Here is a 57,671-nt window from a genome sequence, read left to right as displayed (position 1 = left end):
GTGCTTACTTTCAAAAATGCAAAGAAGCTGAAAGAAGTAGCTGCCATAGCGCCGCTGTCCCAGATCGTTCTGGAAACGGACTGCCCTTATATGGCACCGGAGCCCAATCGAGGCAGGAGAAATTCTTCCTTGAATCTGCCCTATGTTGCAGAAGCCCTGGCGCAGATTAAGGGAATTACTGCAGAAGAAGTAATTGCAGTGACGGAAGAGAATGCGAAGCGGTTATTATTCAGAGCGTAAATTTTGACGGACAAGGAGACAAGTAGTGCAAAGTCAGTTAGTATTTCAGGAAGAAAAAGAGAGGGAACGACTGAGAAGACAGAATTTGCTGTTGTCACAGGCAGAGAAACCTGCGTTAGAGCATTTTTTTAAGGGGAAGCCAGAACTTTCTGTTCTGGATATTGGTTGCAATGATGGAGCCCGAACCTTTCACCGCTTTTCAGATGACAGGATTTCCAGGGTGATTGGCCTGGAGTATAATCAGCAGCTTGTGGAAAGAGCCAACAGTCAGTACGGAAATACTAAATTTTCTTTTTATCAGATGGATGTGGATCGGGATTCGTTTTCCGCGGATTTTCAGAAGCTATGCACGGAACCGGAAGACAGAGAATTTGATCTGATCTGTCTTTCTTTTGTATTAATGCATTTGCATGATGGGGAAAAGCTGCTTCGCACATTGAAGAATTTTTTGAAAAAAGGCGGAGTGATTTTTATCACAGAAAGCAATGACCGCATATCCACTTTGGCTCCAGATGAAAAGAATCTTCTTGGACAGTTTCTGGATATCTTAAAAGAGGACAAATACGCAGGAAAAAGAGAAACCGGTCAGGCCGTTCCCGGCTGGCTGACCAACTGCGGATACGATCATATCCATGTCTGGTGCAAGGGGATTTCCGCTGCCAAAGGCGAACAGCAGCAAAAAGAAGATATTTTCCAGACCTTTTTTTCCTATTTGCCCGAGGATGTGGAAATCTTGCTGGCAGAAGAACCGGATAACAGAAAATATCAGGACTGGCAGAACTGGCTGAAGAAGAATTATGAAGAGCTTCAGCAGCTGATTCTGAGTGAGGAATCGGAGATTACAATGGGCATGCAGATTTTGTCCTGTGAGAAGGGAAGCTTATGACACAAAAGACAGGGAGGTTTGGGGCTTCTGGCAGAGAATTTTGTCTGTGTTCATTGGAAAAAGAGGATATTGAGGAAACACTGCAGCTTATGGACCGGTGCGTAGGCGAAAATCTGTATCAGAAAGAAGAGCTTGAGCAGGCCATTGGAAGCAGTGAACGGGCATTCCTTCTGCTGAGAACTGCAGAAGGAGAACTTGCAGGATATATTTATTACTATCTTACCAATGAGAAGAAGATTGCAGAGGATACCAGGCTTACGGAACAGAAAATCCAACGGGTATGCCAGCAGGATACTTTGGCACCTGTTGGCAAGATTCAGTCAGTAGGAATAAAAGAAGCATTTCGCAGACAGGGGCTGGCAGTTTGGCTTATGAAGTATGCGTTGAGGCAGTTTGCGGAGAAGGGCATAGGGGAAGTGTTTATCATCTGCTGGAATGCAGGCGGTAAAGTTCCTCTGGAAAGGGCACTTCAGGAATGCAGGTTTGTTCATCTTTTTTCTGCAAAGATGATCTGGTATAATAAAAAAGAACTTTATTGTCCATATTGCAAAGGACGCTGCAAGTGTGATGCAGAGGTCTATTTTAAGAAAGTTAAGGAAAGGAATTGCAAATGAAAATAAAACTTCTTCCTAAATTTATACTTTCACTTGGCGTGATCGGTGTAATCCTTACCATTGCCATTTCTCTTTTCAGCTATAGAAGCTCCAGATCCTATCTGGAAAATCTATATGCACAGAGGGTAATGACGAACAGCAATAGTATTGCAGATATGATGTCGGTTTCGGATGTGAAGAAAATCCTGGCAGAAGGTGGGGACAAGACAGAAGAATATTCGGAAATGGTTACGTTGTTTAACAAGCTGAAAAAGGACGGCGATGTTACATATCTGTCTCTGGTTGTTCCGGATGAAGACAGTGTTCATTTCTACATAGATGCCCTGGTTGAGGAATTGGGAGATGATCCTGCGAATCAGATTGCCTATGGAAGTGACATTTTGTACACTGACGCTGCAAATCCTGATGATCCTGCTGACATGGAGAAATATATTACCATATGGAACCAATATCAGCAGAATAAAGGTGTGGATCATCCGCTTGTGACGGACAACAGCTATGGCTATAATTACACGGGTATTTCGGTGATTCTGGACGAGAATGGAAAGGCTCTAGCAGAAATTCAGTATATTCTGGATATGAAAGAGGTCAGGAATTATCTGAATTCCTTTCTTATCAATATGTTTCTGATTTCTTTTTGCATTATCGCAGTGACGATGGCCGCGTATATTGTCTTTGTGCGAAAGACAATCACCAGACCGATCAGCAGGCTGGCTAATTTTACCCAGGAGATTACAGAGAGCGGAAAGTTTGAGAATCAGAGAATTACCATGAAAACTGGTGATGAGATCGAGGCACTAAGTGACTCTTTTAACTTTATGATGGAAGAGCTTGAAAATTACATTGCCAATCTGTCCAAAGTGACTGCCGAGAAGGAGCGAATCGGCACTGAGCTGGATATTGCCAGGAATATTCAGGCATCCATGCTGCCATGTATTTTCCCGGCCTTTCCGGATCGTAAGGAATTTGATATTTATGCAACTATGACACCTGCAAAAGAAGTTGGCGGTGATTTTTACGATTTCTTCATGGTAGATGAGACACATCTGGCAATTGTTATGGCCGATGTATCCGGAAAAGGTGTTCCGGCTGCGCTCTTTATGGTCATTGGAAAAACGCTTATCAAGGATCACACTACACCAGGAAGAGATTTGGGGGAGGTTTTCTCTACTGTAAATAATCTTCTTTGTGAGGCAAACAGTGAAGGCTTGTTTATCACTGCTTTTGAAGGTGTGCTGGATCTGGTGACAGGAGAGTTCTGTTTCGTAAATGCTGGACATGAAATGCCGTTTATCTGTAAAGCAGGCGCCAGTTTTGAGGCATATAAGATCCGTCCAGGCTTTGTCCTCGCCGGATTTGAAGATATGAACTATAAAGCCGGCAGTATGACGCTGGATGTGGGAGATTTGATCTTCCAGTATACAGACGGTGTGACTGAGGCTACAAATGTAGAAAATCAGCTTTATGGAATGGAGCGTCTGGAGCAGGTTCTGAATCGTGTAAAAGACAGAACACCATCAGAAATTCTGCCTGAAGTGAAAAAAGATATTGATGCTTTTGTGGGAGAGGCACCGCAGTTTGATGATATTACCATGCTTTGCGTAGAGTATAAGGCGAAGATGGAAAAAGCATGATCGGGCAAAAAAAGGCTGAATTCTGGAAATGAGATAATTTCCGGAATTCAGCCTTTTTCAAATATGCTCTGGTCAAAAATCTATTTAGTACCAAAAATTCTGTCGCCTGCATCGCCAAGTCCCGGGCAGATATAAGCGCGGTCGTTCAGTTCTCTGTCCAGATGTCCTACATAGATCTGCACATCCGGGTGCACCTCATGAAGTCGTTTCAGACCTTCCGGAGCAGCGATAACAAACATACATTTAATGCTCTTTCCACCATGTTGTTTGATGAAGTTAACAGCGGAGATAGCAGAGCCGCCAGTTGCAAGCATGGGGTCAACCATAACGATGAGACGCTGGTCGATAGGATCCGGAAGCTTACAATAGTACTCATGAGGCTCATGAGTAACCGGGTCACGGTAAAGACCAATATGACCGATCTTGGCAGATGGAACCAGAGTGGTGATACCATTTACCATACCCAGACCTGCACGAAGTACAGGAACAACAGCAAGCTTCTTACCAGAAATCATAGGAGTTCTGCAAGTCTCAATAGGAGTCTCAACTTCAACATCCTCAAGAGGAAGATCGCGAAGAGCTTCAAAACCCATAAGAACTGCAATCTCCTCAATAAGTTTGCGGAATTCATTTGTTCCGGTCTCCTTATTACGAAGAATGGAAATCTTATGCTGGATCAGCGGGTGATCCATAATAAAAACATTGTCCATATCTGAAAAATTTGACATGATAAAAACCTCCGTAGTGTGATAAAGTTGCCATTGCCCTATGCAATAACAATCGTTACTGTTCACTCCGTGATCAGTAACACGCTTCGCGATGCACAGAAATCATGCATTCGCATGATTTCGCGCCGCACTTCTCGGGTTTTCTGTGAACTTTGTTCGCAAAAAACACCTCGCGGAACGTTACCAGTGAACAGGAACTAACAATCCCTTCAGAACTTTTTTCAAATAGGCTCTATAGCGTATTGAAAATGCTTTATGGGAATACTGTAAAAATCATATCGCACTTTCTATAGAAAGTCAATAATTGTAAAAAATTGTCGCATACTTTATACTATAACAAGATTGCTGTTCACAGTATAGACCGTATAGGAAGAAATCATGCGAATGTATGATTTCTGTGCATTGTGAAGCGCGTTACCAGTCAGGTCGTGAACAGGCGCTAGAGCGTGTTTGAAAAATCATTCCCGCAATCTGCACGCCCCACTTTGCGGTATATTTTGCCCGAATTCAGTTGCCGTAGCCCGCTACGGCGCCTTCATCCGGACAAAATCTCCCACAAATTGTGACGCACATCTTGCAGAAAGCCTTTTTCAAACACGCTCTAAGGGAAAAGGAGGAACTATATTTATGAAATTCAGAGTTGAGGGCATTTATGATGCCAAAAAGCTTGGAATCCCACAGATGCTGATCCTGGGACTCCAGCATATGTTCGCCATGTTTGGCGCTACCATTCTGGTGCCGATCCTGGTAAACAACTATTTTCACGGCGAGGGCTTATCCATTCAGGTAACCCTGTTCTGTGCCGGATTTGGAACACTTCTGTTCCATGTACTGACTAAGCTGAAGGTACCTGCATTCCTGGGATCATCATTTGCATTTCTTGGCGGATTCGCCACAGTTGCAGAGCTTGACACCGGAATTTTTGCCAACATGTCTTATGGAGAGAAGCTTCCATATGCATGTGGCGGTGTGTTTGTAGCAGGACTTCTGTATCTGGTACTTGCAATGATCGTCAAGGTAATTGGCGTAAAGCGCGTCATGCGTTATCTGCCTCCGGTTGTAACTGGTCCGATTATTATCTGTATTGGTCTTAGCCTTGCACCGTCTGCAATCAGCAACGCATCCCAGAACTGGATCCTTGCTTTGATCGCACTTGGAACTGTTATTTTCTTCAACATCTGGGGCGTTGGAATGTTCCGTATTATTCCGATTCTGATGGGTATTGTTGTTTCTTATGTGGTTGCCCTGATCATGAATGCCTTGGGTATGACAAACGCAGATGGAAGTGCTATCCTCAGCTTTGCAGGAGTAGCAAGTGCGCCGATCGTAGGTGTTCCGAAATTCTTCCTCTGCAAATTTAACATTACTGCAATCCTTGCAATGGCACCGATCGCAATTGCTTCCATGATGGAGCACATTGGCGATATTTCTGCTATTTCCGCAACGGTTGACCGCAATTTCATCGAAGACCCGGGGCTTCACCGTACACTTCTGGGTGACGGACTTGCAACCTCTCTGTCAGCACTGATCGGTGGACCTGCAAATACAACTTACGGAGAGAACACCAGTGTTCTTGCTCTGAGCCGTGTTTACGACCCGAAGGTAATCCGTCTGGCTGCTATTTATGCAGTTATCCTCAGCTTTATCCCGAAGATGGCTGAGGTGATCAGTTCCCTTCCGTCTGCGATCATCGGTGGTATCAGTTTTATTCTTTATGGAATGATCTCTGCTGTTGGTGTCCGTAATGTAGCTGAGAACAAAGTAGACCTGACACGTTCTCGTAACCTGGTTATTACAGCGGTTATCCTGGTTTGTGGTCTTGGCATTTCCGATGGACTTACATTTACCATCGCAGGCGCACATATTACTCTTACAGGACTTGCACTTGCTGCAATTGTAGGAATCCTGCTGAACGCCGTTCTTCCGGGAAATGACTATGTGTTTGAGACTGCAAAGAAGAAAGAGGAGATGGAAGACGACTGATCCGGCTGGCTTTCCTATATGGTGATGCTGCCGGCAGGTGAAATGTCTGTTTAGCTGATATATAAAAAGAACTCGATTGAAAGTAAATAAATGCGGGAGTCTTTTTCAAAGAGGCTCTAAGTACATTTATTTGCCATGTATGAATCGAGTTCTTTTTTATGTTGTAATAGAAAATGCTGTTGGAATTTCCTATTACCGGGCAGAATCGCACTGCGGCGGATGGGGGAGGTGTCGTTCAAGGTGACCTGCCGCAGGCGGAGAATTCTGCAAGAAGGAATCTTTTTTAGAAGCTTCCGCCTGTACCTCCGTGATCGCTGTCTGAGCTGCCGGAGGAACTGTCACTATCCTTCGGTTTCGCTGTTTTGGTAACTGTGTGATACAGGAAAATATCGTTTGATCTTGTCAGTGCCATACTTCCCTGGCGCACATAATCCACTGCGCTGTCCTGTGTCCGTACGCTTTTCAGCTGGGCTCTCATGCCCATGGTGCACAGAAACGCAAGCACAAGACCGATTCCCAGGGAAATGAGAATCCATATGGGAGAAAAGGGCTCTGTATAAGGCTCCCCGTTAGCAGCCATTTCCAACAGATCCTGACACAGATCTGCGTAGGTATCGAAAGCGCCGTAGAAGTTTTCATCCTTTAACAGAGGCTCTACATTTTCCTTCAGATAAGCAAGTCCGTCATCGTTAAACGCAATCATACCATATCCGTGGGTGGTAATGTGCCATTCACGGTCGCCAATGCTGACCATGAACAGGATTCCGTCGTGGTTTTCGCCGGTTCCGTAACCATTCTCATCGAAGAAATGATCTGTAAAGTAGTTCATCTCATTGCCGTCTTTCGACTCTACTGTGGCAACTGCCACTTCCAGATTGTATTCCCCGGTGATGGCTTCCAGCTTATCCAGAAGCTGGGATTCTTCTTCATCTGTGAGAAGATCCGCCTCGTCCAGGACAAGGGAAAATTCGGAGGCTGCAAAGTCCTGATAAGAGTCATCTTCCTCACTGCCGGATCCGCCAAAGCTGTTGGAAGCTTCGGCCTGTACCGTAACAGCTCCCGTACCTGGCAAAGCAGTAGTAAAAAGCGCATCCGTGCCTGGAATAACTGCACTGAAAAGGCTTCCTGCTCCCAGCACTGCCGCCAGAATAATTCCAAATGATTGTTTTTTCATGGCATGTTCCTCCTTAACAAAATGTGTGAATCAGCCATGCAATGGCGTAAGCAGCAACGGAAAAACCTGCAGTAAGTCCAAGGAACCATTTAGTGAAAATACCTTTATCTACAGGCAGATTTCCTACAAATTTACCAGTCTGTCCGTTCATGCCGAACAGATAGTGGTTGCCCTTCCAGGTGGTGGAAAGAAGCCATACCGGGAAAAGGGCATAGTGGGTTTTACCGCCTTTTAACTGAATACGGGTATCTTCAGGGGTAACGCTGTCATAACCGATGACCGTATCGCGAAAAGCATCCTCAGCGGCTTTTCTTACACGCTGGTTGGCGCGCTCAGCAGATTCTTCTGCGGATACATCATATTTGTCCGCAACGTATCCTGCCAGGTAAGGAGTGGCAAAGTCCACAGCCTCGGAAATTACGTAAGGCTCCAGAGACTCTGTTAAATCATTGTCAATTTTGGAAGAACCGTCTACCGGAATCTGGTCGAACCCGATGTTTCCAGCACGGAAAACAGAGTAATGGCTGGTTTCCGTATAATCATAGTCGCTGTCACTCCAGAAACGGGTCTTGGTGGCATGATAGCGGATATCTGCAGAAGCGTCGGTGTCAAAAAGCCAGAAAGGCACATAAACACCTTTGATCTCGTCAATGTGATTTTCCTTTTTAAATACTTTGGGTAAAAGGATCTTGCCGTGAAGATGTTTGGTCAGACCTTCTTTGGCTGCCTTTTTGTCCAGCTTAAACGGAATGATAAAATCCGGACGCAGGGTACCGGAAAATTTGCCGGACATTACTACCGGATTGCCGCAGAATGGGCAGGAGGAAGCACCTGTGCTTTCATCGGCAACGATTTCTCCGCCGCAGGACTGGCATATGTAAACGGACATTCCGCTGGCTTCATCTTCCTTCCAGGAGTTGTCTGAAGCACTCTCCCAGTTCAATTCATCAGATTGCTGGTTAGCTGCTGCTTCGTTAAATTCTTTGACGGTTTCCATATCAAATTCAGTGTCGCAGTAAGGACATTTCATCTTCTGGAGCGTACTGTTGAATTCGATTGCTCCGCCGCAGCAGGGGCATTTATATTCAAGTAAATCGGACATAGTTCATCTCCTTTTATGCTGCTTTTTTACTGGGTATCGTTTTCATTAAATGGATCGCCACAGTTCGGACAGAATTTCGGCGGATTGGTTGGATCTTCCGGTTCCCAGCCGCACTTGTCACAGCGGTACCGAGGCTTCATAGCCGGTTTCGGGGAACCGCAGTTGGTGCAGAATTTGCCTGTATTTACAGCGCCGCAGGAACAGGTCCAGCTTGCATTTGCTGCAGGTGTCTGAGGCTTTTTCGCGCCGCATTCCGGGCAGAAATTACCGGAAACCAAAGCACCACAGGAGCATTTCCACTGGTCGGCTGCCGGAGCAGAACCGCCTGCCTGAGCCTGGGATACGGCCGGATTTGGCTGTGGTTGTGCCATCTGCTGTGCCTGAGCTGCCTGCTGCTGTCCCATAGCGTAAAGATTCTGTGCGTTAAAACCGCCAGTCATGCCTGCCATATTCATGCCCATGAAACCGGTCATGGCACCGCCAGCGTTGCCTGCTGCTGTCTTCATGGCGTCTGCCTGTGCTCCTGCAAGAGTAGCGGCTGCCATGGCAGGATTGCGGAGGATAGCCATACGCTGAGCTTCTTTGATCATCTGGGCATCTTCCTCAGGAAGAGTGATCGGATTCATGGCAACAGATACGATCACGAGACCACGAAGCTGACTCCATTTCTGGGTGAGAGCCTGGTTCATGGCATCACAGAGCTCCATTGCATGAGCCGGAAGTGCGCTTGGACGGATTCCCTGCTGGGAAATGCTGGCAAATGCCGGCTGAAGAGCTGAGATAAATTCTGTTTTCAGCTGTCCCTCGATCTGCTCTCTGTCGTACTGCTGTTCAAAGTTTCCGCAGACGTTGGAATAGAAGAGAAGCGGGTCTGCAATGCGGTAGGAATAAACACCGCTGCAGCGGACAGAAACATCAATGTCCAGACCGATGTTCTGGTCTACAACACGGAATGGAATCGGGTTCGGAGTTCCGAATTTATTGTCTACCAGTTCTTTGGTGTTGAAATAGTAAACGCGCTGGTCTTTGCCTGTGTCACCGCCGAATGTGAAACGCTTGCCAATGGTGTGGAAAGTGTTCATGATGGCGTCGCCCAGATTTCCGGAGAAAATACTTGGCTCGGTAGAAGCATCGTAGGTGTATTCGCCTGGTTCCGCGCAGATATCAACGATCTTGCCCTGCTCTACGATCATCATACATTGTCCGTCTGCGACTGCGATTCCGGATCCGGTGGTGATAATGTTGTCGCTTCCCTTGGTATTGGAGGAACGTTTGGATGTGCGCTTCTGCCCCTTTACTGCCAGAACGTCATTGTCGATGGCATCACAGTAGAAAAATTCTTTCCACTGATCTGCAAGTGTACCGCCTGCGGCGCCAAGTGCTGCTTTAATAAGTCCCATATTGTAACTCCTTTCTTTTTGACCGGTCAATGACTGGAAAAATTATGTAAACGAATGCCACCTGATGCCAATAGCAGGAGTGCATTGGCGCAGAAACCATGGATTTCATATCTGGTGGTGCCTGTGTGAGCAGACATAGTGGTTTCGTTAATTTGTACAGTCATTGTCCGAAAATGATTTTATTAATTATTCTACATAACGATTCAGCAGACATTATTCCGCGAGGTGTTTTTGTGAACGAAGTTCACAGAAAAAACGAGAAATGCGGCGCGAAATCGTATAAAACATGATTTCTGTGTATCCAGAAGGATATCACTGTGAATGTGCGGAATCGTTACTACTCTACTATAAATTTTATCTGATTTTGTCTGAAAAAACAACCTATATGTGATAAATGACTGGTTTTCGTGACAATAAGACATAGATACTATCTGATTTGCAGTAAATAGGAATTGTATACCAGCCATTTGATGACAAAAAAATGTTTGGAATGCCGGAATAACAAAAATCTGCAGCCTATATATTATAGTACTGCAGATTTTGTCATTAGTAATATTGAACCTGGTATGGGGCACATTTAACCTTCTGAATTGTCATCAGATGCGTCTGAGCTGTCTGATCCGGAATTGCCTGATCCAGAGCCGTCAGAACTGGAACTGCTTTGGGTGGCAAGTGTCTGATAGTACCAGGAGGAGGTGATGGAATCATTATCCTCCACGTAATTTCCGTTGGAATCCAGCATATTTCCGTCGGAATCAAATGTGACATCCAGAAGATCCGTCTTAGTAGATGGTGTGACGTTCATGGACATGATTTCATCATATTTTGTCTGAAGGTTTTCCAGGGAAAACTCATCTCCGATGGACTGGCGGACGCTGTGTGCAGATGCTAGAGCGTCTGTATAATCGTCCAGCTTATATGGTGCATATTCCAGGGTATCGTAGCTGTAATGCATAACCAGCGGTGTCAGTGTGGCATCTTGGATCTGGATGCTGGTCTGGTCGCCGTCTACAGTCTTCTGAATGGTAAAGGCTGCCATTCCGCCAAGAAGCTGCTTCAGTGTTTCCTGACCGGTAACAAAGTTGCCAAGGGAGTAGTAGATCAGCATGTTGTGACCAGAGTCATCTGTAAGGTAGCCATATGGCTGGAGCACATTCGGATTGGTTCCGATCACAACGTCAACACCCTGCTCCATAAGGAAGTTGGCCCATTCTTTTTCGTATTCGGTAGGCATTGGTTCTTCGGTCTTGCCCCAGTTTGCAGAGAAAATCACACAGTCTGCGGAAGCTTTGGCCTGTTTGATGGCGGCTGCAACATCGGCAGTATTGAATGTGTCAATCATGGAGCCTTTGCTGGAAGATGATGTAGCTGCGCTTCCGGAGCTGGCTGAACTTCCGGTGGTGTCTGCTGAATTATCGGAAGCAGAACTGTCAGTACCGTCTGTTGAGCCGTCGGTACCACCTGCTGAGTTATCAGAAGCAGAGCTGTCCGTGCTGTCTGTGGAGCTATCGGATCCTGTGGAGTCTCCGGAAGTGTCAGAACTATCGGAGATTCCGGACTGGCTTCCATACGCCGGGAAAGTATAGTCAAGGAATGCAATTTTGATTCCGTTTATCTCTACAATTTTCGCTGTATTTGTACTGGTCTGGCTCTTATGAATACCAACCAGAGTGACATCCGGATGGCTGGTTTCCCAGTAATTTAAAGTTTCGTTGATCATGGAAGAACCATTGTCATCGATCAGTGCTGTGGCAGATGTGACCACATTAAATCCGGCATTTACAAGTGCGTCGCCAACCTCTGTAGGAGTGGCGTAAGGCGCGGTACCGCTGACTGCACTGTGGTCTGTGGTGAAAGGTGTTTCCTGATTGACCATAGCAATGTCGGCAGCCTGTATATCGGATTTCAGATTGGCATAAACACTGTCATAATTCCAGGAGCCGGTTTCTGACTGGCCGGATGCAAGAAGACTTGGCTGAACCAGGTTATCCCCAACTGCAAGAACTGTGGCTGTAGTGACTTCCTGGGTGGTGGCAGCTGCCTCTTCTTCCTTCTGTTTTTGTAAGTCAGCTGCCTTTTTCGCCTGGGCGGCTGGCTGGCGGATCATGGTGTAGTCCATCTGGTTAAACACCAGGCAGAGAACCACCAGAACCGCGATGGATGCCAGAAAGCTGGTTCTGGAATTCAGGCGTTCTTTATAATTTAATGGGAGATTATCTCGTTTTTTCATGATTTTGCCCTTCTCTAATGTAGGAAAATATGACCAGCAGGATCAGAAAATCAGATGGATCCTGCATATTTTCAATGTGAGTTCATTATAGCAAATTATTGTGCTCAAAGAAAGAAGTTATTACATAAATATTTAAAAAAATGTTACAGCATTTCGGGAATTTTCGGGTAATATTGCGCGTGGACCTGACAGGCAGAAGCCGGGCGAAAATACTGCAGCTTCAGAGGCAATCACAATTTCTCGTTCATGTATTTTCGCAAAACCGGAAATTGCACAGGGCCGATTTCCAGTATCTTCTGATGAAAACTTTTCAGATCAAAGTTTTCGCCAAGGAGGGATTGCTGTTCTTCTTTCAGATCCAGAAAATTCAGATATCCCACATAGTATTTCAGATAATTAGCAGGTGTTTCGGTGATATATCGGTAAATCTCGGCCGTGACAGCAGCATCACGGATTCCGAAAAGTTTCAGGAAGCGGGCGGCTTGCGCAGGAGTCCAGCCGTGGTAATGGATTCCCACATCCAACAGGGAGTAAATGCACAGATTCACGCTGCGGTTCAGCCAGGAAAGTCGCGTGCAAGCAGAAACTTCCTGTGAGGATAAGGTGCCGGCAGACAGATAATCTGCTGCATAATCATACGCGTAACTTTCCACATAAGTGGCCCAGCCTTCCACGTATCCGCTGTAATCGATGAGATACCGGATATGGGATGGACTTTGTCGTCCGAAATAAACGGTCTGGTAAAGATGACCGGGGAAGCCTTCGTGCGCCAGCGTGGTAAAAAGCTCCAGATTGGAAATTTGCCGTCCATGATTGATGTAAATAACATTTGGCGCTCCTGTGTCCATTGGCGGTGTCAGGTAAAACGCCGGGCTGAGAAATTCTTCCATGGATTTATGTACAGACCGGATTTCGAAATCTACAGAAGCAGTGGAGGGGAAATCCTGCTGAATATTTTTTTCCAGAAGCTCCATGACCCGTGTGGGCTCCATATCTGGCAAATCCGTTTTCTCATTTAGCAATGTGAGAAGTTGTGGATGCTGTTTCAAAAGTTCTGAAATTTCCTGAGAATCGGTGGAAAGCTGCTGGGTGAGGCGCTTTTCCAGTTTTTCCACAGGTATGTAGATTCCCACCTGGCTTTTTAGAAGATATTGGTAATATTCCTTTCCACCGGAAAAATTGACCAGTCCTCCGGTATTTTTGCCTGTTCCCCGAAGCTGCTCCAGACCTTCTATCAGCGTTTGATATGCGGGGAGAACCTTTTCCTTCAGAATCTGTTTATGGGTCAGGTTCAGCTGTTCCTGGTCCTTTTCGGAAAGCTTTCCATAGGCTTTTAGTTTCTGAGAAAAAATTTCCAGCATATAATTGGAATCCGGGTTTTGAATAAAAGCACGGCACTGGTCCTGAATGCGTTCCAGGGTTTCGTTGCACATAAAAAATCCGGCATCAGATTTTGTCTGTTCAAAGGCGAGAATGCTCTGGAAATATTCTTTTGTGCTGCAGAGCAGATTCAGGTAGTCGGTGATGTCCTGATTGGTGTAGAAGGAGTATTCCGCCAGCAGTACAGGCAGCTGCGCCTGGATCCCGAGGCTTGGGCTAAGCGGCTCTTCCAAAAGATAATTGTCGCCCAGAGAGGCTTCGGTGTGGTAGTAAAGGAGGAGCAGATCAAGGGTCAGGCGATTGGAAGTACTGAGCTTTGACTGGGAAAATTTTTTCAGCTTTTTTACATATTCCTGGCACTGGGCTGAGGCTTTTTCATTGTTGGGATGTATTGTGCCAAGGGTAGCGCGGGGGCGTGAGATGCCCTGTTTTTCCGGATAAGCCAGGGAATAATGAAGATTCAGGGCGTTTCCGGAAACCTCTTTTTCAAATATGGACTCCGCGAAGTTTTCGAAGCGGGCATTTTCGGAGAAGACATGACTGAAAAGCCAGGAAAATGTGAAGCAGAGAATAAGAAAAAAAGCCAGAATAGCGGCGGTGAATTTTGGTCTGTTTGACATAGGATGCCCTCTGCTCTGGGGGATTTCTACTATATTATTGAGAATTTCAGTGTAGTATGCGAAATATTTGGTTCCATGGCTTTAAGGTTATGTGTATTTTGTGTACAAGACTGACGGGAATGACGAAATTAGTTGGGGATGTCATGGGGAAGTTGTTGGATTTCACGGAAAAGGCGATTTTTTTATTTGTGGGAGCAAAATTGACGGTAATAGATTGTTGTGATATTATGCGTAATTGTTACATATGCTTAATATAAATGTAACATTTTGAAGGGCGATTTTATATAAATTGAGAGGTGTATGAATGTTAAAAAATAAAATGAAAAAACTGATCTGCGGAATGACAATGTGTATAACGGTCTGTTCTCAGATGATTTTTCCACAGACCGCGTTTGCAGCGACTAAGGCTGCTGTGGAAAAGGCGGGTGAAGCATTTGTAGCTGGGATGACAGAGACTGCAGAGGCAGAGGAGGTACTTTCTGAGGAAGAGCTTCGTCAGCAAATCGTGGATTTTGCGCTGCAGTTTGAGGGAAATCCTTATGTTTACGGTGGGACAAGTCTGACAAACGGGGCGGACTGTTCTGGGTTTGTAATGTCTGTGTTTGCACAGTTTGGCTATTCACTGCCCAGAGTAGCAGCAGATCAGTATAATCAGTCAGTGAAAAAAAGCGTGGGAGACCTGGAGCCAGGAGATCTGGTTTTCTATGGAAGCGGAATCAGCCATGTGGCACTGTACATTGGAAATGGACAGATTATCCATGCAAGTACATCTGCGTCTGGAATCAAGATTTCCAACTATGATTATGAGGCGCCTGTGGGAGTAGGAACTTACATTGAAGCGGACGGCTTCTTTAGTGAATAAGAGTGAGGGAGCGGAGCATTTGATAAAACGGATATGAAATCCGGTTATCCTGTTCTGACATTTACAGCCGGGGAAGGTTTCCCCGGCCTTTTTGTACAGTGACGGGAGTCTGCCACGTTGTTATTCGCTGATAACATTCCGCGAGGTGCTTTTTTGAACAAGGTTCGCAGAAAACCCGAGAATTGCGGCGCGAAATTATGCAAAGCATGATTTTTGTGCATTGCGAAGCTTGTTACTGTGAAGGTTGCGAACGGTAACCATGCCACGATACAAAGGGGAATGGTGAGAGAATAAAATTGATTTGTGTGTATTTTGTAAGGTATTGTAAATACGATATTTTGCAAGGAAAAATGTCGAAAAGTGTTGAAATTAGCAGATTGCACAAAGACTTTAAAAAAATGTGGATAGGTGAATTAATAGATAGAAAGTTTTCCACTTTCAAAAATATGAAAAAATGTTGAAAAATCAAGTTATGCACAAAGTTATCCACATTATCCACATGGAAAAGCATGTGGATGAGTTGATTTACATAATGGGAATCGAAACAAATGTTTTGGTTATTGTTATGAAAATGTAAAATTCGACAGAAATCGGCAAAAAGGTATTGACTTTTACAAAATCAAAATATTATAGAATATTCGCGGAAAATATTACAATTAGAGATAAAAAACATAAAATGTCTGACAAAATAAATTGTTCATTACAGGGCATATTTTGTCTGAAGCTCCGAAAAACTATAGAGAAGTTACAATGAGATTCTGGTAAAATATGGAATTATATTAAGAAGCCCTTTGCGGAGAAAATTTCCTCTACAAAGGGCTTTCTTTATAATGTTTTTGATATTATTTTGGCGTTACTGAAAGATATGATTTTTCTTTGCCTGTTTTAAGGTTTTTTTATACCAGTAGTAATCGCCCTGACCTTTACTGTAGTTCTGGATTTCTACGTCTACATCGTAGTAATATTTTTTACCATCTACGATGGCATAGTTCCAACTGTGGCCGGCTCTGGTGCCATCCAGATTCTTATAGTAGCCGTTGCAGACACCGGCATCTACGCCTACGTGGTTGCAGAGGATGACAAAGATTGCGGCCTGGTCGCTGCAGACTCCGCCGCGTTTCTGCATATAAGGAGCCATAAAGGATGACCAGGAGGAGCCACCGAAAATAAGTTTGCCGTTTTGGTAGTTCTGGAGAGTCTTTTTCTTGTAGTTTTTAATCCGCTTCTGGGCTTTGGTGCTGGTGAGATCGTAGTAATTTTTGGCTTTTACAAATTCATCGGCGTGTTTATGCTTGAAGTTTACAGTCATCCAGTGGTAGATACGTCGAACTTTTTCATCCTGGCTCATAGTGAGCTTTATTTTGGCTGACTGGATCATTTTTTCTGCCATGTAGTCTACAGTATCGACTCCGGTGTATTCTGGAATTGTGGTGGAAGCTGCGAGGCCTTTGCTTCCGGATGGGGCTTTGGAAGATACTTTAAAACTTTTGGTTTTGGTGACAGATTTTATGCAGATCTGGTCTTTTTCTACATAATAGAAAAGCTCAACTTTGTAAGTACCATTTGATGCGTAGGCTGTGGGCTTTTTCCCAGCTTCATTTCCTTTTGAGGGTTTTCCGTTCCAGTCAAGGCGAATGGTTTTATGGTCAAAAGAAGTGACCGGATCGCCCCAGAAATTTGTTCCGCCAATGTTTTTGTATGTTTTTTCATAAACATATTTACCAGATTTGTTTAGAATCCTAAGACGTACATTGATGGCTGTGCCCTCAAGGTCCTGTTCGGTGTTAAATGATACTCCGGCACGAATGGAAAGATAGTTTCCTTTGCTTGGATGAAATCCTTTGGAGCTGATGCCTGTGAGCAGGCTGTCTACTGACATCTGGATTTCATCTGGATTGATCGTATCCGTTTCTTCCTCTGCTTTTACATTCTGTACACTGAACAGGAATATTATTGACAGCAACAGGAACGTGCTTAAGCAGATGTTTAAAAATTTTTTCCCTTTTTCAAGCATTTCTTTTCCTCCTATGTTTTCTGATCTTCTTTAATTTTGGGTATAACCTGAAGTTTGTTCATTTTTGCAAAAGCAGCTTCGACCTCTTGGACGATACAGAAAAATTCTAATATGAGTATATTGGTTTTATTTAAGAGATTCAAGCTTAAAGTAATATTTTTCAAACACGCTCTAGGTTTCTGAAAAATTGGGATAGAAAAATAAAATGTATTCATGCAAAATAGGGCATAAGGAGGAAGGGATTTTTTACTTTACAAAAGATAAATATCGGAGTTTTCCGAGTTAAAGAAATTGATGAAGACGATAGCATATTTCAGCAATTGATGGAGGAATATAGACTTATCGGGGAAAGACTGGAGAAAGAACTTCTGGATGTGGGAAAAGAGAAACACTATCGAGATCTGATTGAATTGATTGACAGAATTGCAGATTATATTTTCAAGGAATCCCCCGGGTGAAGAAAGGAATTGGTGAGATTATGGGTGGACAGGTATTGGAACTGGAGTCGGAACGATTGGAGAGATTGATTAGAGAAGGATGTGAAGCGGCAAGAGTTGATTTTACTGGCTTTAAGGGCACAAAAAAACACCGTCCCCGCGGCAATCGCTTTGTCCGCAAAAACAGTGCTTTCAGTGCGCCTTCAGGGGTTCGAACCCTGGACACCCTGATTAAGAGTCAGGTGCTCTACCAACTGAGCTAAAGGCGCATTTCCTATTTCGTTGATTTGTTATTTCCTCAACGCAAGATGTATTATATATCAAGTGTAGGACAAAAGTCAATAGGAATTTTATAATTTTTTTAAATTTTTTCGAAAACTTTTACGATTGCTATTTAGTGTGTTGGTCATTATTCCGGACGCGATTTCACAATGTATATTCACCGCCGCGCGTCGCAACGTTCCGGCAAGCTAATGACTAACTGCGACTAAGACGCTCAGGAGAGCCTTCGCGCCTAAGTCTCCGTAAGTCATGGATCTCGCCTCCACTAAAACCGCTCCTGAAATGCGCGGCTTGCGAATATACATTGCAAAATCGCTGGTTATTGGAAAGAGAAGAAAGAAACAATAACGACAACAATGGGGGTGGGGTGAAGTAGTTGGTATCCCGCAACTTTATTGTTTTTTGCCAATCTATCGTTGTCAAGAAAGTGTAGGGAAACCAATCACTCACCCACCCCTCTTCATTAAAAGTTCTTATCAACCAGCAAGTCCCAGCCAGTACACATTGTCCAAATGCGTCCGCATTGAAGAACTTTTAATCAACTAAATAGCAATAGTACCTTATTTCCTACAACAATTCCAGAATATCCTCCCTGCTCATACCACTCAGCTGTCCCATATCACCGCTGATGATCTGCTCTGCCAGATCCTGCTTTGCTTCCTGGAGCTTCTGGATCTTTTCTTCGATGGTATTGCGGGCGATGAGCTTGTACACGGTAACTTGCTTTGTCTGTCCGATACGGTGGGCACGGTCAGTGGCCTGATTCTGGACAGCCTGATTCCACCAGGGGTCATAGTGGATAACCACATCTGCACCTGTCAGATTCAGTCCAACGCCGCCTGCTTTTAGGGAAATGAGAAATACAGGAGTGGTATCAGAATTGAACTGTTTCACAAGCTCCTGTCGTTTCTGCTTGGAGGTTTCCCCAGTGATGATGTAATAAGGAATCCCCTCTTTTTCCAGTGCTGCCTGAAGAAGAGCCAGCATGGAAGTAAACTGGGAAAATAAAAGCATACGGTGCCCACCATCAATAGCACTCTGGATCAGCTGCATACAGCTCTCAGCCTTGGCAGATTCACCGCGGTAATTTTCAAAGCAAAGAGAAGGAGAGCAGCAGATCTGTCGCAGCTTCGTCAATTCAGCCAGAATCCACAATTTGCTCTTATTAAATTCGCCCTCGTCCTGCTGGGCAATTTTTTCCTTCATATGTACAACCTGGGCATCATACAGCTTCTGCTGTGCATCCTCAAATTTCACGTAACGGACTTCTTCCAGTTTTTCAGGAAGATCCTTCAACACATCCTCTTTCAGACGGCGAAGGATAAATGGAGACACCATTTTCTGCAGACGGGTCATGGCAGACTCATCGTCGTTCTTTACGATCGGAGTTTCAAATTCCTTTTTAAAGGAATCATAACCGTAGAGAAATCCCGGCATTAAATAATCGAAAATGCTCCAAAGCTCACTGAGGCGGTTCTCAATTGGTGTTCCAGTAAGTGCGTAGCGGGTCTGGCTGTGGATCACCTTTACAGATTTGGCTGCTGCTGTTGTGTGATTCTTGATATACTGTGCCTCATCAATGATCTGGTATAAAAATTCTTTTTCCTCATATTGGTCAATATCTCTTTTTAAAAGATCGTAAGAGGTGACCAGAACATCGAAATCTGAGTACGTCTGAAGCTTCGCCTGACGTTCGGACTGACTTCCTGCGATCAGTGATACCTTCAGCTGTGGGGCAAATCGGGCAAGCTCTTCACCCCAGTTGAAAACAAGGGCAGCAGGAGCTACTACCAGGGATGTGCCGGTTTTTCCTTCAAGCTTCGCTGCAAGAAGAACTGCGATTACCTGTAAGGTTTTTCCAAGGCCCATATCATCGGCGAGAATTCCGCCAAATTTCCATGCTTCAAGGGTACGCAGCCATTTGTAACCGTTCTTCTGGTATTTTCGCATGATCCTGGAAAGACTTTCCGGTTCTTCAAAATCGGCATCGTTAATGGTTTTGAAGCCTTTTACGATTTCACGGAAATGACGGTCACGGTTGGCATATATGTTTTCGTTGCTCTCCAGCATCTGATCCAGATATAAGGTGCGGTATGCCGGAATGTGCATTTTTCCTTTGACAAATTCCTTTGGGGTGAGATGAAGGGTTTTCATCAGTTCTGCCAGCATTTCCAGGTTCTGCTCCTGAAGATTGACAAATTCGCCGCTTTTCAGCTTGTAATATTTTTTCTTCAGCTGATAGCTTTTCAGGATATCCAGAAGCTCCTGGCTGGAAATATCATCCGTGGAAATATTCAGATCCAGGAGTCCGCCGGATACGGACACACCAACGGAAACCTTTACAGTCTTTAAGGTGTGTCTGCTGCGGAAACGGTTGGTGCAGCGTACTTCGCCAAGCTCCATGAGGGCGGCAGTTCCAGACTCCATGATCTGATAGCTAAGTTCTTCGTCATGGTTGCAGTGAAGTACGTCAAAGTCGGGATCATAGTAAGGCAGCCATTCCATGGTCTGATCCAGCACACTGTTTTCCAGAGGAAAGTCACGGAACTGCTGGTCCGGGGAGATATCCTCATGAAGTAAAAGCTTTCCTACAGAGAATTCTCTTTTTCCATAAAAGGCGCTTACCTTGCAGATAACGTTATCGTTTTCCATGTCCAGATAAAATACGAAGTGTGCTTCAGGCGTGAGGTACTGTCTGAATTTCTCCGGATTTTCCTCCGTAATATCCGCCACTTCCTGAAGCTGGGGCAGCACATTGTGATAAAAATTGGACAGTGTATTACGCCCCATCTGGAAGTGGAATTCTCCATTTCTGGAAAGCGCTGTCAATGGACGGACCTTCTCCATAAAGGCCGGTTCGGTTTTACAGAAGCTGTCATCCTGGATAAAGTATGAAGAGTCCATACCCTGAAAAAGCTCTGGGATGTATCCCTTTACTGTGACACCGTCAAATTGCTTTTTGTCCTTAGAGGCATCCAGAATCCGTATGGAAATCCGTGGATTCCCTGTTTTGCAGTGAAGCTGGGCTTTTTTACGGGCAGCATCCGGAGTTTTATCTTCAAAATCTATTTTATCATTGCAAATATTGTCATAAAAACTGTCCAGACGCCAGCCAAAAAGATCCAGAGAATTGCCAACATTAAATTTTTTTGGCAAATAGATGCCGGAATTCTGGATTTTGTCTACAAACTGCTCTTCCTCGCGGACGATCCGGTCAATATAGCGGATCCATTTGCGGCTCTCCTCTGTGAAATCCTGCGTTTTGTGGCTGATCTGGGTGCTGGTTCCATACTGAACGGTCTCACCGTTGCGAACCTGACGGCAGAAGTCATCCAGTTTTTTTACCACGAACATTTTGGAAGTTCCTACCTTAAAAGAAACGGAAAGCTTATTGTCATTCTGTGTCAGTCTTGGAACCAGGGAAACACTTGCGGAAACATGGGCTGGTGTTTCTTTCTGGTCATTTTTGAGCTGTCCTCTGCGATAGGAGTTTAGCAGATAGTCTCCGTTCATGTCGGTGGCATCCGAAAAATTGCTGTGGTTTACATAATCACGAATATAGAAGGCAAGTGCAGCTGTATACTGGCACCTGGAATTATCAGAATACCAGCCCCAGTATTTTCTGTGGCATTCCGGGCATCCGCATCTTGCATAAGTAACTTCCTCGTGAGAGAAAAGAAGGGTGACGCCGAAGATATCTCTGCCAGTCTGGAAGGTTGCTTCAATCTGGCCAAGGCGCTGACCGTTCATCCTGTCGTAGCCGCAGGAAATATCTGTGACATTCATTTTCTGCTGGCGATAGATGGATTCCCCGTTTTTTCGGTCTTTGGGGGCAAGCTTTAGGGATTCAAGAATTTTGTCGCCGTCAAAGTAGCTGTAATTTTCCAGCTGCTGGATATTTCCTTCTAATGAGGAATCGTCGTCTGCGTCACTGTCATTCTGGGAACCGCCAAGGAGCTGGTACGTTTCGTTACGCTTTTGTTTTTCCAGCTCTTCCTGACGTTTGCGCTCTTCCGTTTCTTTCTTTTTCACTTCTGTCGGAGAATTTTTCATTTGTTTGGCTTCCTTTTTATGATTTTTCTTTGTTGTTTTTATCCTTGGGAAACATGCTGTCCAGCAGTTTGGACAGTTCGTTGGCATGCTTCTTTATGCCGGAGAAGGGATTGCTTCTGTTTTTATGTTCATAGCCAAATTGAGCAGCAAATTTTTGCAAAGATCTGGTTCGCTTCATATAAAAAACTCCTGCCAGATATTTCTTCCTTATAATATGAAAAGAAATACAGCAAGGTGAAATATTTAACGACGAATGATCATCTTACAGATCGGATTTCCCATAGAGGAAAATTTTTCCTCATATTCGGTCATTACATTTCCAATCATCATTTCTTCGTTATGGTGGAGGTCAAAGGTGTGAGCTTCCAGTTTCCATCCTGCTTCCGGGACTTCTTCCAGGGAAAAGTCGAACAGACCGCGGTTGTCAGTTTTGAACTCGATGGTTCCGTCTTCTTTCAGAATCTTGTCGTAGCGGGAAAGAAACTCCCGGGAGGTAAGGCGGCGGGAAGCGTGGCGAGCCTTAGGCCAGGGATCAGAGAAATTCAGATAGATTCTGGAAACTTCGCCTTTTTCAAAAACTTCGGGAAGAAGTCTTGCATCCATGCGCATGAATTTTAAATTAGAAAGCTCCTGTCCTTCTTCTGCAAGGGCTTCTTTCTTCTGAATGGCACGAAGGAGTACGCTGTCATACATTTCGATTCCGATATAGTTGATCTCCGGATGGAGCTTCGCCATATCCATAAGAAAGCGGCCTTTTCCCATGCCAACCTCCAGATGGACAGGCTGATGCTGTGGGAAAACCTTGTCCCAGTTTCCCTTATTCTCCTGGGGATTCTGGATCACGTAGATACTTTCTGCAATTGCGTCTTTGGCGCCTGGTATATTTCTAAGTCGCATAGGTTCCTCCTGTAATTATATTTATAGCTGTATGAAACTGATTCCGGCTCTTTGCAAAAGTTTACCGGGTGGTAAAAAATGCTTGTCAGAATCAGCTGAAATTGTATTCATTCTTAACAAAACTACTATACATGATTTCCTGCTTTTCCGCAATAATATTGATATCGTGATTTTTCAAACACATTCTATGTCAGGGGGAAAACGCAAAGTTCTTTTAATTGAAAAAACTGACTAATTTTGACTGAATATGAAATGCGTCAATAAGAAAAGTAAACGGAAAAATGTGGGAGAACTCTGTATAAATATGCATTTTCTTCCTATTTATAATTAATACGTGTACCTAGTATAAAATTTCGATATGACAGGAATTGATAAGATCGTTAATTTTTAGTCAAAACATCTGGAATTGTATTGAATTTTTGTGAAAATTTTAGGCAAAGTTTGACTGGTATTTTCATCAAAATGGGTGTAAGATACTTAAAACTTGAAAAAGGAGGGGAAAAATGGAACAGATAATCGGTAAGTTATCCGAGATAGAGACAACTGCAGAGACCATTATGAAGGATGCACTGCAGAAGAAGAAAGCTCTTTCAGCTGAGATGGAAAGGCAGTCCAAGGAATTCGACACCCAGCTGGAGAAACAGACAGAAGAGCAGATTAAGGAAATTCGCCGGAATCTTGAGGGTGAGAAGGATAAGCGCCTGTCATCCCTGCGGGAAGACACTCAGGCTGCCTTAAGTCAGCTGGACGCTTACTATGCGAAGAATCACGAACGCCTTTCCAGAGAAATTTTTGAAAAGATCATTCAGGAGGAAGTGATGTAATGGGAAGCGTTCTTTCCTACAGCGGAATTTCCACGAAAATACGCGCTATGAGCAGTCATCTGGTGACAGATGAACAGCTTCAGGAAATCGTCCGCTTTTCGGACGTTCCACAGGTAGCCGCTTATTTGAAGAAAACGCCGGAATATGCGAAAGCATGGTCAGACCTTGATGAGAATAATCTTCACCGAGGTGAGATCGAGAAGCTTCTGAAGAAATCCATTTTCGGAAATTTCTCCCGCATTTACAATTTTGCAAACAAGGAGCAGCGCAAGTTCCTGGCACTTTATTCCAAGCGCTACGAAATCCGTGTTCTGAAAGAGATCATGACAAATCTCTTTGATCACAGAAGCACCGATCCTGTGGATATGAGTCCTTACCGCGACTTTTTCCTGCACCATTCCAAGCTGGACATTGACAGAGTGGCAGGTGCCGGAAATATGGATGAGTTCATGACAGCCCTGAAGGGCAATGAATTCTATGCTCCGCTTCAGAGCGTATATGAGAACGGCAATGGACTTTTATTTGACTACGGAATGGCTCTTGATCTTTATTATTTTAATCAGATCTGGAGTGTCCGCAAAAAGTTATTCAAGGGAAACGATCTGGACGAGATCACCAAGGCTTATGGGGAGAAGTTTGATATGCTGAATCTGCAGTTTATCCTGCGATCCAAGCGTTATTACAAAATGGAGCCGGCAGCCATCTACGCACAGCTGATTCCCGTGAATTATAAACTAAAGAAAGAAGAAATCACAGCTCTGGTGGAAGCTACCAGCAAAGAAGAAGGTGAGCAGATCTTTTCCCGTACCTGGTACGGCAGGAAATATCAGCAGCTGAACCTGATCTCCATGGAGGAGCTTTATAATAGTCTGCTCCGTACCGTGCTTGAGAAAGAGGCTCGCAAGGATCCTTATTCAGTAGCTGTTTTGTATTCTTATCTTTACCACAAAGAGCATGAGGTAAACCGTCTGACCATCGCACTGGAGTGTGTTCGTTACCAGGTTGATCCGGACGAGGCAATGCATTATGTTCACAACAATTAGTAACCCGGAGGTAGCAATGTGATTGAGAAAATGAAATTTGTCAGCATTACCGGGCCAAGAGAGGATATCGACCGAGTTGTAAATAATTACCTCAGCCGGTATGAGATTCATCTGGAGAATGCTCTTACTGAGCTCACAGATGTGAAGAATCTTTCTCCTTATCTTGAAATCAATCCTTATAAAGAAGCTTTAAGCACAGTCGGAAGCTTCTATGAAGAGGTTGAGAACCCGGAGCAGGCTTCTGCGAAGAAGCTGCCAATCGAAAAAGCTCTCTCTTTCGTACAGCAGATCAAAGATGAAGCGGATGTCCTTAACAAGACCCGTCAGGAACTGGAAGAGAAACGTGATTCTCTGTCAGAATCACTTCGTATTATCTATCCGTTCCGAAATGTAGACTTTGATGTGCAGTCAATCCTGAAAATGCGTTATATTCATTATCGCTTTGGACGGATCGAGAAAGATTATTTCGATAAATTTAAAACATACATTTATGATAATCTGGATACGATTTTCATTAAATGTGATGAAGATGACCGTTATATCTGGGGAATTTATTTTGTTCCCGTTCATGAAGCACAGCGAATTCATGCCGTATATTCTGCTATGCACTTTGAAAAAATCTTTGTACCGGATCAGTATGATGGAACTGCCAAAGCTGCATACACAGCACTTGAAGCGCAGTACAAGAAAACAATTGCAGATCTTGATGCAAACAAAGCGGCAAGAAAAGCTTTCTTCAGAAAAAATGCATCCGACATTGTTTCCTGCAAACATACACTTTCCCAGTTTTCACGGAACTTTGATATCCGTAAACTGGCAGCATGCACACATGGGGACAATAAGGGAGAGGCAGCAGCCGATTATAAGCCGAAAGAACCATTTTATATCCTTTGTGGCTGGATGACAGAGGAGGATGCTAAGGCTTTCCAGAATGATATTTCCGGAGATTCCCGTATTTTCTGTCTGATTGATGAGAATGAGCAGGAGGATGCCCATAAGACACCGCCTACCAAGCTGAAGAATCCCAAGCTTTTCAAGCCATTCGAAATGTACACCAAAATGTATGGCCTTCCGGCTTATGGAGAGATGGATCCAACCTGGTTTATCGCCATTACTTATTCCTTTATTTTCGGCGCAATGTTCGGAGATGCAGGACAGGGTCTGGTTTTATTGATCGGCGGATATCTTCTTTACAGATTCAAGCATATTGATCTTGCCGGAATCATCAGCTGTGCAGGTATCTTTTCCACATTCTTTGGCTTCATGTTCGGCAGCGTCTTCGGATTTGAAGATATTATAGAGCCTGTATGGTTAAGGCCTATGGATGCCATGATGAATGTGCCTTTTATCGGAAAACTGAATACCGTATTTATTATCGCTATTGGCTTTGGTATGGGAATCATTCTTCTGTGCATGATTTTTAATATTATGAATTCCCTGAAAGCAAAGGATACAGAGAAAGTATGGTTTGATACCAACTCTGTTGCAGGCCTTGTATTCTATGGATCCGCAGTGATTGTAATTGCATTGTTCATGACAGGCCATAAGCTTCCTGGCGGTATTGTTCTTTGCATTATGTTTATCCTTCCGCTGCTTGTAATGTTCTTAAAAGAGCCTCTTACAAACCTTGTGGAAAAGAAGCCGGCAGCTTTTGAAGGCGGTGTGGGAATGTTTATTGTTCAGGGATTTTTCGAGATGTTCGAAGTCCTTTTGAGCTATTTCTCCAACACACTTTCTTTCGTGCGTATCGGAGCTTATGCAGTCAGCCATGCAGCTATGATGCAGGTTGTACTGATGCTGGCCGGTGCTGAGAACGGAAGCCCGAACTGGGTAGTGATTGTTCTCGGAAATATTTTCGTATGCGGTCTTGAGGGTCTGATCGTTGGTATCCAGGTACTGAGACTTGAGTATTACGAGATGTTTAGCCGTTTCTACAAAGGAAGCGGAAGAAAATTCGAGCCGTTCCGTTCTGACGCGGAGGCAAAGTAAACTGCCGCTGGTAGTGAAATATTTATCAAATGTCTCTGTGAAATGCAGTGACATTACAAATGTTAAAACACGAGGAGGTCAATTATCATGACAGTTATGACACAGATTATTTTAGCAGTAGCGCTTGTATTAAGCATTATCGTTCCATTTGGTTACTATTTCATCGGCGAGAAGAGCCGTGGACGTTACAAAACAACAATCGCAACAAACGCATTTTTCTTCTTTGGTACCATGTTAGTAGCAGCAATGGTTATGTTTGCAGGAAGCTCTTCTGTACAGGCTGCAACAGGCGCTGATGCAGGTATTGCAACAGGTCTTGGATATATTGCAGCAGCTCTTGTTACAGGTCTTTCCTGTATTGGTGGTGGTATTGCCGTAGCCAGTGCGGCAAGTGCAGCTCTTGGTGCAATCAGCGAGGATCAGAGCATTCTTGGTAAATCTCTTATCTTCGTAGGTCTTGCCGAAGGTGTTGCTCTTTACGGTCTGATCATTTCCTTCATGATCATCGGTAAATTATAATTATGAAAATGTTTTTGATCAGTGACAACATCGATACCTGCACAGGGATGAGACTGGCAGGTGTGGAAGGCGTGGTAGTCCATGAGCGTGACGAACTGAAGGACGCTCTGGAAAAAGCAATCGCCAACAAAGAAATCGGGATCCTTCTCCTGACCGAAAAATTCGGCCGGGAGTTTCCCCAGATCGTGGACGATGTAAAGCTGAACCATAAAACGCCTTTGATCATCGAAATCCCTGACAGGCATGGTACAGGCCGCAAACCTGATTTTATTACCGGATATGTTAACGAAGCCATTGGCTTAAAGTTATAGGCAGGAGAAGACCAAGCATGACAATTGAAGAAAAACTGCAGCATTTCTATGACACTTCCGTTGCGGAAGCCCAGACAGAGGCTGAGAATACACTGGAAGCACATAAGAAGAGTCTGGAAGAAATGCTTGAAAAGCATAAAGAATCAAGAAAAATGGATGCCGAGGCACAGATCAAGGCAGAGACAGAAAATGCTACCCGAGAGGTAAACAAGGCACTTTCTGCTGAGCAGCTGACTTTAAGACGTGACTGGACAGCCAAACAGACAGAGCTTAAAAACGAGCTTTTTGTAGAGGTTAAGAATCATCTGGAGAATTTCATGGAGAGTCCTGCGTATCAGGATTATCTGTGCAGCAGAATCCAGAAGGCAAGAGAATTTGCAGGAAATGATGAGATTTTTATCTATCTTTCCGCTGAAGATACAGCATTACAGCGCTCTATTGTAGCAAAGACCGGATTCACAGTTGAGATTTCCGATGAACCGTTTATGGGTGGTATCAAAGCCACAATCCCGGCTAAAAACATCCTGATCGACAACTCTTTCCTGAGTGCTTATGAGAAGCTGAAAAAAGAATTCAAATTTGACGGAGGGCTGAGCCATGAATAAAACAGGTATTATCTACGGCGTTAACGGTCCTGTTATTTATCTGAAAGGCGACCCGGGATTTAAGATTTCCGAGATGGTTTATGTTGGACCTGAGAAGCTGGTCGGTGAGGTCATTGGTCTGAAAAAGGGTATGACTACCGTACAGGTTTTCGAGGAGACAACAGGACTGAAGCCAGGTGATACAGTAATGGGAACAGGCGATGCTATTTCCGTTCTTCTGGGACCTGGAATCATTCATAACATTTTCGACGGTATCCAGCGTCCTCTGGAGGAGATCGCAAAATCCTCCGGAAAATATATTTCCCGTGGTGTAAGTGTTGATTCCCTTGATACTGCTAAGAAATGGGATGTTCATGTAACTGTTAAAGTTGGAGATATGGTAAGCGCAGGTACTATCATTGCCGAGACTCAGGAAACAGCTTCCATTCTTCATAAATCCATGGTTCCGCCAACAATTGGAGAGGCTGAGGTTATCAAGGCAGTTCCGGACGGAGCATATACCATCCTTGACCCGATTGTAACGGTTCGTCTTTCTGATGGCAGTGAGCGCGATATCGCACTTGCGCAGAAATGGCCGATCCGTGTGCCAAGACCTACCTACAAGCGTTTCCCTGCAAGCGTGCCGCTTGTAACCGGACAGCGTATCCTGGATACCCTTTTCCCAATTGCAAAGGGTGGTACAGCAGCGATTCCTGGCGGTTTCGGTACTGGAAAAACCATGACACAGCACCAGATCGCAAAGTGGTCTGACGCAGATATCATTATCTATATTGGATGTGGTGAGCGTGGAAACGAGATGACACAGGTTCTGGAGGACTTCAGTAAACTGATCGACCCGAAATCCGGAAACCTGATGATGGACCGTACCACTCTGATCGCCAATACATCAAACATGCCTGTTGCAGCCCGTGAGGCTTCTATTTATACAGGTGTTACACTGGCTGAGTATTATCGTGACATGGGTTATGACGTTGCCATCATGGCAGACTCCACTTCCCGTTGGGCTGAGGCTCTTAGAGAGTTATCCGGACGTCTGGAGGAAATGCCTGCCGAGGAAGGTTTCCCGGCTTATCTGGCTTCCAAGCTTTCCGCTTTCTATGAGCGAGCTGGTATGATGCAGAACTTAAATGGAACCGAAGGTTCCGTATCTATTATTGGTGCGGTTTCCCCACAGGGTGGTGACTTCTCTGAGCCTGTTACACAGAATACAAAGCGTTTCGTCCGCTGCTTCTGGGGACTGGATAAATCTCTGGCTTATGCCCGTCATTTCCCGGCTATCCACTGGCTCACAAGCTATAGTGAGTACCTGGAGGATTTAAGCCCATGGTACAGAGATAATGTTTCCGCTAAATTTGTAAGCGACCGTAATCAGCTGATGGCGATTCTGAACCAGGAGAGCTCTCTGATGGAAATCGTTAAGCTGATCGGTAGTGATGTTCTTCCGGATGATCAGAAGCTGACTCTGGAGATCGCAAGGGTTATCCGTCTTGGATTCCTTCAGCAGAATGCGTTCCATGCAGAGGATACCTGTGTACCGATGAGCAAGCAGTTCAATATGATGGAGATCATCCTTTATCTGTACGAGAAGTGCCGCTCCCTTGTAAATCAGGGAATGCCGGTTTCCGTACTGAAGGAGGACAATATTTTTGAGCGTGTTATTGCTATCAAATATGATGTTCCGAATAACAAACCTGAGATGTTTGACCAGTATAAGGCTGACATCGACAGATTCTATGATAACGTATTAGAGAGAAACGGCTGATAGGGAGGTAAGTTTTTTATGGCAATCGAATATTTAGGCCTTAGTGAAATAAACGGCCCTCTTGTAGTTCTGGAAGGCGTTAAAAACGCTTCCTACGAGGAAATCGTCTCCTTCCGTATGGATGACGGTACCGAAAAGCTTGGCCGTATTATTGAAATATACGAAGATAAAGCAGTAATTCAGGTTTTCGAGGGTACAGATAATATGTCCCTTGGAAACACTCATACACGTCTTAGCGGTCATCCTATGGAAATCGGGCTCTCCCCGGAAATCCTGGGACGTACCTTTAACGGTATTGGACAGCCAATCGATGGTCTTGGTGAGATCACACCGGAGGTCAGCCTGAACATCAACGGACTGCCGCTGAACCCGGTTACCCGTGAGTATCCGCGTAACTATATCAATACCGGTATTTCCGCAATTGATGGTCTGACCACCCTGATTCGTGGACAGAAGCTTCCGATTTTCTCCGGAAACGGTCTTCCACATGATAAGCTGGCGGCACAGATCGTGCGTCAGGCATCTCTGGGTGCTGATTCCGATGAAAATTTCGCCATTGTGTTTGCTGCAATGGGTGTTAAGTATGATGTTGCAGAGTTTTTCCGCAGAACATTTGAGGAGAGCGGTGCTTCCGATCATGTTGTTATGTTCCTGAACCTGGCGAATGATCCGACTGTTGAGCGTCTTTTGACTCCGAAGATCGCCCTAACTGCGGCAGAGTATCTTGCTTTTGAAAAGGGTATGCATATTCTGGTTATCCTTACAGATATTACCTCTTTCTGTGAGGCAATGCGTGAGGTTTCTTCTTCCAAGGGAGAGATTCCTTCCCGTAAAGGTTATCCTGGATATCTTTACAGTGAGCTTGCTACTTTATATGAGCGTGCAGGTATTGTTTCCGGTGGTACAGGTTCTGTTACACAGATCCCGATTCTGACCATGCCTAATGATGATATTACCCATCCGATCCCTGACCTTACCGGTTACATTACTGAGGGTCAGATTGTTCTGGACAGACAGCTTCATGGACAGGGTATTTACCCGCCAATCAATGTTCTGCCATCTCTTTCCCGTCTGATGAAGGATGGTATTGGTGAGGGCTTCACAAGAGCGGACCATCAGGACGTTGCCAACCAGCTGTTTTCCTGTTATGCAAAGGTTGGAGATGCGAGAGCCCTTGCTTCTGTTATTGGTGAGGATGAGCTTTCTCCTCTGGATAAGAAGTATCTTCAGTTTGGTAAGGCATTTGAGGCTGAGTTTGTCGGTCAGACAGATACAGAGAACAGAAGTATTATCGATACTCTGAATAAGGGCTGGGAGCTTCTTGGTATGCTTCCGAAGGATGAGCTTGACCGTATTGATACCAAGATTCTGGATCAGTATTATCACGAGACTACCAAATAAAGAGTGAGGTGACTTGAATGGATCCGAATACCTTTCCTACCAAGGGTAATTTAATTCTGGCTAAGAATTCACTTGCTCTTTCCCGTCAGGGTTACGAACTGATGGATAAGAAGCGTAATATTCTGATTCGTGAGATGATGAATCTGGTTGATCAGGCGAAGGATATCCAGGGACAGATTGACGAGACGTTCCGGACTGCGTATGAGGCTTTGCAGAAAGCGAATATGGAGATGGGTATCGCGTTTGTGGATCAGATTTCCCATACGGTGCCGGTGGAGAATTCTATCCGTATTAAGACACGTAGTGTTATGGGTACGGAGATTCCGCTGGTAGAGTATGATAAGTCGGGAAATGTGCCGACATATGCTTATTATAGTACGAAGATGTCTCTGGATGAGGCGAAGGCGGCTTTTGAGAGGGTGAAGGAGCTTTCCATTAAGCTGTCTATGATTGAGAATTCGGCGATTCGGCTGGCTAGTAATATTAAGAAGACTCAGAAGAGGGCGAATGCGCTGAAGAATATTACGATTCCGAAGTTCGAGGCTCTGACCAAGGATATTTCCAATGCTTTGGAGGAGAAGGAGCGTGAGGAATTTACGCGATTAAAAGTTATTAAGAGGATGAAGCAGGGTGCGTGAGGCACCCTGTTTTTTTTCGGGTGGGGGACGTGAGAGGAAGGGAGAAAGTGACGCAGCGCCTGGGAAGAGAGGCGGATGGTAATTACGTTTGCTTAGCGTTGTGTACTGGTAGGAAACGTTGGCTGATTCCTTTTGGGGAGACTTTCGTGTTTACTATATTCTATTCTTTTGTATATTTTTAGTTAGCTTTCTTCTTGAGTTCTGTCAAAAATCATTTCTGTTATGTGTATTCTTTGAGTGGAGTATATTTCGCCTAAATTTGGTTGTTGCGGCATATTCTTTTGGGGGAGTTCACAGTTTCTTACCAGGTTGACCATGGAATGAACACAGTTTTCCCATTAATTGCACACATTTGGTCTGTATATTATTAGCCATAAGGAACACAAAACAAAATGATCCGGATGGAGAGAATGAGGACTTCGGAAGGGTTGAATGAATACAGAAAGGAAATGAATGGGTATGAAACGTAGATATTTAGCAGTTTTAATGGGAATTATGGTAGCAACAACTTCTGTTCCGGCTATGGTTTATGCGGAGGATAGTAAGACGGAGACGGCTGCGGATGCGGCGAATGATGAAAGTGGTGAGGCAGATGCTTCGGATGAGAATGGTGATGAGAGTCAGGAGAATGTGGTACTTGGTGAGGTTAAGTCGGTTTCTGATTCGGAGATTACCATTGCGGTTGGGACTATGAAAGAGATGGGGCAGCCTGGTGGAGATGGACAGAATGGCGGAGCACCGGATGGAAACGGTCAGGGTGGTGAGGCGCCTTCTATGTTGGATCTGACTGGCGAGGAGCAGACGATTACAATTACTGCGGATACAGTGATCACAAAGCAGGCAGGCGGTATGCAGCCTGGCGGAGATGGACAGAATTCTGATCCTTCTGATGGAGCAAGTGACAGTCAGGACGCAGCTGACGATAACCAGGAAAGTGAGAATACAGATAGCCAGGACGGAGAAGAGCCGGAAAAACCAGACGGTAACGGACAGTCCGCAGAGGCTGAGGATATTTCACTTTCTGACATTCAAGAGGGCGATATCGTTTCTATCACTTTAGATGAGGATGGAAATGCTGCTTCCATTACTGTAATGTCCATGGAAATGGGCGGTCAGGGCCAGCCTGGCGGTGATGGACAAGGCGCTTCAGGACAGGGAGGCCCTGATGGCCAGTCTCAGGGTGTGGACAGTTATACGGCAGCAAATGAGTATACAGAAGATACAACTGTATCAAATGAGACAATTGAGTCAACAGGAACTGACGAGAATGCAGCATTGATTTCTTCCGATGCAAGTGTTACTCTTGATAATGATACTATTACTAGAACTTCCGAGGACAGCAAGGGCGGAGACAATTCCAGCTTCTATGGTGTAGGAGCTGCTGTTCTGGCAACAGATGGTACTGCTTATGTGAAAGATGGCAGCGTGACTACAGATGCAGCAGGTGGTGCAGGGCTTTTTGCATATGGTGATGGAACTGTATATGCTTCTGGTACAATTGTGAAAACGACTCAGGATACCTCTGGTGGTGTTCATGTAGCTGGCGGTGGGACTCTTTACGGATGGGACTTGGATGTAGAGACAAACGGTGAGTCTTCTGCTGCAATCCGAAGTGACAGAGGCGGCGGAACAATGGTGATCGATGGTGGAAATTATGTTTCCAACGGCGTTGGTTCCCCGGCTATTTACAGCACAGCTGATATTGCGGTAAGCAATGCAACTCTGACAGCAAATGGTTCTGAGGCTATTTGTATTGAAGGTCTGAATTCTATTCATCTTTATGATTGTGACTTGACAGGAAACATGAGTGATCTGGATCAGAATGATAATACCTGGACTGTAATCCTTTACCAGAGCATGTCTGGTGATTCTGAGGTTGGTAACAGTACCTTCCAGATGGATGGCGGCAGCCTGACTTCTGAGAACGGCGGTGTGTTTTATACAACCAATACAGAGAGTACGATTACTTTAAATAACGTGGATATTAACTATAACGATGACAATGAATTTTTCCTGCAGTGCACAGGTAACACCAACCAGAGAGGCTGGGGACAGTCTGGGGTTAACGGAGCTGACTGTCACTTTACAGGAATCAGTCAGGATATGCAGGGAGATGTGATCTGGGATTCTATCAGTGATCTTGACTTTTATCTCACAGAAGGCAGCAGCCTGACAGGTGCAGTTGTAGATGATGAGAGCTATGCAGGCGAAGGCGGAGAGGGATACTGCAACGTTTATGTAAGCGCAGATTCCACCTGGACTGTAACTGGCGACAGTACTGTCTCATCTCTGGAAAATGAGGGAACAATTGTAGATAGTAATGGAAAAACTGTAACAATTCAGGGTACAGACGGAACTGTGTATGTACAGGGCGACAGCGAGTACACCATTACAACTGGTTCCTACAGCGACACAGCAGATATGTCTGGAGCAACGGCAATCCAGGATCAGAGTGTTTATACAGTTGAGAAACCGGATCAGCTTTAAAATTGGATAAAGAAACTCTCCAATTTGAAGATTATGGGCTTGATGAGTTATAAGAAAAAACACTGGGCTACACTTTATTGTGGCTCAGTGTTTTTTCGTTAAAAGAAGAGTGAACCTGAATTATAAAAATCCCGGTCAGAAAAGAAGTATCAAGACAGTTCTTTTCTGACCGGGATTTTTTATGTTAAATTTAAAATCAAATTCGAATTCTCCGACGTAAGCAACTTCCGAAAATTCTCCTAAAAAGAAGGAGGGCCGGACCTTTTGGCCCGGCAAGTATGAAAAAGAAAAAGTATATTTATAATCTATGTAAAAAAGCTTTCGCTTTATTTGTTTATTAATATACGCGGAATTTGTGATGAATCTGTGAGAACAAATTGAAAAATATATGAGGAAAATCTAAAGAACTTATAAACTGGAACGCACCTGAAGTGACCGGCATAGGAATATACAGTATGAAAAAGCTGTGCATTCAAACTTAATTTCATGGTAATAAAATCTATCTACGATATATTGAAAATTTTATTCAGCTAAGAAAATTAGTCGTTGTAAAAGTTGTAATACTCATTTATAATGGAAAGAAGATTCAAGGTTATTGTTTACCGGAGATTTTCCAGCGTGAACAGTAACGATTCCAATGAGAATTTATAGGGAAAAACAGGAGGAAAACCTTGAAGAAAGAATTAGTTATTGTAATTGATTTTGGTGGTCAGTACAATCAGCTGGTTGCAAGACGTGTCAGAGAATGTAATGTATATTGTGAAATCTATTCTTACAAGACCGATCTTGAGAAGATCAAAGCCATGAATCCAAAGGGAATCATTCTTACCGGTGGACCGAACAGCTGTTACGAAGCTGATTCACCGACTTACCAGAAAGAATTATTCGAACTTGGTATTCCGGTGCTTGGGCTTTGCTACGGTGCACAGCTTATGATGCATGTTCTCGGCGGTAAAGTTGAGAAAGCAGATGTAAGTGAATACGGCAAAACAGAGTTGCTGGTTGACAAAAAAGACTCCAGAATTTTTGAAGGAGTATCAGAGAAAACAATTGTCTGGATGAGTCATACAGACTATATCTCTCAAGCAGCACCAGGATTTGAGATTTCTGCACATACAGCAGACTGTCCAGTGGCTACAGCCGAGAATGCGGAGAAGAAACTGTATGCGATCCAGTTCCATCCAGAAGTTCTCCATACAGTAGAAGGAAAGAAGATGTTATCCAATTTCGTACTTGGTGTATGCGAATGTGCCGGAGACTGGAAGATGGATGCATTTGTTGAGCATACAATTAAAGAAATCCGTGAGAAAGTGGGCGACGGCAAAGTCCTTCTGGCACTGTCTGGCGGTGTTGATTCTTCTGTAGCAGCAGGACTTCTTTCCAGAGCTATTGGCAAGCAGCTGACATGTGTGTTTGTAGATCATGGCCTTCTTCGTAAAGACGAGGGAGATGAGGTTGAGGGTGTATTTGGTCCTAATGGACAGTTTGACCTGAATTTTATCCGTGTGAATGCACAGCAGAGATATTATGATAAACTTGCGGGAGTTACTGAGCCGGAAGCGAAGCGTAAGATCATTGGTGAGGAATTTATCCGTATCTTTGAAGAAGAGGCTAAGAAGATCGGTGCTGTTGATTTTCTTGCACAGGGAACCATCTATCCAGATGTGGTAGAGAGTGGTCTTGGCGGAGAGTCCGCAGTGATCAAGTCTCATCACAATGTAGGCGGACTTCCTGATTTTGTAGACTTCAAGGAGATTATTGAGCCGCTTCGTGACCTCTTCAAAGATGAAGTCCGCAAAGCAGGACTGGAGCTTGGAATTCCAGAGAAACTGGTATTCCGTCAGCCATTCCCGGGACCGGGACTTGGAATCCGTATTATCGGCGAAGTTACTGAAGAGAAAGTTCGCATTGTGCAGGATGCTGATTTCATTTACCGTGAAGAAATTGATAAGGCAGCAGAAGCTTATAAAATTGAGAACGGCAAAGAACCATCCTGGATGCCGAACCAGTACTTTGCAGCTCTTACCAATATGCGAAGCGTAGGCGTTATGGGCGATTTCAGAACATACGATTATGCTGTGGCACTTCGAGCAGTGAAGACGATTGACTTTATGACAGCAGAGTCCGCAGAGATTCCGTATGAAGTTCTGAACAGGGTTATGAATCGTGTTATTAATGAAGTTAAGGGAGTTAACCGCGTATTCTACGACCTGACCAGTAAGCCACCGGGAACGATTGAGTTCGAATAATATATTAGAGCCAAGAAATGCCTATTTTACGGGCTTTCTTGGCTCTTTCTATGTCTAGTGACAATCAAATGACAATACTTTTTTATTTTTGGAGAGTATTTTCTTAAATAAATTTTTAAAATAATTATTCCATTTAATGTAAGCCACAATATTATACTAGTATTTTCTAATGTGAGATAAGGAATATTATAAGGGTAAAACGAAAATAACTTTCTAAATATAGTTAATGTTTCATACAATGATGGTAAACCGAATATCAACGTTAGAATCAAACCACCAGTTGAAATGTAATTTTGAAACCGTTCATTTTTTTCTTGTTCATTTTGCTGAAGTATGTTATTTATTGCTGTACTTTTTGCAGATGTGATTTCGTGTTTGAAATAATGTGGCATCATTTTTTCTAAAAGGGCTGTTTGTTCGCTAACTGAACCATAGCAATTTTCTTGAAGTTCTGAGATAAACAATACATTTTTATTATACTCAATTCGTGTATCTGATAATTTTTTCATAGATGCAATTTTATTGAAGTAGTCATTTGATTCATTGGTCTTTTTTAAGAGAATTATTATTAAAGCAAATTCAACATTTACACACAAATCTCGTGCTAGCTTATTGCATAAATTATAGTAGTCATTAAATGGAGTAAGCACAGAGGTTTTTGTTTCTGTCTTATAATCATCAGAGACATAATCTAATATTGTTTTATCTATAAAAGAAAGACAACCACCAGTAGATTTAGCAATATATTTTACACCATGTCCTCCCCAACTGTGATTTTTTAGATATTCATCAGCATCTTTGGTATAGGTGGTATTGTTTCTAGAAGGAACTGGTGCACAAATTATTCTAAACAAATCTTCCTTCACATCGTTTGGAATAGAATTTATGTGTTGTGGTATTCCATCAAAATCTATTAATATTATATTTTTTAGCTCATTGGAATATGAAACCATGTCTATTTTAATATCATCAAGAAGATTACTTAAATAAAAATTCTGGATGGAAGACAGAGTCATTTCGGAGTTGTAATTTCTTATTTTCCACTTATTTATAATTTTTTTGAGGAATCTATCATAATCATTTTCTAATAAAGGTTCAATGCAGGAATCAAATATAGGTAGTTCCAGTTTTAATATTCCCATATTATTTTCAAAAAGATATATTAATGGGTATAGCCAAGTGAATTTTCCGTTTTCTAGTTCTATTTTGAGAGGAAGAAGAAGAAAGCGATCTTGTCGGTTGGTGAAATTGTGACCATAAAATTTCAAAGAAATATCATATTCTTCTTGTAAACGTATGATTCTTTGATTTAGTAGCTCTAAATCAGCATCTTTGATATAGAACTTTATTGAAGATTCACCACTTTCGATTTCTAACAATATATCATCGGGATTTATGGACATGGGAGCACATTTCATGGATTTATATTTTTGATAATCGCTCATTTTTAATATGCAAGGATTATTAAGTGAGCTTGAAGCTTCAAATTCTTTTTTTATATCGTTAAAGGTTTCAACTAGAGAATAGCCTAAAGAGTCCATGACCTTTTGCTGATATTCATCTGTAAACAATAGTGGGCTTTTTTCTATTTTTTTATGAATCTGAGTATAGGAATATTTATTATCAAATTTAAAAGGATAATAAAAGTGTAATTCACCATATGCTATTTTTTTTGTATTTGAATCTTGATTGCTCATATTACATACCGCCTTATATATCATTTTGATTTTGAGGATATTTTGCTTTCCAGTCTAAATATTCTTTTTCTGTAATCTCTTCATTTCTGAATTTCTGGTACATATCAGCCCATGCTCCAATATTATCCAGCATATTTAAAGAATCATGTCCTTTGTCTTTAAACATGAGTTGTGGTACGCCGGATTCATCCCGGTAGGCGTGCAGACCATATTGATCCTCTAAAGCAAATAATGCGTGCATGACACTAACATAAGTATCAAAGTTTGGATCAGACATGGCGTATGGACTGATTTTTAATGAGTTTGCTATTTTTTCTAATTGTTCTGATGATGGAAAACGATTCCCAAGTTCATAATTTCTAATTGCCGATTCGCTCAATCCGGACATGATTGCCAATTCTTTCTGTGTATATCCTTGATCGATCCGGAATTTTCTTATTTTCTCACCTACTGTCATAAGAAAACACTCCTTTGCTGATTGTTACTTAAAAGTATAGCATAAACAGTTCAAAAATGAAATATGAAAATAAACCGTTCATTTTTGAAATCATTCTATTGACAGTACGGAAATGAAATGTTATGATGCATATACACCGTTCGATAATGAACTGAAAAAAGAAAGGAGAGATATAGATGGCTAGCAAATTATTTATATCAGCAAAAGAAGTAGCGAAAGAATTAGAAGTATCTGATTCCTATGCGTATCGTTTGATCCGTCAGTTAAATGCGGAATTGGAACAAAAAGGTTTTGTTGTTGTCAAAGGAAAAATCAGCCGTAAATATTTTGAAGAACGAGTTTACGGTATGAACGAAATGAAATAGCAGGAGGTGATGTTTTGACAGTAATCAAAAACCAAAAGTCAAATACTTACGAGGTAAGAACCTATTATAAGGACTGGACTGGCGTAAGAAAGCAGAAGACGAAAAGGGGATTTAAACGCAAATGTGATGCCCAGGAATGGGAAAGAGCGTTTAAATTAAAGGAGAATTTGAGTCTGGATATGTATTTTGAAGATTTTGTAGATCTTTATCTGAATGATATCAAATCCAGAATCAAATATAATACCTGGCTGACAAAAAAGCATATTGTAGAAAAAAAGATTCTCCCATATTTTTCGAAAAAGAAGTTGCAGGAAATAAAACCTTCCGATATTCGACAGTGGCAGAACACCATGATGAACTATCGAAATAAACAAGGAGAAGGCTATTCACAGGTCTATCTAAAGACCATCCATAATCAGCTGAGTGCAATTTTGAATCATGCAGTTAATTTCTATGATTTGAAAAGCAATGCTGCACGCAAGGCGGGATCTATGGGAAAAGAAAGAACAAAAGAGATGCTTTTCTGGACAAAAGAAGAGTATATGAAGTTCATTGAAGCGGTGGCGGATAAGCCGATCTCCTTTTATGCATTTGAAATTCTATATTGGTGTGGAGTCCGTATGGGAGAGTTGTTAGCACTGACACCGGCAGATTTCGATTTTCAGGCGTGTACTATCCGGATCAATAAATCTTATCAAAGATTAGAAGGGAAGGATATTATTACAGATCCAAAGACTGTGAAGAGTAATCGTATGATCACCATGCCGGAATTTTTAAGCGAAGAATTAGAATCGTATATAGGAATGCTGTATGGCTTGAATGAAAATGACAGGATATTTCAAATTTCAAAAAGCTATCTTCATCATGAAATGGATCGTGGTGTAAAGTTGTCAGGAGTGAAGAGAATACGAATCCATGATTTACGACACCCGTATGTCAAGCCCACGACAAAAAAATTTATAACTTTTTTGAAGTTTTTCGGGCAGCTTCATAGCTGCCCATAGCTGTTTCAAATGGGTGTTCACGGTTATACCTCCTTTTCGGATTCCTTAGTTTCTAAGAAATCCCGTGTTGTATATTCAATCTCAATCCGATCTCCTGGAAAGACGTAAACTTTGTTGATAAGCCGGTCAATCAGAGCTTTTGTCAGCATGTTGGCGTTTCCGACTTCCTGCACAATTTCCTGTTGTTTCAGCTTAATCTCATAATCACTTTTTATCTGCTTTGTCTGTGCAGTAATGACAGCATGAACATTTTTGGCTTGTACCAGTTCCGTGTCATAAACCCCTTTTCGTGTTCGATAGGTTTCCAAATCAATCTCTCCGAGTGCATACTGCTCATAAAGATGCCGCTTGCTGTCTTGAATAGAACGGAGTTTTTCTTCATGTTCGGCCTGCTGGACTGTCTGCAAATCCAATTTATCCTTATTGCTATCAATTCCCAATGCCGGACACATTTGAGCCCGAATTGTTTCAAATACAACCTGCTCCAGATCTGCCATCTTTATGCGCACACCATGACAAGGAAGCGTTTCAGCCACCTCGGAATGACGGCAATAAAACCACGCACCATTTCGTAGAGACATTGCATGATCGCAGCATCCGCAGAACACCTTACCACGGAGCAGATAATCACGCGGCTTTTTATTTGACAGAGAGAAACGCTTAATTGAAGCATTGGCTTTTTCAAATAGATCCACACTTACAATAGCCGGATGATGGTTCGGTATTTTGAACCACTCACTTTCATCCTTTAACTGTGTATGTCGGCTGCCAATCTCTTTTACCTTTCTCTTGCCAATTACATAGGTACCGATATATCTTTGATCTTCTAAAATACGCAGAACCGTTGATGTACTCCAAACGCCGTTTGTTCGGGAAACATTGTAATAGGCCTTGCCTTTAAGTTTGCGATATTCCCCAGGGGTTGGGATATTCATGGCATACAATTTTCTTGTGATCTCGGCTGCGGTGTTGCCTTCAGACGCCCATTGAAATATCATCTGCACATTCGGGGCAACATCCTCGTCCGGTTCCATACGTCCGTCTGCACTCTTGCGATAGCCGTAAGGACAGATGACACTCTGATATTCCCCACGACGCATCTTTGCGTATTTTGCACTTTTGGTTTTCATGGACATATCCCGGCTATAACACTCGCTGATAAGATACTTGAAAGCAATATCAATCCCTCCGGTATCACCTTTGAAATTAGCTGTGTCAAAATCATCACTGACGGAAATAAAACGGGTGTGATAAAGAGGAAATACCCGCTCAATAAAATAGCCGGTTTCAATGCTGTTACGTCCAAATCGGGAAAGGTCTTTTACAATAATACAGTTGATTTTTTCGGCCTGAACCATTGTTAAAAGTTCCTGCACCGCCGGACGCTCAAAGTTTGTCCCCGTATGACCATTGTCAATAAATTCCAAAATCTCGCTGTCATCCCATTCCGGCAGAGACATAGCTTTTTCACGAAGAATCAGTTTTTGATTTGGTATGCTCAAACTTTCAGTTTTGAAATCTTCCACAGAAAGACGGATATAAAGGGCAATCACATAGTTGCGCACGGTTCCACCGCCTTTCCCTGAAATTCATTTTTGAAACGGAAGGTCACATGAATATTCCGCTCGTGGTCTATCTCAATTCGTTCAATGAGCCGTTCGATCAGTTCTGCAGTCAGTACGTGATCCTGTGCCAGTGTTTTTGCATCCTTTTCCATTGCACGGTATCTGGCAAGCTGGTTGTCCAGAGAGTCCATAGATTTTTCAAATACTTCAATCTCACCAGACAGAGCATTGATAGCATGTTCATAATCCGCTTTCAATTCAAAGTATTCGTCATTTGTCAAAATACCCTGCACAAAATTTTCATATAGGCCACGGATCAGCCGGCGTATTTTTTCAATTTCCTGCCGTTTGGCCGACATCTGAATTTTCAGCTTATCTTTTTCCTGTTTTTGTCTTGCCTCCAACTGAAAGAGTGGCAGCGACATTCCCAGCGCAACTGTCAGCTCTTTTTCAAGAATAGCCGTAACAGTAGAAATCAGTTCTTTCTCTTGTATCATCGCACCTTTGCAGCTATCTTTTTCTACCCGGCTGTTTGTAAGGCAGTGGAACCAGTAAGTGTCGGGTCCTTTCCGGCGCTCGGCGCGTTGCCTGTGAAGGTTTCTGCCACAATCAGCACAGAACACTTTACCTTTGAAAATGTTTGGTGTGTAGGGACGTTTTGGAGTTGCTTTGCTTTCTTCACAGATCTGTTTTCTGTATTCCTGAACTGCATGAAACAATTCATGGCTGATGATCGGTTCATGGGTGCATTTTGCAATAATCAGATTATCTTCTCCAGCCTTGACCTGCTGATGATCTACAATCTTTGTTTTTCCTTGAACCAGATCGCCTGTATAAACTTCGCTTTCTAAGATTTTCATCACTGTACGGGTCTGCCATTTGCCGCTTCCGATCAGGCCCGGACTGGTAATCTCGCCAGTGGTCTTTTTATAATGGCTCGGTGCCGGAATTCCCATCTCATTTAGGTTGCGGACAATCCGGTTCAGTGCCACATGCTCATGTGCCCATTCAAAAATCTGTTTTACCACAGGGGCAGTATTTTCATCAATCAGAAGTTTATGGCAATTATCAGGGTCTTTCCTGTAACCGTAAGGTGCCCGTGCGCCAATATAGTCGCCGTCTTTCATAGCCTGCCGCGCTTGTGCTTTGATTTTTCGTCCAATGTCCAGAGCATAGGCTTCATTGATCATATTTTTCAAAGGCAGCATGATACCGCCATGAAGATTTCCGGAATCCGCTGTGTCAAACTGATCCGTAACAGCAATGAAGCGAACATTATGAGCATGGAAATACTGTTCGATATAATAACCTGTGTCAATAGAATTTCGCCCTAATCGGGAAAGATCCTTAACAATCACACAGTTAATGTGGCCTGCTTCAATATCAGATAGCATTTGCTGAAATCCAGGGCGGTGAAAATTTGTCCCTGTCGCTCCGTTGTCGATATAGGTATCATACACAACGAAGTCCGGTTTATCTGAAAGAAAGTCATTCAGTACCAACTTTTGATTTTCTACTGAGCAGCCCCGCTTTTTGTTATCCTCCACAGAAAGACGGATATACAGAGCCACATGTACATATAAAGATGGTGCCGGCATAGGTGCCGCCGTCTGTTTTCTGCTTTTTCTTGCCATTTAGCCCACCATCCTTTCTTCATTTTTTGTAGCAATCTGTTCCGCCAAAGAGATTGCTTTCTGATATTCATCTTGGTAATTAAATTCAATATGCAGTTCATCTTTACCCATTACCCGTATGCTTCGGATAAGCTGCATGACTGCCCGGCGGTCAATATCCTCCATAGTAGAAAATCTCATAAAATGGTTGATCCAACGATTTCGTTCGCTTCGGTTTTCCAATACATCTGTAAGTTTATCGTTCCATTCAGCGATTGCCTTTTGGAACAGTTCAATATCTGCATTGTATTTTCGCTTATAAGAGAGAAATTCTTCCTTTGTCAGAATTCCACTCACCAGATTTTCATAGAGTTTTGCCTTAAAGCCCTCGGTCTGTGCTACACGCTTTTCATTTACTCTGATCTGTGCGGCATATTCCTGTGCCAATTCCCGGTTGATCCGTTCCTGACTGATACTGGACAGCAGGGCATCCAGAGAAGCAACATTTTCAATATGTCCTTTCAAACTGTCCTGCACACATTCAATCAGATCCGACTCTTTCAGCATGACCGACGATGTGCAGCCATTCTTTTTGCCGGTCGGGCAGTAATAATAGTGATACTCTTTATCTTTATAGCGGTTCGTCTTGCGGGTCATACGGCAGCCACAGCAGCCGCAGATCAAAATACCGGAAAAAAGGTAAACCTTATCCGATTTGGGAGAAGTCCTTGTGTCAATCCTGCGGAGCCGTTGCACCAGATCAAAATCGTGCTTTTGTATGATCGCTTCATGGGTTCCCTCCACACGAATCCATTCCGAAGAAGGTTTGTCCTCACGCTCTTTTAATTTGAAATGGGGCGTTGTCTGTTTGCCTTGGACCAGTGTTCCGGTGTAAGTTTCATCCTGCAAAATACGGATGATTGTAGTTGCAGACCATTTGCAATCCTTTCGGTCTGTATAGCCACCTTTTGCATGAGGCATTCCGTGATTGCGCTTATACGCCAAAGGTGAAAGAATTCCTAATCGGTTCAGTTCATCCGCTATATGGGAAGCGCTGAATCCTTCCAGCCGTTTTCTGAAAATATCCCGCACAACATTGGCAGCATATTCGTCTACTTCCAGGCTCTTGTGTTTATCGCCGACTTTCACATAACCATAGATGGTAAAAGCACCTACAAAATCCCCGCTGCGCCGTTTTACTTCCAGGGCACTCCGTGTCTTAACGGAAATATCTCGACAGTAAGCCTCATTCATAATGTTTTTGACAGAAACCGTGAGATCATCGGCAGCGTCATTTTCCGTGTCCACATTATCGTTAATTGCGATAAAACGCACTCCATAGGCTGGAAATACCCTGCGCATATAACGGCCTGTTTCTATGTACTCACGACCTAAGCGGGAGAGGTCTTTGACAATCACGCAGTTAGCTTCGCCTTGTTCGATCATCCGCATCATTTCCTGAAATGCCGGGCGATCAAATAAAACGCCACTATAACCATCGTCAATTTTTTCTGCCACAACCTCAATTTCCGGGTGTCGGGCTATGTAATCATCAATCAGGCGCCGCTGATTGGCAACGCTGTCACTTTCTACTGTTTTGTCATCCGTATAAGAAAGACGGATGTACTTAATCGCTTTGTAAACCTGCATAAAAAAACACTCCTTTCGTTGCACAGAAAAATCCCCGCAATTCAAGAAGTGTGGTTATGCCATATTCAATTCCTTTTCCGATTCTTATTCTACCATGCTTTTACGGAAAAGTCAGCCCCTTTCTTAAAATTGCGCCTATCGTAAAATACCCTTGATACATTCTTCCAGGGTAGCACCTTCAGCAGAAAAGCTGGCCTGTACAGTAAAACGGCCACACTTAAAATGGTATGGATTTTTTATCTGCTGAACAAATTCTGCAATCCGTTCATCATGGGAAAGTTCTTTGTTGACAGAAACATCCCGAATGTCTACCAGCGTACCCACTTCACTGACAATGGTGTTCATTTCCATAGTATCAACTCCCTTCTGAAAACTGTGTTATCAAAACCACATGAATAGGTCGGATCTACGGTTGTTACACACATAAATCCGGCCCATTATATCTGATTTCGATTTTACTGCCGTATTTGCCACGCACCCCGGCAAGTCCTTCTGTTATAAGGACGGGGCTGTTACAGGCTGCGGGTAGCGTCACCGCATCATAGTCCCACATACGCCGCCGCTTTGCCAGAGCAAGCAAACGCCGCAGGAACTCTCCCCAAGTCTTTAGGAAGCTGTGAAGAAGTACCATTATGATCTGCGTCGTTATCGCGTCCGGCCTGCCACAGCCGGTTTCGTAGGTTGCGTTTATCGCTCGGACAGCCTGGATTCATCACCTCCTTAGGCTGCCTGTCACCGCGCCGCCCCATCTGCCGCTCGGAACACAGAATGAAGTACCTGTAACAGCGTATATTCGGTTGTCAAGGAACAAGCAAGGGGCATGGCAGACAAATTGATATTACAGTTGGGGTGGGAGGATATATATGCTTCCTTACCACACCCGTCCAGCTTGTCCCGCCGAATATGTCCCTCTATTATTCAGTACATTTTTCAGGCAAAACAGGGCGGGGTAAGCTAAATTTTTTCAAAATATTTTTTTAACTGGTGCAGACCACGGTTAATGCTCTTGCGAACAGAAGAAGCATCTGTTCCTTCAGCTCTTGCAATGTCCGCCTTACTCATGCCAAGAAAAAAGTGTGCATAGATCCGTTGGCGCTGCTTTACCGGAAGTTTGGAAAGACCTTTATAAATCAACTCCGTCATTTGACGCTGTTCCCAAATTTCTGCCGGGTTAAGAGGCTTTTGCGATATCTCACGCTCAATACCTTCGTCTCGATCCAGGGAGTAAAATGCTTTATAGCGGTATGTACGAATCCGATAGGCTTCTTCCAACAACATATATTCCCGAAGCAACAAAGCAACTTCATCCGGCACCTCAACGATCATGTCCTGTGTATAATACGGGTAATAATCCCGAAGATTGATTTTCTTCATAGTAATTTCCTCCAATTTCGATGTTTGAGTTGATGGCAAAAATCGAAATCAGAGGGTGGGCTGCGGCAGTGATAGATTTTTCGTTTTTTTCCGCTTAAAAAAAGGGTACAAAAAAGCGCGCCCGTACAAAGAACAGGCGCGCCAAAGCAGCAGTATGAAATTTCTCCGGGAGGTTGACAGCGAAAATGCTCAAATTTTGTCGAAACCAAAAACGCCGCAATCCATACGAGTTGGATTACGACGTATAGGTGACTGAATGTAAAGCAGTTTATCTGCGGATCTGTGTTGCATAGACGCATAGGCATTTCCTCCCATCAAGGAGGAACCTGAATCGGCTGCTTGATACCTCCTTGGGAGAAAATTATATCGTTTATGTATCCTGTATCAGTCCGCAGACATTCGCTTTTTACTCTTTATATTCGCAATTTTCTACATATTCTGCTCTTAGAATATATGCTGCAAAAAGCAAGCCCACAAGGGAAAACAACACCTTGTGGGCTCATGTTATAGATGTTCAAATTTATAGCCGATCCCGGCGACACTCTCAATATAGTTTGGAAGATCCGGTTCAAAGCGCAATTTCTTACGCAACTTACTTATATGATTATGAATCGCTTTTCTCGAATAGAAATCACAATCTTCTTTCCAAACCAAATCGGTAATCAGTTCGTAAGTAAAAACACGTTTGGGGTTGGCAATGAGTAATGCCAGTATATCAAACTCCTTACTTGTCAGGTTGATAATCCGTTCACGAACCCTGACAGTACGGTGTTCCAGGCATAGATAAAGCTCGCCTTCTTGTATTTCTGTCAGAGGATTTTTCTCTGCTGCGGAAGAAGTGTGACAGGAATTGAATACTGTTCCATGACAGACTCCTTGCTCCAAAATATATTGCATTAGAGCATTCTTTTGTTCCTCGTTAAGAAGCAGAAATAACTTTTCGCCAATCTGTTTGCCGGATTCTTCTATATCAAAAACAGCTAATGTCCCATCACGTCACCATCCCTTTTTTCTAACTACTTTTTTCTTCTTAGTGACAGTCAATGTGCTGGGTTCTTTCTTTTTATTTGCAAGAATAATCACAGAAATCAAGAAAGTCAAAACTATTGTGATGAAAGCAGGGAAAATGTGATAAGTATAACCATATTCCGCACCACAAGTAGGGTCTACTAAAATCATGCTTGCTTTAATCGGATAATAATTTAACAGTGTTCCTTCAAAAGTTCCGAAATATCCATACACAAATGCTAACGCAACCCCACCCAAAAAATTGTTTACCGAACAACAGAATAGTAAAATAATCGGCAAAACTGAAATGTAAATTCCTAAATTTGCTCCGGTAACACGAATAAACATATTGAGCAGATTGCCAAAATGCACTCCTGGAAATCCAGCAATAACATTGATTACTAATGCTAGCACGCATCCTATAAAGCTAAAGCAGATTGTCAACAACAATAGGACAAGTAGTTTTCCTGAAAGTAACTGTTTATATGAAATAGGAATTGTTGATATATTCTTCATCGTATCGTCTGTATATTCCCTTGTTATAATATAACCTGCTATCAGTGCAATGATAATCGGAAAAAACAAGGTACAGTTACTAATCATAACTTGCTGCATAAAATAGTCAAATGTCCATGTCTGTCCACCGTTGGCTGTGGAATAAAACAGTGACAGCAGCGGCGAAAGCACTGTCATAATAATTCCGGCTTTTATTACAGAATAGCGTTTTAGTTTTAAAAATTCCGTTTTTATTATCTTTCCCATATCATTTACCTCGTCCATTTTTTATAAAAGCGAATGATCAACCACAACGAAAGTATAACAGTAATTGCCAGAATAAAAATTGTATGGAAGGTGGTTGGTACAATCGCATAGGCTTCCGGCAAAAGATTGTCTTTTTGCAAATGATCCATCATTAAGCCGCTTGTCCAGTTCATAACACATATAACTGGGAAAGAATTTAAGAAAGTAATTTTTGCAGCACTTATAGATGTTCCAATCGTCCCCAGTATGCCCCAGTTAAAAATAGAATAAAAAAACGCAAGCAGGATAGAAAGCAAAAAACTTTTGTTAAAACAAATAATTAAAAATACAATCGGCAAAGAAGCTGCTACGATAAGAACTCCAAAAATAAGGCTCATAAATATCTTATAAGTCATACCATAAACCATTCCTACATGAAACAGTTTACAAAACAACGCAACAGATAATGTGCTTGTCAGACAAAACGCAATGCTAAAAATAAAGAGCATAGAAATTTTTGCCATAATGAGTTGTGTATTTGTAACAGGAATTGTTCTAAGGTTTTTGGAAGTATCGCAATCTCTTTCTATAAAAAACAAAATAGCGGCAATGATACCAATTAGACATGGAAGCAAAAAAACCAATCCATATCCCAACATCATTGTATAAACATAATCAAATCGGGTTTGAAGATAATGTTCCGTTGTATCTGCACCTGTTCCCGCCTTTGCCATATATGCCAAAATCAACGGAAAAAATAACGATAATGACATCAGTGCGTATAATAATCTTTTTCGCTTTAATTTCCAAAATTCGCATTTGATCAGTTTAAGCAATTCCCTCGCCTCCCGTCACACGCTTGAAGTAATCTTCAAGACTTTCTTCACAAGTATGCGCCTCCGATACCTCCAATCCATTTTCAACAAAGGCAGTTACAATTTTCCCCACAGGTAGATCAAGGTTGTGCAGGCGCAGATTGTGGTCATCCTGTATAGAGAAATGGTTTTCACGGAAATTGCGTTCCAAAATTCTTGCCGCCTGTGCAGTATCAGAGAGCGTAAACCGGATATGCTTACTGCTTTTTTGCTCCAGCTCAGCAAGACTTTCTTCTTCCAGCAATGCACCGTGGTCGATAATTCCAATATCGTCAGCCAGCAAGGAAATCTCCGAAAGAATGTGACTGGAAATCAAAATCGTTTTTCCCTTTGCGTCGCAAAGCTCCCGAATAAAGGAGCGTACCTCCGCAATACCGATGGGATCAAGACCGTTGATCGGCTCATCCAAAATCAAAAGTTCTGGATCGTGCATAACGGCAAGGGCGATGGCAAGCCGCTGCTTCATACCAAGAGAATACTGTGAAAAGAGCTTTTTATCTTTGTAGGGCAGTCCTACCAAATCCAGAGCGTCTTTGATGGCATGATTGTTTGGTACGCCCCGCAGAGTAGCAAAGATACGCAAGTTCTCTGTGCCGGTCAGATTTGGATAAAAACCGGGGGACTCAATCAAGCTGCCGATACGGGGCAGCAATTTCTTTTCATTCCCCTGCAAGGGTTTTCCCCAGATTTTGACCTCCCCGGAAGTCGGATTTGTTAAGCCCAACAGCATTTTCATGGTAGTAGTTTTTCCGGCTCCGTTTCTGCCCAGCAGACCATAAATTCTCCCACGCATCACATGGATATTTAAGTCAGCCACACTCTTTTGTGAACCGTATTGCTTCGTCAGATTTTTCGTTTCAATGATGTAATTTGTGTCCATATTCAAAACCTCCTGTTCTGTAAAGTATTCTATCACGCCAACCTTGCATTAACCTTGCCGCAACCTTGCATTAACCTTGCAATTTGAAATCCGGCAAAATGACAAAGGTTCCCGCCATAAAGACGGGAACCCACTTAAATTTCCAAAGGAAAAAACAACATAAATTCAGTTCCTTTTCCCGGCAAACTTTCAACTGTTATGCTTCCACCCATCTTTTCTACAAGCTGATGGACAATAGAAAGACCAAGACCGCTGCCTTTTTCAGACCGACCTTTATCACACTTATAAAGCCGTTCAAAAATGTGTTTCAAATCTTCTTTCTCAATTCCTACACCATTATCCGCCAGCAGCAGCCTCATGTTATTTCCCTGCTTTGACAGGGCAATTTTAATTTTGTCCGCATGGCTGTGAGCGATTACATTTTGAATGAGATTATTGATAATCCTCATATAGCTGTCCGTATCCAATCTTACCCGGACAGGCTGTTCGAGAATATCAATGTCATAATCGACCTGCTTATCTTCAAAAATCGGTATCCAGTCGATCAGGATATTTCTTGTCAGCTCTGCGGCCTCAATAGGATGGATTTCCAAAGCAAACTCGTTGGAATTTAACTTGAACCAGTCAAAGAGTACATCAATATATTCTTTCAAATCATGGGCTTTCCGGCGGGCGATTTCGATATAATCATCCCGGTCTTTCCCTGTAACAAGCCCTTTATGTGCAGCGTCAAGATAGCCGATGAGGGTTGTAAGGGGTGTCCGAACATCGTGGGAAAGGCTCGTCATAAGCTGGCGGTTGGTTTCCTCTGCCTGCCGGACAATCGAAAGTCTGCTTTCATAGGACACAACGATCTCATTGATTTCATAGGCAAGAGGTGCTATCAGTTCATTTGTTGCAGACAAAATACGCCGATTGCCATTTCCATTTTTCACATCAACCAGCGCATCGGTCATTTCTGCTATTTGCTTTTTTACGCGACGAATGAGAAGGATGGAGGTTAGCACAGCTACAATAGCAATCACAACGGACAGGAAAACGATGATCTTCATACCAGCTATACCTCCTTATTAAAGCGGTAGCCAATCCCTTTGACCGTTTGAATATACTTTGGACTGGAAGGATTGACTTCTAATTTTTTACGAAGCCGGCTGATGATCGCCATAATGTTGCTGTCATCATAGAAATATTCTTCGCCCCAAACTTCCTCATAAATCTGCTGTTTTGTCAAAATTTTTCCTTGATGTTTTGCACAGTACAGGAGCAGATCAAATTCCTTTGGTGGAAGTTCAAAAGTGCCGGTTTCCGTCGTAACAGAACGATTTTCAAGGTCAATTTGCAACCCATCAAAATCCAGTTTTTGCATAGTTCCCGTTTGCTGATTAAAGCGGGTGTAGCGGCGAATGAGGGACGCAATACGGGCAATCAGTTCGTCCATATCAAACGGCTTTGTTAGATAATCGTCCGCTCCGGCCCGTAAGCCCCGCACTTTAGAAGCGCTGTCATTTTTGGATGTGAACATCAAAATCGGCAGGCTGTTCTCTTTGCGGATTTCTTCCAGCGTTTCAAAGCCATCCATACCGGGCATCATCACATCTAGCACCACAAGCTGGTATTCTTGCTCTTTTAATTTCTGCAAGCCCTCTTTTCCGGTATTACAAAAATCGGCTTCTATATGTTCTGATTGTACGCTGTGTTTAATCAAAGCGCACAGTTCTCTGTCATCATCTATAATCAAAATTTTATTCATGGCGCAATTCTCTCCCTTGTTTTGTCCGACCATCAATCGGCTTTTCTGCAGTTTTGGGAATCAGCCAAATACCGGCCATCTTTACTGCTCCAGAAATACGTTCACCAGCACAATAATAATTTACTCTACGAGGTGTCACGCCCCACTTCTCGGCGGCCTCTTTTAATGTCATATATTCCATATCGCACCTCCATAGAATCTATTATAGTTCTTTAGCTCGAATAATACAACCTTCAATATTAAGCGTTCGGAAGTGGATGTTAATTAAAGCCACAAGAAAATCTCGTGGCTTTAGCTTACAAATGTTCAAATTTATAGCCGATTCCGGCGACACTCTCAATATAGTTTGGAAGATCTGGTTCAAAGCGCAACTTCTTACGCAGCTTACTTATATGATTATGAATCGCTTTTCTCGAATAGAAATCACAATCCTCTTTCCAAACCAAATCGGTAATCAGTTCGTAAGTAAAAACACGTTTGGGATTGGCAATGAGCAATGCCAGTATATCAAACTCTTTACTTGTCAGGTTGATAATCCGTTCACGAACCCTAACAGTACGATGTTCCAGGCATAGATAAAGCTCGCCTTCTTGTATTTCTGTCAGAGGATTTTTCTCTATTATGGAAGAAGTGTGACAGGAAATGAGTGCCGATCCATGACAGACTTCTTGTTCTAAAATATATTGCATCAGAGCATTCTTTTGTTCCTCGTCAAGAAGTAAGAATAACTTTTCTCCAATCTGCTTTCCAGATTCTTCTATATCCAAAACAGCTAATGTCCCATCACATCACCATCCTTAAACCATTTGTATCTTAACGTTACATAGAAGTGCTAATATACCCAAGAATAATAGTTTTGTTAAATATGTTTTTTCTGTCGCTTAGATACAAGCAGATAAAACAAGAACCAAAGAACACAATGGAGAGTGAGAATAACGATGTCCTTAACCGCTGTTGATGCAGTTCCATTTGCCAAATCCATAATGCCCTCAAAGGTGGCGCTGGACGGAATCAGATAGCAAATGTAGGAAAGGACTTTGTTTCCTGCACCGACCAGATAATTCAGGATTGGAACTGCCATAAATACGATCATCACGATTTTAATATAGACCACGCCTACCATCATGCCATCGGAGAGTTTGCCTACAAACAAACCGATCAGAGCCGACACAAATGCGGAAAGGACGATCAATGCCAGCATGACCGCCGCCCCTGTGAAAGAGAGCCGGAAGCAGATGGCCGCCGTAAGAATAGCGGACAGGCAGCCGAATACAAAACCCACAAAGATTTTCTGCATCATGTACTGCCTGTGCGTCATAGGCAGGATTTCATTGATCAGCGCAACGCCATCCTCTTTTTCGGAAATAATGTTCATGGCATTAAAGGTACAGCCCATGAACATTGCCACGATCAGCGTAATGGCAATAAAGATATTCTGATAACCCGCCATCATATCCGGGCGCTCCAATACCTGCACACTGGCCTGTGCCGCCCATTCCCTCTGCTCGTAAAGAGCCGGGAGCGTGTTGGCTGTCTGCTGAAACATATCCAGTTCATCGCCGGAAAGGATTGTCTGGATGCTGCCGTTAGACATTTCCACACCAATCAGGTTTGTTGACGGTTCATTGATGGCCTCAATCAGTTCTTCCTGTGTGGGATAAACTGTGACAGTACCATATCGTTCCAGCCATGTGTTGACTTCCGAAGTGGTGGCCTTTGCCGTTACTCCAAAATGAAATTCCCCCAATGAAGAAAGGTCAATGGAGCCGACAAAATTCAATGCCACAGCGACCACGATAGGCAGGAGAAATGACATGATACAGAACTTGTCTTTTCGGACACTTTTCAGTTGATAGAGCAGTCCTTTCATGGTCAGCCCTCCTTTCCCATTTCCTTGCGGAACGCAGCTTCTACAAGGAGAAAGAGTAAAATGATTGCGCCTATCGCACCGGCATAGTAGACCGGGTTTGTAGTCGGGACACCGAAAAAGGCGTTTTTCAGTCCCATATATACATGGTAAAACGGGTGGTAATCGATCCACGCCATCTTTACGGAAGTATTTGCCGCCAGAAATACCGGCGTAGCCGCAAAGAGCGCAATTACCAGATACGCCAGTGAAAATTGCTTAAAGTCCCGCAGAAGCATGGTACAGCCGAAGCCTGCCAGTGCCATAATCAAGGAGAGGATAGCGGTCTGCACCAGCACCGCAGGCAAAACCGACATCCCGTCCAACCCCACATTGAACAGAACCATTAAGGCCGCAAAAACCAGATCGGTAATCAGAAAGAGCATGATTTTGGAGCATACAAACAGGCTCTTATGCAGCGGCATAATGGCATGGACGCGGATCACTCCCATCTGCTTTTCCTTAAACAGCACCGAAGCAATCCCCAAAAATCCAACGGCTACAATCTCAATAAAGAGAAGTTCACAGGTGATCTCCCGGCGCTGCTTCATTTCAGGGCTGTTGCTGCCGACGGTTTTTGCTGTATCATTCCCATCTGGGGAAAGCAGGGACAACGCATAGTCTGTTCTGTGTCTGTCTGCTTTTTCGGTGGCCGCATAGAACAGAACATGGGGTGTCTTTCCGCTGGCGTCAATCCCGACACCGTTCGTATCACTGGCAAGGGCATTATTCAGTTCTTCCAAAGAGGACACGGGCCGAACGAGGGAGGAAACCTCTGTCTGCATCCCAGCCGGATCATACAGATACACATTGTAGAGCTGGGCGTCCATGAATTTCACATAGCCGAAATTGATGAACAGCGTGTATAAAACAAGGGAACCCAGCGCCACCAGAAAGAATTTCCCGGACATCATCATCCGGCAGTCTTTTTTGAACAGAGAACAAAGGCTTTTCCACATTAAGACAGCCCCCTTCCCGTGTACTGGATAAAGACATCTTCCAGTGTCGGCTCCTGCGAATGGATGCTGATGATTTCATCATAGGCGAAAGGAATACCGGCTTTCAGTTCAGGCGCTTCTATGGTCTGCTCCTTTCGCTTGCCCTGATAAAGATAGGAAACCACAATGCGGTGATTGCTGTTTTTCTCTTTCAGATTTTGGGGCGTGTCCAGCGCAACGATATTTCCATTCGTGATAAACGCTACACGGTCACAGAGTAGGTCAGCGTCCAGCATATTGTGTGTTGTGAGAAATACCGTTGTGCCTTTTTGCCGTTCTTCCTCGATGATTTTTCTAAAAAGGACAGCGCCGGCGGGATCAAGGCCGCTGGTGGGTTCGTCCAGAAATAAAAGTTTCGGATTGCTGATCAAAGCTCTCGCCATGCTTACACGCTGCCGCATCCCTTTGGAGTAGGAGGACACCGGCTTATTGAGAAAGTCTTTCTTAAATTCCAGTTCTTCCAGCAGTTCTTTTACATCCCGCAGTTGTTCTTTGGGATAAAAGGACGCAAAATAGTTCAGATTATCCACTGCGCTTAAATTAGCGTACAGATAAGGAAACTCAAACAGGACGCCGATCTGCTGAAAAAACTCCTGCGTCTGCACGGTTCTCAAATCCTTTCCGAATAGGGAAACCTCGCCGCCATGCCCTTTTAAGATGCCGGTCAATATCTTTTGGGTGGTGGACTTCCCGGAACCATTCGGCCCCAAAAATCCGAAAATCTCCCCATCTGCCACAGAAAAATTCAAGCCATGTAACGCCTGCTTATCCTTTCCGTAGGAAAAAGTCAGGTTTTTAACCTCGATCATCTTCATCACCCCATTTTCCGATCTGGTTCTTTTTCTTCTCCTGTTCCCGTTTGCTCCACCATTTCATAAACTTTACCTTGAACGGGATGCAGATCACCAGCGCCACAACAATCAAAAGCCACCAGTACCATTCCATACCTAAAAACATAATCGCTACCTCCTTTATCTGGAGGGTCATTCCCTCCTTGTGGGATAAAGGTACGAAAATGCGTTGAAGTCGGTGTGAGGTCGCTGTGAAGTTGGTGTGAAATCTTACCGGCAGAAGAAAAGGCCCTGATCTCCATTTGGAAACCAGAGCCTATGAGAGAATATGAATTTGTTATTTTACTGTGGGGAGGGAGAAATAAAAGGCCACGCCCCCCGGCTGATTTTCTGCGCCATAGTGTAGGTGCTGCATGGACAAGACCTGTGCAACAATGGCAAGGCCCAGCCCGGAACCGCTGTATTTGGAATTTTTATCACGATAAAATTTCGACCATATCTTTGACAGGCTTTCTTCCGGGATAGGCGCCCCCTGATTGAAGATAGAGAAGTTCAAAAGGCCGTCTTTTTCAAGCAGGGACAATCTCAAAATCCCGCCCGGCCTGTTATTTCGTTTGGCATTGACGATCAGATTATTCAAGACCTGTTCCATCCGCCCTTTGTCTGTATTGACATAGACAGGATGCTCCGGCAGTTCATATTCCAAAACAAAATCTGCGTCCGGGGTGTCGATCAGCAGCCGTCCTGCCACCGTTTCCAAAAAGTCTACAAAGTCGAACCGCTCCGGGCGGAGCTGGGTAGCCCCATTTTCCAATGCAGACAGATCAAGCAGCGTAGTGATTAAGCGGCTCATGCGTTCTGTTTCCGTTATGATGACCTCGGAATACTTTTGCCGTTTTGCTTCGTCCGTTTCGTCTTGCAATCCCTCGGCATAGGCCCGGATCACGCCCAGCGGAGTTTTCATTTCATGGGAGAGGTTGTCCACCAGTTCTTTACGCTCGGCAAGCAGTCTTTTTTTCTGCTCAACATCCTGCTCTAATTTCCGGTTGGCACCTTCCAGAGAAGAAAACGCCTGTTGCAGATTTTCAGCCATCTTGTTCAGGCTCTCCGCAAGTTCTCCAAATTCATCATGGCTTTCCACATGGCAGGGATGGGAAAAATTAAGCTCTGCCATGTTCCGGGCAGCTTCATTCAGTTCCGAAACCGGCTTTGTGATAAAGCGAGCCATTAGTAGGTCAATGGCACAGACCAGAACCACCACAAAAGCCAGCCAGATCACAAAGGAAATATCTGTGTCCATCGGCAGTTTGGTGGACAGTACATAAGAAATAATCAGGACAACGCCGATCAGTTTGGAGGCCAGCAGGATCTTCTTCCGTATGGTAAAGATGTTCATGTTTTCCTTGATTTTCATACGCTCACCTCGAATTTGTAGCCGGAACGGATCAGGGTGACAATATGCTTGCCCTCATCGCCCAATTTCTGCCGCAAGGTTTTGATATGGGTATCGACCGTCCGTGTTGTTCCCTCAAAGTCGTAGCCCCAAATCCGGTTAAGAAGCTGTTCTCTGCTGAATATCTGGCCGGGATTGCCCATGAAGAAATACAGCAGTTCATATTCCTTGTGGGTTAAATTGATTTCCTGTCCATCTACAAAGACCTTATGAGATGTGGGGATGATCGTAATTTTTCCGGCGTTCACAGAATCGGTAGGTGTGATAGAGGAACGGCGCAGCAAAGCGCCCACCTTTGCCAGTAACACTTTTGGGCTGAATGGTTTGGTAATATAGTCATCAGCTCCCAGCTCATAGCCTTTCAGTTTATCTTCTTCCTCACTTTTCGCAGTTAGCATGATAATAGGGAGGTTGCTCATTTCTCTTGCCATCTTGCAGACGGAAAAACCGTCAAGGTGGGGCATCATCACATCCAGTATCATTAAGTCCATAGGATTGTTTTTCAAGATCATTAGTGCGTCCACGCCATCGTCAGCCGTAAAGCAGGTGTGGCCGCCTCGCTGCATATACTCGGCAATAATGCTCTGCATATTTTTTTCATCTTCCACGATTAAAATATTTGCCATAGAGAGGGGCCTCCTTTCACTTTTTCTTATATCGTCGATCAACCGGTCTTTCTGCCTCTTTTGGTATCAGCCAAACACCGGCCATCTTCACAGCGCCGGGGATGCGACCCTCGGTGCAATAGTAGTTAATCATTCGGGGAGAGATACCCCATTTCTCGCTTGTCTCTTTTAGAGTCATGTAGTCCATATAGTGTCCCTCCAATATGGATTATTATATTTCTTTTGCTCGAAGAATACAACATCCCATATTAAGTGTTTGGAAATAAATATTAAAAACTAAAGCCACAAGATAAAAAATCTCATGGCTTTAGCTTACAAGTGTTCAAATTTATAGCCAATCCCGGCGACACTCTCAATATAGTTTGGAAGATCCGGTTCAAAACGCAATTTCTTACGCAACTTACTTATATGATTATGAATGGCTTTTCTCGAATAGAAATCACAATCCTCTTTCCAAACCAAATCGGTAATTAGTTCGTAAGTAAAAACACGTTTGGGATTGGCAATGAGCAATGCCAGTATATCAAACTCTTTACTTGTCAGGTTGATAATCT

At 43.4% G+C, this 57,671-nt stretch carries 55 protein-coding genes and 1 tRNA gene (1 of these 56 running past the window's edge); 20 read left to right on the top strand and 36 right to left on the bottom strand.

What is annotated here, in order from left to right; genetic code table 11:
- The 4 genes in view from ABHC48_RS00650 to ABHC48_RS00635 are tightly spaced (at most 25 nt apart) and all read left to right on the top strand, a layout consistent with a single transcriptional unit that may run on beyond the window.
- A protein-coding gene (locus tag ABHC48_RS00650; protein WP_195698957.1) for a TatD family hydrolase crosses the window boundary here: on the top strand, positions 1-240 show its 3' end. It extends 537 nt beyond the left edge of the window; the window shows 240 of its 777 coding nt (coding positions 538-777); its start codon lies beyond the left edge, outside the window; the stop codon is at positions 238-240.
- A 25-nt stretch (positions 241-265) separates the two neighbouring features.
- Positions 266-1,126: a class I SAM-dependent methyltransferase gene (locus tag ABHC48_RS00645; protein WP_195698958.1), complete on the top strand. Its 861-nt coding sequence runs from the start codon at positions 266-268 to the stop codon at positions 1,124-1,126.
- Entirely contained in the window at positions 1,123-1,740 is a 618-nt protein-coding gene (locus tag ABHC48_RS00640; RefSeq protein ID WP_195698959.1) for a GNAT family N-acetyltransferase, read from the top strand. The genes ABHC48_RS00645 and ABHC48_RS00640 overlap by 4 nt, the downstream gene beginning before the upstream one ends.
- Positions 1,737-3,374 (top strand): SpoIIE family protein phosphatase, encoded by a 1,638-nt coding sequence (locus ABHC48_RS00635; protein ID WP_243284453.1) that lies wholly within the window; start codon positions 1,737-1,739, stop codon positions 3,372-3,374. The genes ABHC48_RS00640 and ABHC48_RS00635 overlap by 4 nt, the downstream gene beginning before the upstream one ends.
- Before the next feature lie 80 nt (positions 3,375-3,454).
- Here ABHC48_RS00635 and upp read toward each other — a convergent pair whose 3' ends face one another.
- The 3 genes from upp to ABHC48_RS00620 all read right to left on the bottom strand — a co-directional run bounded on the left by upp (position 3,455) and on the right by ABHC48_RS00620 (position 4,675).
- Positions 3,455-4,084 (bottom strand): uracil phosphoribosyltransferase, encoded by a 630-nt coding sequence (gene upp / locus ABHC48_RS00630; protein ID WP_118579383.1) that lies wholly within the window; start codon positions 4,082-4,084, stop codon positions 3,455-3,457.
- A gap of 432 nt (positions 4,085-4,516) precedes the next feature.
- Entirely contained in the window at positions 4,517-4,579 is a 63-nt protein-coding gene (locus ABHC48_RS00625) for a DUF6783 domain-containing protein (RefSeq protein WP_334285435.1), read from the bottom strand.
- A 30-nt stretch (positions 4,580-4,609) separates the two neighbouring features.
- The gene (locus tag ABHC48_RS00620) at positions 4,610-4,675 is read right to left on the bottom strand and encodes a DUF6783 domain-containing protein (protein WP_334285434.1); all 66 of its coding nucleotides are present in this window, start codon (positions 4,673-4,675) and stop codon (positions 4,610-4,612) included.
- A 54-nt stretch (positions 4,676-4,729) separates the two neighbouring features.
- Between ABHC48_RS00620 and ABHC48_RS00615 the strand changes: the two genes are divergently transcribed.
- Positions 4,730-6,085, top strand: a complete 1,356-nt coding sequence (locus tag ABHC48_RS00615; RefSeq protein ID WP_195698960.1) for a uracil-xanthine permease family protein — start codon at positions 4,730-4,732, stop codon at positions 6,083-6,085.
- Positions 6,086-6,368: 283 nt separating this feature from the next.
- On the opposite strand, the gene ABHC48_RS00610 is transcribed toward ABHC48_RS00615, so the two are convergent.
- The 5 genes from ABHC48_RS00610 to ABHC48_RS00590 all read right to left on the bottom strand — a co-directional run bounded on the left by ABHC48_RS00610 (position 6,369) and on the right by ABHC48_RS00590 (position 13,991).
- Positions 6,369-7,259, bottom strand: a complete 891-nt coding sequence (locus tag ABHC48_RS00610; protein WP_195698961.1) for a TPM domain-containing protein — start codon at positions 7,257-7,259, stop codon at positions 6,369-6,371.
- 13 nt (positions 7,260-7,272) lie between these two features.
- Positions 7,273-8,361: a hypothetical protein gene (locus tag ABHC48_RS00605; RefSeq protein ID WP_118579330.1), complete on the bottom strand. Its 1,089-nt coding sequence runs from the start codon at positions 8,359-8,361 to the stop codon at positions 7,273-7,275.
- Positions 8,362-8,387: 26 nt separating this feature from the next.
- A complete protein-coding gene (locus ABHC48_RS00600; protein WP_195698962.1) occupies positions 8,388-9,761 on the bottom strand; it encodes an SPFH domain-containing protein in 1,374 nt (457 codons plus the stop codon).
- A gap of 577 nt (positions 9,762-10,338) precedes the next feature.
- Positions 10,339-11,991: a CapA family protein gene (locus ABHC48_RS00595; RefSeq protein WP_195698963.1), complete on the bottom strand. Its 1,653-nt coding sequence runs from the start codon at positions 11,989-11,991 to the stop codon at positions 10,339-10,341.
- A gap of 230 nt (positions 11,992-12,221) precedes the next feature.
- Positions 12,222-13,991, bottom strand: coding sequence for a DUF885 domain-containing protein (locus tag ABHC48_RS00590; protein WP_195698964.1), 1,770 nt, complete (start codon positions 13,989-13,991; stop codon positions 12,222-12,224).
- Positions 13,992-14,295: 304 nt separating this feature from the next.
- Between ABHC48_RS00590 and ABHC48_RS00585 the strand changes: the two genes are divergently transcribed.
- Positions 14,296-14,853 carry a C40 family peptidase gene (locus ABHC48_RS00585; protein ID WP_195698965.1) on the top strand — a complete coding sequence of 186 codons (558 nt, stop codon included), beginning with the start codon at positions 14,296-14,298 and terminating at the stop codon, positions 14,851-14,853.
- Between the two features lie 853 nt (positions 14,854-15,706).
- Here ABHC48_RS00585 and ABHC48_RS00580 read toward each other — a convergent pair.
- Positions 15,707-16,867, bottom strand: a complete 1,161-nt coding sequence (locus ABHC48_RS00580) for a transglutaminase domain-containing protein (RefSeq protein WP_195698966.1) — start codon at positions 16,865-16,867, stop codon at positions 15,707-15,709.
- Positions 16,868-17,187: 320 nt separating this feature from the next.
- Here ABHC48_RS00580 and ABHC48_RS00575 point away from each other — a divergent pair, with 320 nt between their 5' ends.
- Positions 17,188-17,325: a hypothetical protein gene (locus ABHC48_RS00575; protein WP_195698967.1), complete on the top strand. Its 138-nt coding sequence runs from the start codon at positions 17,188-17,190 to the stop codon at positions 17,323-17,325.
- Positions 17,326-17,500: 175 nt separating this feature from the next.
- Here the strand turns inward: ABHC48_RS00575 and ABHC48_RS00570 are convergent.
- The 4 genes from ABHC48_RS00570 to trmB form a co-directional block, all read right to left on the bottom strand.
- A tRNA-Lys gene (locus tag ABHC48_RS00570) sits at positions 17,501-17,573 on the bottom strand.
- Between the two features lie 580 nt (positions 17,574-18,153).
- A complete protein-coding gene (locus tag ABHC48_RS00565) occupies positions 18,154-21,639 on the bottom strand; it encodes a DEAD/DEAH box helicase (protein WP_195698968.1) in 3,486 nt (1,161 codons plus the stop codon).
- Positions 21,640-21,655: 16 nt separating this feature from the next.
- Positions 21,656-21,817, bottom strand: coding sequence for a hypothetical protein (locus ABHC48_RS00560; protein WP_195698969.1), 162 nt, complete (start codon positions 21,815-21,817; stop codon positions 21,656-21,658).
- A 65-nt stretch (positions 21,818-21,882) separates the two neighbouring features.
- The gene (trmB, locus tag ABHC48_RS00555; RefSeq protein ID WP_118579347.1) at positions 21,883-22,536 is read right to left on the bottom strand and encodes a tRNA (guanosine(46)-N7)-methyltransferase TrmB; all 654 of its coding nucleotides are present in this window, start codon (positions 22,534-22,536) and stop codon (positions 21,883-21,885) included.
- Positions 22,537-23,039: 503 nt separating this feature from the next.
- On the opposite strand from trmB, the gene ABHC48_RS00550 reads away from it, so the two are divergent.
- The 11 genes from ABHC48_RS00550 (at position 23,040) to guaA (ending at position 36,364) form a co-directional block, all read left to right on the top strand.
- Complete coding sequence (locus tag ABHC48_RS00550) at positions 23,040-23,360, top strand: hypothetical protein (RefSeq protein WP_118579350.1); 321 nt, start codon at positions 23,040-23,042, stop codon at positions 23,358-23,360.
- Positions 23,360-24,403, top strand: coding sequence for a V-type ATPase subunit (locus tag ABHC48_RS00545; protein WP_118579353.1), 1,044 nt, complete (start codon positions 23,360-23,362; stop codon positions 24,401-24,403). The genes ABHC48_RS00550 and ABHC48_RS00545 overlap by 1 nt, the downstream gene beginning before the upstream one ends.
- Before the next feature lie 18 nt (positions 24,404-24,421).
- Positions 24,422-26,392 (top strand): V-type ATPase 116kDa subunit family protein, encoded by a 1,971-nt coding sequence (locus ABHC48_RS00540; protein WP_195698970.1) that lies wholly within the window; start codon positions 24,422-24,424, stop codon positions 26,390-26,392.
- An 87-nt stretch (positions 26,393-26,479) separates the two neighbouring features.
- Positions 26,480-26,911, top strand: coding sequence for an ATP synthase subunit C (locus ABHC48_RS00535; protein ID WP_118579356.1), 432 nt, complete (start codon positions 26,480-26,482; stop codon positions 26,909-26,911).
- 2 nt (positions 26,912-26,913) lie between these two features.
- The gene (locus tag ABHC48_RS00530) at positions 26,914-27,222 is read left to right on the top strand and encodes a V-type ATP synthase subunit F (RefSeq protein ID WP_117851005.1); all 309 of its coding nucleotides are present in this window, start codon (positions 26,914-26,916) and stop codon (positions 27,220-27,222) included.
- Positions 27,223-27,239: 17 nt separating this feature from the next.
- Complete coding sequence (locus ABHC48_RS00525; RefSeq protein WP_148462111.1) at positions 27,240-27,827, top strand: V-type ATP synthase subunit E; 588 nt, start codon at positions 27,240-27,242, stop codon at positions 27,825-27,827.
- Positions 27,820-29,589, top strand: a complete 1,770-nt coding sequence (locus ABHC48_RS00520) for a V-type ATP synthase subunit A (protein ID WP_148462112.1) — start codon at positions 27,820-27,822, stop codon at positions 29,587-29,589. The genes ABHC48_RS00525 and ABHC48_RS00520 overlap by 8 nt, the downstream gene beginning before the upstream one ends.
- A gap of 18 nt (positions 29,590-29,607) precedes the next feature.
- Positions 29,608-30,990: a V-type ATP synthase subunit B gene (locus ABHC48_RS00515; RefSeq protein ID WP_118579365.1), complete on the top strand. Its 1,383-nt coding sequence runs from the start codon at positions 29,608-29,610 to the stop codon at positions 30,988-30,990.
- A 17-nt stretch (positions 30,991-31,007) separates the two neighbouring features.
- Positions 31,008-31,628: a V-type ATP synthase subunit D gene (locus ABHC48_RS00510; RefSeq protein ID WP_118579368.1), complete on the top strand. Its 621-nt coding sequence runs from the start codon at positions 31,008-31,010 to the stop codon at positions 31,626-31,628.
- 459 nt (positions 31,629-32,087) lie between these two features.
- A complete protein-coding gene (locus ABHC48_RS00505) occupies positions 32,088-34,115 on the top strand; it encodes a hypothetical protein (protein WP_195698971.1) in 2,028 nt (675 codons plus the stop codon).
- A 671-nt stretch (positions 34,116-34,786) separates the two neighbouring features.
- Positions 34,787-36,364: a glutamine-hydrolyzing GMP synthase gene (gene guaA, locus ABHC48_RS00500; RefSeq protein ID WP_148462113.1), complete on the top strand. Its 1,578-nt coding sequence runs from the start codon at positions 34,787-34,789 to the stop codon at positions 36,362-36,364.
- Between the two features lie 26 nt (positions 36,365-36,390).
- Here guaA and ABHC48_RS00495 read toward each other — a convergent pair whose 3' ends face one another.
- Together ABHC48_RS00495 and ABHC48_RS00490 are read right to left on the bottom strand one after the other, a co-directional pair.
- Positions 36,391-38,061, bottom strand: coding sequence for a hypothetical protein (locus ABHC48_RS00495; protein ID WP_195698972.1), 1,671 nt, complete (start codon positions 38,059-38,061; stop codon positions 36,391-36,393).
- A gap of 13 nt (positions 38,062-38,074) precedes the next feature.
- The gene (locus ABHC48_RS00490; protein WP_195698973.1) at positions 38,075-38,518 is read right to left on the bottom strand and encodes a helix-turn-helix transcriptional regulator; all 444 of its coding nucleotides are present in this window, start codon (positions 38,516-38,518) and stop codon (positions 38,075-38,077) included.
- 176 nt (positions 38,519-38,694) lie between these two features.
- Between ABHC48_RS00490 and ABHC48_RS00485 the strand changes: the two genes are divergently transcribed.
- Positions 38,695-38,883, top strand: coding sequence for a hypothetical protein (locus ABHC48_RS00485; RefSeq protein ID WP_003019365.1), 189 nt, complete (start codon positions 38,695-38,697; stop codon positions 38,881-38,883).
- Between the two features lie 14 nt (positions 38,884-38,897).
- Positions 38,898-39,887: a site-specific integrase gene (locus ABHC48_RS00480; protein ID WP_195698974.1), complete on the top strand. Its 990-nt coding sequence runs from the start codon at positions 38,898-38,900 to the stop codon at positions 39,885-39,887.
- A 23-nt stretch (positions 39,888-39,910) separates the two neighbouring features.
- On the opposite strand, the gene ABHC48_RS00475 is transcribed toward ABHC48_RS00480, so the two are convergent.
- The 21 genes from ABHC48_RS00475 to ABHC48_RS00375 all read right to left on the bottom strand — a co-directional run.
- Positions 39,911-41,452: a recombinase family protein gene (locus ABHC48_RS00475; RefSeq protein WP_118306369.1), complete on the bottom strand. Its 1,542-nt coding sequence runs from the start codon at positions 41,450-41,452 to the stop codon at positions 39,911-39,913.
- On the bottom strand, positions 41,437-43,086 hold the full coding sequence (locus tag ABHC48_RS00470) for a recombinase family protein (RefSeq protein WP_118306370.1): 1,650 nt from the start codon (positions 43,084-43,086) through the stop codon (positions 41,437-41,439). The genes ABHC48_RS00475 and ABHC48_RS00470 overlap by 16 nt, the downstream gene beginning before the upstream one ends.
- Positions 43,087-44,715, bottom strand: a complete 1,629-nt coding sequence (locus ABHC48_RS00465) for a recombinase family protein (RefSeq protein WP_117995169.1) — start codon at positions 44,713-44,715, stop codon at positions 43,087-43,089. It lies immediately after the preceding gene.
- A 135-nt stretch (positions 44,716-44,850) separates the two neighbouring features.
- The gene (locus ABHC48_RS00460; RefSeq protein ID WP_118306371.1) at positions 44,851-45,066 is read right to left on the bottom strand and encodes a DUF6870 family protein; all 216 of its coding nucleotides are present in this window, start codon (positions 45,064-45,066) and stop codon (positions 44,851-44,853) included.
- A 603-nt stretch (positions 45,067-45,669) separates the two neighbouring features.
- Positions 45,670-46,089 (bottom strand): sigma factor-like helix-turn-helix DNA-binding protein, encoded by a 420-nt coding sequence (locus ABHC48_RS00455; RefSeq protein ID WP_118306373.1) that lies wholly within the window; start codon positions 46,087-46,089, stop codon positions 45,670-45,672.
- Between the two features lie 504 nt (positions 46,090-46,593).
- The gene (locus ABHC48_RS00450) at positions 46,594-46,986 is read right to left on the bottom strand and encodes a winged helix-turn-helix domain-containing protein (RefSeq protein WP_055221049.1); all 393 of its coding nucleotides are present in this window, start codon (positions 46,984-46,986) and stop codon (positions 46,594-46,596) included.
- Between the two features lie 99 nt (positions 46,987-47,085).
- Positions 47,086-47,859: an ABC transporter permease gene (locus tag ABHC48_RS00445; RefSeq protein ID WP_117538752.1), complete on the bottom strand. Its 774-nt coding sequence runs from the start codon at positions 47,857-47,859 to the stop codon at positions 47,086-47,088.
- Between the two features lie 5 nt (positions 47,860-47,864).
- Positions 47,865-48,674: an ABC transporter permease gene (locus ABHC48_RS00440; RefSeq protein WP_117538751.1), complete on the bottom strand. Its 810-nt coding sequence runs from the start codon at positions 48,672-48,674 to the stop codon at positions 47,865-47,867.
- On the bottom strand, positions 48,667-49,593 hold the full coding sequence (locus ABHC48_RS00435; RefSeq protein WP_117538750.1) for an ABC transporter ATP-binding protein: 927 nt from the start codon (positions 49,591-49,593) through the stop codon (positions 48,667-48,669). Before ABHC48_RS00435 ends, ABHC48_RS00440 begins: the two co-directional genes overlap by 8 nt.
- Positions 49,594-49,727: 134 nt before the next feature.
- A complete protein-coding gene (locus ABHC48_RS00430) occupies positions 49,728-50,645 on the bottom strand; it encodes a HAMP domain-containing sensor histidine kinase (RefSeq protein WP_117538749.1) in 918 nt (305 codons plus the stop codon).
- Positions 50,646-50,650: 5 nt separating this feature from the next.
- Positions 50,651-51,343: a response regulator transcription factor gene (locus ABHC48_RS00425; protein WP_117538748.1), complete on the bottom strand. Its 693-nt coding sequence runs from the start codon at positions 51,341-51,343 to the stop codon at positions 50,651-50,653.
- A complete protein-coding gene (locus ABHC48_RS00420) occupies positions 51,336-51,524 on the bottom strand; it encodes a helix-turn-helix domain-containing protein (protein WP_055221059.1) in 189 nt (62 codons plus the stop codon). The genes ABHC48_RS00425 and ABHC48_RS00420 overlap by 8 nt, the downstream gene beginning before the upstream one ends.
- 115 nt (positions 51,525-51,639) lie before the next feature.
- Complete coding sequence (locus tag ABHC48_RS00415) at positions 51,640-52,032, bottom strand: winged helix-turn-helix domain-containing protein (protein ID WP_033143723.1); 393 nt, start codon at positions 52,030-52,032, stop codon at positions 51,640-51,642.
- 170 nt (positions 52,033-52,202) lie between these two features.
- Complete coding sequence (locus tag ABHC48_RS00410; protein ID WP_118306374.1) at positions 52,203-53,213, bottom strand: ABC transporter permease; 1,011 nt, start codon at positions 53,211-53,213, stop codon at positions 52,203-52,205.
- A gap of 2 nt (positions 53,214-53,215) precedes the next feature.
- Positions 53,216-54,208, bottom strand: coding sequence for an ABC transporter permease (locus ABHC48_RS00405; RefSeq protein ID WP_033143709.1), 993 nt, complete (start codon positions 54,206-54,208; stop codon positions 53,216-53,218).
- Positions 54,208-55,062: an ABC transporter ATP-binding protein gene (locus tag ABHC48_RS00400; RefSeq protein WP_333527325.1), complete on the bottom strand. Its 855-nt coding sequence runs from the start codon at positions 55,060-55,062 to the stop codon at positions 54,208-54,210. The genes ABHC48_RS00405 and ABHC48_RS00400 overlap by 1 nt, the downstream gene beginning before the upstream one ends.
- The gene (locus ABHC48_RS00395) at positions 55,043-55,204 is read right to left on the bottom strand and encodes a hypothetical protein (protein ID WP_191835411.1); all 162 of its coding nucleotides are present in this window, start codon (positions 55,202-55,204) and stop codon (positions 55,043-55,045) included. The genes ABHC48_RS00400 and ABHC48_RS00395 overlap by 20 nt, the downstream gene beginning before the upstream one ends.
- 171 nt (positions 55,205-55,375) lie before the next feature.
- Positions 55,376-56,452, bottom strand: a complete 1,077-nt coding sequence (locus tag ABHC48_RS00390; protein ID WP_033143708.1) for a histidine kinase dimerization/phospho-acceptor domain-containing protein — start codon at positions 56,450-56,452, stop codon at positions 55,376-55,378.
- Entirely contained in the window at positions 56,449-57,117 is a 669-nt protein-coding gene (locus ABHC48_RS00385; RefSeq protein ID WP_118306375.1) for a response regulator transcription factor, read from the bottom strand. Before ABHC48_RS00385 ends, ABHC48_RS00390 begins: the two co-directional genes overlap by 4 nt.
- 16 nt (positions 57,118-57,133) lie before the next feature.
- Positions 57,134-57,304 (bottom strand): helix-turn-helix domain-containing protein, encoded by a 171-nt coding sequence (locus tag ABHC48_RS00380; protein WP_033143706.1) that lies wholly within the window; start codon positions 57,302-57,304, stop codon positions 57,134-57,136.
- A gap of 125 nt (positions 57,305-57,429) precedes the next feature.
- Positions 57,430-57,671, bottom strand: a 242-nt coding sequence (locus tag ABHC48_RS00375; RefSeq protein ID WP_195698975.1) for a helix-turn-helix domain-containing protein, incomplete at its 5' end; no start/stop codon positions are given.

Source organism: Ruminococcus sp. 1001136sp1 (genome assembly GCF_039841815.1).
In the GTDB taxonomy this organism is placed as follows: domain Bacteria; phylum Bacillota; class Clostridia; order Lachnospirales; family Lachnospiraceae; genus Blautia_A; species Blautia_A faecis.
This window is presented reverse-complemented; position numbering and strand designations above follow the sequence as displayed.

Coding starts and splice junctions, on each gene's coding strand:
- ABHC48_RS00640 (WP_195698959.1), top strand. CDS start 1,123: ATGACACAAAAGACAGGGAGGTTTGGGGCTTCTGGCAGAGAATTTTGT.
- ABHC48_RS00635 (WP_243284453.1), top strand. CDS start 1,737: ATGAAAATAAAACTTCTTCCTAAATTTATACTTTCACTTGGCGTGATC.
- upp (WP_118579383.1), bottom strand. CDS start 4,084: ATGGACAATGTTTTTATTATGGATCACCCGCTGATCCAGCATAAGATT.
- ABHC48_RS00615 (WP_195698960.1), top strand. CDS start 4,730: ATGAAATTCAGAGTTGAGGGCATTTATGATGCCAAAAAGCTTGGAATC.
- ABHC48_RS00610 (WP_195698961.1), bottom strand. CDS start 7,259: ATGAAAAAACAATCATTTGGAATTATTCTGGCGGCAGTGCTGGGAGCA.
- ABHC48_RS00605 (WP_118579330.1), bottom strand. CDS start 8,361: ATGTCCGATTTACTTGAATATAAATGCCCCTGCTGCGGCGGAGCAATC.
- ABHC48_RS00600 (WP_195698962.1), bottom strand. CDS start 9,761: ATGGGACTTATTAAAGCAGCACTTGGCGCCGCAGGCGGTACACTTGCA.
- ABHC48_RS00595 (WP_195698963.1), bottom strand. CDS start 11,991: ATGAAAAAACGAGATAATCTCCCATTAAATTATAAAGAACGCCTGAAT.
- ABHC48_RS00590 (WP_195698964.1), bottom strand. CDS start 13,991: ATGTCAAACAGACCAAAATTCACCGCCGCTATTCTGGCTTTTTTTCTT.
- ABHC48_RS00585 (WP_195698965.1), top strand. CDS start 14,296: ATGTTAAAAAATAAAATGAAAAAACTGATCTGCGGAATGACAATGTGT.
- ABHC48_RS00580 (WP_195698966.1), bottom strand. CDS start 16,867: ATGCTTGAAAAAGGGAAAAAATTTTTAAACATCTGCTTAAGCACGTTC.
- ABHC48_RS00565 (WP_195698968.1), bottom strand. CDS start 21,639: ATGAAAAATTCTCCGACAGAAGTGAAAAAGAAAGAAACGGAAGAGCGC.
- ABHC48_RS00560 (WP_195698969.1), bottom strand. CDS start 21,817: ATGAAGCGAACCAGATCTTTGCAAAAATTTGCTGCTCAATTTGGCTAT.
- trmB (WP_118579347.1), bottom strand. CDS start 22,536: ATGCGACTTAGAAATATACCAGGCGCCAAAGACGCAATTGCAGAAAGT.
- ABHC48_RS00550 (WP_118579350.1), top strand. CDS start 23,040: ATGGAACAGATAATCGGTAAGTTATCCGAGATAGAGACAACTGCAGAG.
- ABHC48_RS00545 (WP_118579353.1), top strand. CDS start 23,360: ATGGGAAGCGTTCTTTCCTACAGCGGAATTTCCACGAAAATACGCGCT.
- ABHC48_RS00535 (WP_118579356.1), top strand. CDS start 26,480: ATGACAGTTATGACACAGATTATTTTAGCAGTAGCGCTTGTATTAAGC.
- ABHC48_RS00530 (WP_117851005.1), top strand. CDS start 26,914: ATGAAAATGTTTTTGATCAGTGACAACATCGATACCTGCACAGGGATG.
- ABHC48_RS00525 (WP_148462111.1), top strand. CDS start 27,240: ATGACAATTGAAGAAAAACTGCAGCATTTCTATGACACTTCCGTTGCG.
- ABHC48_RS00520 (WP_148462112.1), top strand. CDS start 27,820: ATGAATAAAACAGGTATTATCTACGGCGTTAACGGTCCTGTTATTTAT.
- ABHC48_RS00515 (WP_118579365.1), top strand. CDS start 29,608: ATGGCAATCGAATATTTAGGCCTTAGTGAAATAAACGGCCCTCTTGTA.
- ABHC48_RS00510 (WP_118579368.1), top strand. CDS start 31,008: ATGGATCCGAATACCTTTCCTACCAAGGGTAATTTAATTCTGGCTAAG.
- ABHC48_RS00505 (WP_195698971.1), top strand. CDS start 32,088: ATGAAACGTAGATATTTAGCAGTTTTAATGGGAATTATGGTAGCAACA.
- ABHC48_RS00495 (WP_195698972.1), bottom strand. CDS start 38,061: ATGAGCAATCAAGATTCAAATACAAAAAAAATAGCATATGGTGAATTA.
- ABHC48_RS00490 (WP_195698973.1), bottom strand. CDS start 38,518: ATGACAGTAGGTGAGAAAATAAGAAAATTCCGGATCGATCAAGGATAT.
- ABHC48_RS00485 (WP_003019365.1), top strand. CDS start 38,695: ATGGCTAGCAAATTATTTATATCAGCAAAAGAAGTAGCGAAAGAATTA.
- ABHC48_RS00470 (WP_118306370.1), bottom strand. CDS start 43,086: ATGGCAAGAAAAAGCAGAAAACAGACGGCGGCACCTATGCCGGCACCA.
- ABHC48_RS00465 (WP_117995169.1), bottom strand. CDS start 44,715: ATGCAGGTTTACAAAGCGATTAAGTACATCCGTCTTTCTTATACGGAT.
- ABHC48_RS00460 (WP_118306371.1), bottom strand. CDS start 45,066: ATGGAAATGAACACCATTGTCAGTGAAGTGGGTACGCTGGTAGACATT.
- ABHC48_RS00455 (WP_118306373.1), bottom strand. CDS start 46,089: ATGAAGAAAATCAATCTTCGGGATTATTACCCGTATTATACACAGGAC.
- ABHC48_RS00450 (WP_055221049.1), bottom strand. CDS start 46,986: ATGCAATATATTTTGGAGCAAGGAGTCTGTCATGGAACAGTATTCAAT.
- ABHC48_RS00445 (WP_117538752.1), bottom strand. CDS start 47,859: ATGGGAAAGATAATAAAAACGGAATTTTTAAAACTAAAACGCTATTCT.
- ABHC48_RS00435 (WP_117538750.1), bottom strand. CDS start 49,593: ATGGACACAAATTACATCATTGAAACGAAAAATCTGACGAAGCAATAC.
- ABHC48_RS00430 (WP_117538749.1), bottom strand. CDS start 50,645: ATGAAGATCATCGTTTTCCTGTCCGTTGTGATTGCTATTGTAGCTGTG.
- ABHC48_RS00425 (WP_117538748.1), bottom strand. CDS start 51,343: ATGAATAAAATTTTGATTATAGATGATGACAGAGAACTGTGCGCTTTG.
- ABHC48_RS00420 (WP_055221059.1), bottom strand. CDS start 51,524: ATGGAATATATGACATTAAAAGAGGCCGCCGAGAAGTGGGGCGTGACA.
- ABHC48_RS00415 (WP_033143723.1), bottom strand. CDS start 52,032: ATGCAATATATTTTAGAACAAGAAGTCTGTCATGGATCGGCACTCATT.
- ABHC48_RS00410 (WP_118306374.1), bottom strand. CDS start 53,213: ATGAAAGGACTGCTCTATCAACTGAAAAGTGTCCGAAAAGACAAGTTC.
- ABHC48_RS00405 (WP_033143709.1), bottom strand. CDS start 54,208: ATGTGGAAAAGCCTTTGTTCTCTGTTCAAAAAAGACTGCCGGATGATG.
- ABHC48_RS00400 (WP_333527325.1), bottom strand. CDS start 55,062: ATGAAGATGATCGAGGTTAAAAACCTGACTTTTTCCTACGGAAAGGAT.
- ABHC48_RS00395 (WP_191835411.1), bottom strand. CDS start 55,204: ATGTTTTTAGGTATGGAATGGTACTGGTGGCTTTTGATTGTTGTGGCG.
- ABHC48_RS00390 (WP_033143708.1), bottom strand. CDS start 56,452: ATGAAAATCAAGGAAAACATGAACATCTTTACCATACGGAAGAAGATC.
- ABHC48_RS00385 (WP_118306375.1), bottom strand. CDS start 57,117: ATGGCAAATATTTTAATCGTGGAAGATGAAAAAAATATGCAGAGCATT.
- ABHC48_RS00380 (WP_033143706.1), bottom strand. CDS start 57,304: ATGGACTACATGACTCTAAAAGAGACAAGCGAGAAATGGGGTATCTCT.